Below are 54,424 nucleotides of genomic sequence, written 5' to 3'. Positions count from 1 at the left end.
GGGGTGCCCTGCAGGCACTGGAAGATGGCGGAGTGCTCGGAATCGGCCGGCAGCAGGCGCGAGCCGCTCTTGGCCAGCTCCGGCAGCACCACCGGGCCAGCGGCAATCAGGGTTTCCTTGTTGGCGAGGGCCAGATCCTTGCCGGCGCGGATGGCGGCGAGGGTGGGCAGCAGGCCGGCGCAGCCCACGATGCCGGTGACCACCAGATCAGCCGTGGGCCAGGCCGCGGCGGTGCAGAGGCCATCCGAGCCGCCCACCAGTTCGGGCAGCTTCGCGGGCCGGGCGGCGGGTTCAAGCGCGTCGAGCCGCTGGCGCAGTTCGGACACGCGTTCGGCATTGGCCAGCGCCACCACTTCAGGTGCGTGGCGCTGGATCTGGCTCACCAACAGATCGAGGTTGTTGCCGGCCGTGAGGGCCACCACCCGGAAGCGATCGGGAAACTCCTCCACGATCTCGAGCGTCTGCGTGCCGATCGAGCCGGTGGAGCCGAGCACGGAGAGGGCTTTCACGGCGGGATCGGCGAACGGCGCGGTCAGTCTCCCACTGTTGCGGCTGCGCAGGCATAGCCGGGAAACTGGGGCGACATTGGCCAGCGGCTCTATGGCGGATCAGATCGGTGCGGAGCGCGGACGGCCGCCGGAGCAATGGGGCTCATCGCTGGGGTTCGTGCTGGCCGCGGCGGGGAGTGCCGTGGGGCTCGGCAATTTATGGGGCTTCGCTTACCGGGCTTCCCAGGGGGGCGGGGCGGCTTTTGTGCTGCTTTACGTGTTGATCGTGGCGGTGGTGTGTCTGCCGGTGCTGGTGGCGGAGATGGTGCTGGGGCGTAGCACCGGCCATGCGCCCCTGGTGGCGCCGATGACTGCAGGTGGACGCCGCTGGGCCCCCTTGGGTTGGCTCTACATCGCTGCCTCCGTGGGGATCCTCAGCTACTACGCGGTGCTGATGGGCTGGACCGGCCGCAGCCTGCTGCATGCCCTCACGTCCCCGCTGCCGGCGGACATCGCCGCCGCTGAGTCGTTCTTTGCCGGCATCAGCAGCGGTGGTGATGCGGTGCTGGGCCATCTGCTGAGCCTGGCGCTCACGGGCTTGGTGGTGGCGGCCGGCATTCGTTCGGGCATTGAGCGCCTGTCGCGATGGGGCATGCCGCTGTTGTTTGTGGTGCTGCTGGCGCTGCTGCTCTGGGCTGCCGCGCTCCCCGCCGCCCACGAGGGCTATGCCGGCTTCTTGTTGCGGTGGGATGCCAGCAAACTCACCGATCTCACCACGATCCGCAACGCCTTCACCCAGGCCTTCTTTTCGATCGGGGCCGGTATCGGCTGCATCCTGGCCTACGCCGCTTATCTCGATCGCCGCAGCGGGATCCCCGGTGAAGCCGTGGCAGTGGTGGGGATGGACACGGCTGTAGGGCTGATGGCTGGCTGCGTCACCTTCCCGATCGTGGCCAGCTTCGGGCTTGCTGATGTGGTGAGCAGCAGCACCGTGGGGACCCTGTTCATTGCGCTGCCTACGGGCCTGGGGTCTCTCGGGCTGGCCGGGCGTGTGGTGGCCGCGGCCTTCTTCGCCTTGGCCTATGTGGCGGCGATCACGTCCTCGGTGTCGCTGCTGGAGGTTCCGGTGAGTTCGCTGATGGATCGGCTGGGCTGGAGTCGCCCGCGGGCCGTGTGGCTGATGGTGGCGGTGATCGCCGTGATCGGACTGCCCTCGGCTTTGGACGTGGCCGTGCTGGAAAAGATGGATGCCGTGTTTGGCGGCGTGTGTCTGATCGCCGGTGGCCTGCTGATGGCTCTGTTGATGGGATGGCGTGCTCCGGAGCGATTTAGCTCCGATCTGCGCGGCTCCGGCACATCACCTCGCTTGCTGCGGCTGCTGCTCTGGGGGCTGCGCTGGGTGTCGGTGCCGGTGATCAGCCTGGGGCTCATCGTGTCGGTGGTGGATCTGGCAAAGAGCTGGTCGGGCGGCGCTTAACTGGCCGCAGCAGACAGGCCCATTCCATGGCGCTCGGACCGCAGTGGTTGCAGCGTTTCAATTTCATCGAGCGCGCCAGGCTCGAGCGCGAGCTCTGGGATGCCTTTGAGCGGGGTGAGCCGATCGAGCAGCTCGTGGAGCAGTGCCAGCCTGGTTTCCGCAAGGAGGTGTGGAGCACCACCGCTGTGCGCATCCGCAAGATCGAGTCGATGATGCGCGATCAGCAGCGCCCGGGCGGCTGAGGGCTTACTCGATCGCGGTGGCCTGACGGATGGCCGTGGGTGGCCCGTTGCGATTGCTCCCCGGTGCCCAGTGCTGAAGCTCCAGGCGGGAGCCTGCGGCCAGGCTCATCGCTGTGCGCCAGCCACTGATCCAGTCGATCACCACCGTGGCGCCGTTCAGACGCCAAACCCCACCGGCGTTGGCATCGATGTCGTTGAAGGCCAGACCGTTGGAGAGCAGTGTGGCTGTGTAGGGCTTCAGATCGGCCTGGGCCGGCGGGAAGCGGTACACACCCACCGCATCAGCAGCGGCGCCGCTCAGCTTCACGGCGGTGCCGAAGTTGGTGGGGATGCTGTCGCGCGTCTGGCCTGGTTTCCAGGAGGCATGGCTCAGGCCGCTGGGCCCCACATAGATCCAGTCGCTCCAGCCATTGGTGTAGTCGATGCGGATGCCGTTGCCCCAGGGTTGCCAGCGGCCCAGTTCGCGCAACTGGGCCTTGCCGAGGCGTTCGGCTCCCGCCATCGGCACACCGGCGGTGCCGATCGTGCTCACGGCCCGGCCACCGGCGTTCACGCGCACGTTGAAGAGGTTGTTTTGGCTATCGGTGAGCGCCCACACGCCCAGGTAGGTGGTGCTGGCGGGCGCGCTCGTGGTGCTGTGCTGGCTCGGCCGCGCTTGTGCTGCTGCTGGTGGACAGGCAGCGATTGCGCCCGTGAGGCCGATCAGGCTGCTGATCAACAGCGGTGCAACGGAGCGGTGCATCGGGAGCGGGTGCAGGCTGCCCCCATCCTGTGCGGGTTTCAGCTGCGCAGCCACTCGGTGATCCCGCCGGGTTTGTCGATCAATTCGATGCCTTGCGCCTTGAGCGCCTCGCGGATGCCATCGGCGGCGGGGAAATCCTTGGCGGCCTTGGCGGCCTTGCGGGCTTCGATCTGCGCTTCGATCTCCGCGTCGCTCAGGCCTCCTGCCGTTGCGTCCTGCTCGTGCTGCAGACCCAGCACTCCGGCCAGCTCCTGCAGCAGGGAGGCCTGGCTGGCCAGCTCAGCTGTTGTGGCTTCGGCGCGGGCTGCGTCGTCGCCCCGTTCGATCCGGTTGGCGAGGGCCCGCAGCGGCTTGGCCAGCTCGAACAGCACTGCCAGGGCGGCGGAGGTGTTGAGGTCGTCGTCCATGGTGGCGGCGAAGCGCTCGCGGGAAGCGGCGAGGGCAGGGGGCAGCTCGGTGGACGCGGTAGCGGTCTCGCCCGCCAGGCCCAGTGCGGCGTTGAGGCCCTTCCAGCCGGTGGCCGCGGCCTCGAGCGCTTCGGCGGTGAAGTCGAGCGGTTTGCGGTAGTGGGCCTGGAGGGTGAACAGGCGCAGGGTCATCGGCGAGACGCCTGAATCCAGCAGGGCGCGGATGGTGGTGAAGTTGCCGAGCGATTTGCTCATCTTCTGGCCGCCCACGTTCACCATGCCGTTGTGCAGCCAGTAGTGGGCCAGCTCCTTACCGGTGGCCGCTTCCGATTGGGCGATCTCGTTCTCGTGGTGGGGAAACACCAGATCAGCCCCGCCCAGATGAATGTCGATCGTGTCGCCCAGCTCCTCGCGCACCATCGCTGAGCACTCGATGTGCCAGCCCGGCCGGCCGGCGCCCCAAGGGGAGGGGAAGCTGGCCTCGCCTGGCTTGGTGCCTTTCCAGAGCGCGAAATCAAAGGGGTGCAGTTTGCGGGCCTCTTCTTCGGAGGCCACACGGCCGGCGGCGTTGTCTTGCTGTTGCTCCAGATCGCGGCCGCTGAGCTTGCCGTAGCCGGCGTGTTTCATCACGGCGAAATACACGTCGCCATCGGCGGAGTAGGCGGCGCCTTTGGCCTCCAGCTCACTGATCAGGGCTCGGATCGCATCAAGGCTGCGGGTGGCCCGCGGCATGCGGTCGGCCGGCAGGATGTTGAGCCGCGCCATGTCCGCCACGAACGCGTCGATGTTGCGCTCGCTCACCGCCTCCATCGAGCTGCCTTCTTCGGCGGCGCGGTTGAGGATCTTGTCGTCGATGTCGGTGTAGTTCTGCACGAACGTCACCGCATAGCCGCTCCAGATCAGGTAGCGGCGCAGCACGTCCCAAGCGATGTAGCTGCGGGCATGGCCCAGGTGGCAGAGGTCGTAGACCGTGACACCACAGCAATAGATGCTCACCTTGCCGGGTTCGATCGGCTGGAACTCCTCAACGCGGCGCGTGAGGGTGTTGGTGAGCTTGAGGGTCATCGAGTTGTCGCTTACTTGGCTTCCATCCAGTTGGGGCCGACGCCCGTTTCCACCAGCAGGGGAACGGACAGCTCAACCGCGCGCTCCATGGTTTCACGCGTGAGGGTGCGCACGGCTTCGATGGCCTCCGGGGCGGCCTCGAGCACCAGTTCGTCGTGCACCTGCAGCAACAGCCGTGCGGGCAGGCCGCTGGCTGCGAGCTGGTGGTGCAGCTGCACCATCGCCAGCTTGATGATGTCGGCGCTGGAGCCCTGAATCGGGGCGTTGGCGGCCGCGCGCAGCTGCTGCGCTTCCATCCCGCCGCGGCGGGCGATGTCTAGATCGATCTCGAGTGGGTCTTTGCCCAGATGTCGGCCCAGGCCGCTCGGGTCAAACGCAAACGGGCGGCGCCGCCCCAGGATCGTTTCCACGTAGCCGCGGCTCAGGGCCAGGCGCTCCTGCAGCTCCAGAAAGGCGAACACCTTCGGGTAGCGCTGCTTGTATCTGCTGAGGAAGTCTTTCGCTTGGGCCTGGCTGACGCCTGTTTCGCGGGCGAAGCGCTGGGCGCCCATCCCGTAGATCACGCCGAAGTTGATCGTTTTGCCCAGGCGACGCTCATCGGCACTCACCTCGTCTTTCTCCAGCAGCAGCCGGGCGGTGAGGGCGTGCACGTCGTCGCCCTGTTGGTAGGCCTGCACCAATACCTCTTCGCCGGAGAGGTGGGCCAGGATGCGCAGCTCGATCTGGGAGTAGTCGGCGCTGATCAGCTGCCAGCCGGCTTCGGGTAGGAAGGCCTTGCGGATCCGGCGCGAGAACTCGGTGCGGATGGGGATGTTCTGCAGGTTGGGGTTGCTGCTCGAGAGACGCCCCGTGGCTGTCACGGCCTGATTGAAATCGGTGTGGACCCGGCCGGTCTCGGGTTCCATCAGCGCCGGCAGCGCATCCACATAGGTGCTCTTCAGCTTGCTGAGGGTGCGGTGCTCGAGCACCAGCGGCACCACCGGGTGGGCGTCTTCCAGTTTTTCGAGCACGGCGGCATCGGTGCTCCAGCCGGTTTTGGTTTTGCGGGATTTCTTGCGATCGAGGCCGAGGGTGTCGAACAACAGCTCGCCCAGCTGTTTGGGGGAGGCGAGGTTGAACTCGGTGCCTGCGGCGGCCTTGGCTTCGGCCTCCAGGCGCTGCAGGGTTTGCCCCAGTTCGCTGCTCAGTTCCGCCAGGTAAGCGGTGTCGATGCGGATGCCGGTGGCTTCCATGAGCGCCAGCACCGGCTCGAGTGGCAGCTCCACCTGATCGAGCAGTTGCGGCAGCTGCGGCCCGAGCTCCTCCAGCTGCGCGCGCAATAGCGGTGCAAGCCGCCGGGTGACGTGCACATCCATGCCGCAATAGAGGGCGGCCTGCTCGATCGGCACCGCTGAGAAATCGGCGCCCTTGGGCACCAGTTCGCTGAAGCTGGTGGGCAGGAAGCCGAAGTTGCGCTGGGCCAGCAGCTCGAGGCCGTGCTTGGCGTTGGCATCGCGCAGGTAATCGGCCAGCAGCGTGTCCATCACCACGCCCTCCAGGGGCAGGCCATGGCGCAGCAGGATCAGCCGGTCGTATTTGGCGTTCTGCAGCGACTTGGGGTGCTGGCCACTGCCGAGCCAGGGCGCCAGAGCGGTGAGCACTTGATCCAGCGGCAGTTGCGCGGGCGGCGGAGTGAGCAGATCGGGCGTCTCGCCGCTGCTGCCCACACGGTGACCGATGGGGATGTAGGCGAGGTCAGCTGGCCCTTCTCCCCAAGCAACCCCCACCCCCACCAGCTCGGCGCGGAAGGGGTTGAGGCTGGTGGTTTCCGTGTCGAGCGCCACGGGGGCGCCGGCGTCGGTGCAGGCCATCAGGCGCTGCATCAAGGCGGCCAGCGCTTCCGGGCTGGTGATCAGCTCGGGTTGCAGCTCGGGTGGCGCAGCATCCAGCGACGACGGTTGGGCTGATGCGCGGGCTGATGCGGAGCTTGCTGCGCTTGCAGCCGCTGTGCCCGCAGCACTCTCCGGGTCTGGATATCCAGGGATATCCGCCTTTGGAGAGCGTCCCGAGGCCTCTTGCCCCCCGCTCTCTGTCTCCACCAGGGATGCGGGCGGTTCCGACGAGAACACCTGCGCAAACTGATTCACCTGCCGGCGCAGGCTGAACAGCTCCAGCTCCTCAAGGCTCTCGGCCAGAGCCTCCGCATTCACGGCCCCCAGCGGCAGGCGTGGGTCTTGAGGGAGCGGAATATCCACCAGGATTTCCGCGAGCATGCGCGAGCGGTAGGCGCTGTCGCGGTCGGCCTCGAGCTTGCCCAGCAGGGCTCCTTTCAGCACGCCTTTGGGGTCTTTGGCTTTCGGGCCGGCGGCCTGCAGGTCGGCCAGGGCGGCGTAGATGCCATCGAGATCGGTGTGGGCCTGCAGCAGGTTGATGGCGGTTTTGGGGCCCACGCCCTTCACGCCGGGGATGTTGTCGCTGCTGTCGCCAGTGAGGGCCTTCAGGTCCACCACCTCTTCCGGGGTCACGCCCAGTTTGGTGATCACGCCCTCGCGCCGGATCTCCATGGGGCCGCTGCTTTTGGCATAGGGGCCACCGCCCATGTAGAGCACGGCGATGTCGCGCTGATCGTCCACGAGCTGGAAGAGATCGCGATCGCCCGAAAGGATGCGCACCCGCCAGCCGTCATTGGCGGCACGGTTGGCCAGGGTGCCGAGCACGTCGTCGGCCTCGTAGCCGGGGGCCATGCAGAGCGGAATATCCAGCGCTTGCTGGAGGATCTGCTGCAGGTTTCCCAGATCCTGGAAGAAGTGCTCGGGGGCCTCATCGCGGTGGGCCTTGTAGGCCTCATCCGCTTCATGGCGGAAGGTGGGTTCAGCGGTGTCGAAGGCGATTACCACCCCCTGCGGGGCCAGGCCCTTGCAGTTGTCGAGCAGGGCCTTGAGGAAGCCGTAGGTCACCGAGGTGGGCACCCCTTCCTTGGTGCTCAGGCCGCCTTCCCCCCCTTTGCTGAAGGCGTAGAAGCTGCGGAAGGCCAGTGAGTGGCCATCCACCAGCAGCAGCAGGGGTTTGGTGCTGGTGGAGTTGGCCGCCGCCACACTGAGTCGCCCGAATCGGCTCAGCCTGCCAGATGCAGGCTGGAGGAGAACACGTGCCAGCGCTGTGGCTGCAATCGCTTCCCAGCTGATCACGGCTGATGCCCAGTTCAGCCCCTGCGGCCTCTACCGCTGGACGCTCCATCGCGCATGGGATCCGGCTCGGCCGCGGCTGCTGTTCATCGGCTTGAACCCCTCGCGGGCGGATGCGGAGCGCGACGATCCCACTCTCCGCCGGCTCACTGGTTTTGCCCAGGCCTGGGGCTTCGGGTGCCTCGAGGTGGTGAATCTGTTTGGTCGCTGTTCGGCCAGCCCCGCCGTGCTGCGCCGCTGCAGCGATCCGATTGGCCCTGAGAACGATCATTGGCTCAGGCAGGGCCTGGCGCGGCTTCAGCCCCAGGCCGGCGATGTCCTCTGGCTGGGTTGGGGCAATGGTGGCGTCTGGAGGCAGCGGGATCAGCAGGTGCTGGCGCTCCTGGCGACGAAGCTCCCGGCAGATCTGACGCTGTGGGCGATCGGGCTCACCGCCAGCGGGCAGCCCCGGCACCCGCTTTATGCCCCAGCCGCTGCACAACCCTTGCTGCTGCAGCATCCTGGGGCTGTGCTTCGGCTCGCTTCCCGCTGATGGCCCGGACCCCCAGTCGCTACGCCATTCATCTGTTGCTGAACGGTGGGCACAACCAGGTGGTGCACTTCCCCAGCCTCGATGCTTTTCAGCAGTGGTACGGCACCGTGCTGAATGCCGGTCCCGCCGACGCCTTCATCAACGTGCCGATCACCGAGCTGCCCGGGGAGTATCTGGTGGTGCGGCCCAGCGCCGTGCAGGGCATCAGGGTGGAGCCCGTCTACGGCGCTCTGGATGACGACGAATTCTGAGATGATTTGGGGGGCCTCCTTCTTCTCCGGCTCCCTGGCCCAGTTGATCGCCCGTTTCAGCGGCCTCCCCTCGGTGGTGCTGCTTCTGGCTCTGGGACTGCTGGTGGGGCATGCCGGCTTTGATCTGGTGCAGCCGGAGGCGCTGGGGCAGGGGTTGGAACCTCTGGTTGGTCTGCTGGTGAGCCTGGTGCTGTTCGATGGCGGCCTGAAGCTTCGCTTGGCGGGGCGGGAACTGCAGCGCACCGTGATTCAGCTGGTGCTCGTGCGCGGTGGCCTTGGCCTGGTGGGCGGTGCGGCCCTTGCCCATGCGCTTGCCGGTTTGAGCTGGCCGCTGGCCTGGGTGTTCGGGGCCATCGCTCTCGCCACGGGCCCCACCGTGATTTCGCCGATGGTGCGCCAGATGCGGCTGCTGCCCAGCCTGGCCCATGTGCTCGAGGCGGAGGGGTTGATCCTGGAGCCGGTGGCGGCGGTGTTGGCGCTGCTGCTTCTGCAGCTGGCCCTCGGGGATCTGCCCGATTGGCAGGAGGTGGCGGGATTGCTGTTGCTGCGCCTCGGCGGTGGAGCCCTGTTGGGGGCCCTGGCGGGCGGACTGCTGGTGCTGCTGCTCGAGCGCCTGCCGGAAGATGCCGATGCGTTGCGGCTGCAGCTCTCCCTGGGGGTGCTGTTTTTGCTGGTCGCTGGCAGCCAGTTCTTGCTGCCGGAGGCGGGCTTCCCGGCCGCGGTGATCGCAGGTGTGGTGGTGGGTTTGCGGCTGGATCAACAGGCCAGCCAGCTCGATGACTTGATCTTTCAGCTGGCGCAGCTGGCGATCACCGTGTTGTTTCCGCTCCTGGCGGCCGATCTTTCATGGAGTGAGCTGAGCCCATTGGGGTGGGGTGGGGTGGGGTGTGTGCTTGCGCTGATGGTGTTTCGCTTTGGGGTGCTTCAGGTGGCCGGGCTGGGCATTCCGTCGCTGATCTGGCGCGACAAGCTGCTGCTCAGCTGGGTGGCACCGCGCGGCATCGTGACGGCGGCGGTAGCCAGCCTCTTTGCGTTGAAGCTCGATGCCGCTGGCATTAGCGGCGGCGGTGCGCTGAAGGGCATCGTGTTTCTCACGATCCTGATCACCGTGACCCTTCAGGGCTTCACGGCGCCATGGCTGGCGGAGCGACTGGGCCTGGTGGCCTCAGAGGCTGCGCTCAATCCGGCCGCGGGCCTCGCCGCTGGGCTGGAGCAGCAACCAGGTGGTGAGCAGATCGGGGCCCTGCAGGCTGCCGAGTAGGGCGGCGCGCAGGGTTTTCATCAACACCCCTTTCTTTACGCCCGCAGCGGCCACGGCTTCACCCAGCAAGGTTTGGGCCGCATCAGCGGTGAGCGCACCCTCCGGCAGCCGCTCCAGAAGGGCCTGCAGTGCCGGGCGAGCGCCATCGCTTTCCAGCTGCTTCACAGCGGCTTCATTCAGCTCGGGCCTCTCAAAGAAGGGGCGAGCCTGCTCGATGCCGTCTTGAAGCGTCACCAGCGACGGGCCGATAAGCGCTGAAAGCTCCTGCAGCCAGCTCGGCTCGACGCTGTCGGCGGCCCAGCCCTGGGCGCTCCAAAGGGGCATCAGCTCAGCCAACAATTGCTCAGGGCCCTGTTCGTGCAGCACCTGGCTGTTGAGCCAGTTGAGCTTGTCCCAATCGAAGCGGGCACCAGCTTTGTTGACCCGATCGAAATCAAACACGGCTGCGGCCTGCTCCAGAGTGAAGCGCTCGCCCATCCTCTCCGGTGGCGACCAGCCCAGCAGCGTCATGTAGTTGGCCAGGGCCTCGGCTGTGTAGCCCTGGGCGCGGAAGTCGCTCACCGAGGTGACGCCATCGCGCTTGGAGAGCTTTTTGCCTTCTTTGTTGAGGATCAGGGGCGTGTGGGCAAACACCGGTGCCGGAGCGCCGAGGGCTTCGTACAACAGCAGCTGCTTGGCGGTGTTCGCGATGTGGTCTTCGCCGCGGATCACATGGGTGATCGCCATGGCGGCGTCATCCACCACCACCACCAGGTTGTACAGCGGGTCGCCGATCTGATCGGCGGGGGCCCGCCGGGCGATCACCATGTCGCCGCCGAGGTCGGCACCGGCCCAGCGCATTTCACCGCGCACCAGATCGGTCCAGGTGATCACGGCGTCGTCGTCGATGCGGAAGCGGATCGTGGCTTCACGCCCTTCCGAGATGTAGGCCTGCTCCTGCTCGGGGCTGAGGTTGCGGTGGCGGTTGTCGTAGCGGGGGGCGCGGTTTTCAGCGGCCTGCCGCTCGCGCATTTCAGTGAGCTCGGCCTCGCTGGCGTAGCAGCGGTAGGCACGGCCGCGATCGAGCAACTGTTGGATGGCGGCGCGGTGCTCAGCGATGCGCTCGCTCTGCACCACCGGTTCACCGTCCCAGTTGAGCCCCAGCCACTGCAGCCCTTCCAGGATGTTGGCGGTGTATTCGGGTTTGCTGCGCTCCTTGTCGGTGTCTTCAATGCGGAGCAGGAACTGACCGCCCTGGCGACGCGCGAACAGCCAGTTGAAAACTGCCGTGCGAGCCGTGCCGATGTGGAGAGTGCCGGTGGGGCTGGGGGCGAGACGCACACGCACCGCCGCTCCAGTTGCCACCACTGGCCTTGTCCTCTGAGTGAGATGGAACGGGACTGACGGGGCTCGAACCCGCAACTTCCGCCGTGACAGGGCGGTGCTCTAACCGATTGAACTACAGTCCCTCGAGTGCTCTAAGAGCGCTCCCAGACTGGGCTTTTAGGCCTCGTCTGCGTCGCGTCGGCGACCTCAAAAGTATCCGTTGTCGACCTGCCCTCCGTCAACTGGGCTGGCGGTGTTTGAACGCTCGATCCCACGTTGGAGATCGATTGATCTTCAACGTGGCACGCCCAACGGTCGGTGATCGGCCGCGGCGCGGACTGCTCGCCGCACCCCCCTGCCAATCGCCTTGAACTGAATCACAAAAAAAGCCCACCAGGTGGCGGGCTTGAAGGTGCGCAAGGCTAGTCGCCCTCAGGGCCGGAAGCCAGCGGGCTCAATGAGACGAACTTGATTGCCGCGTGCCGTGAATTCACGACCTTGATCGCTTTGAACGACCACGCGACCACCCGATTTCACACGGATCACCCGGGCACGAACCCAGCCCAAAGCGGCGGATTCGAGAACCTTGACGACATCACCGGGCTGTAGATCCAACTCCATGTCCGGAACGTAGAAACTGCAGGGAGGGAACACCGAACGCGCCGTGGAGGACTTGAACCCCCGACATCAGGTTTTGGAGACCTGCGTTCTACCAACTGAACTAACGGCGCAGGGCCGATGTTCCCTCTGCCGGATGATCCAGGTAGCAACCCAATCATCCGGCGGGCCGATCAACAATGGATGGCCGTGAGCTGAAGGCGGATGCCGATCAGCGATCGAAGCGCTGCTTGACGCGGGTGGCTTTGCCCACTCGGTCGCGCAGATAGAAGAGCTTCGCTCGACGCACCTTACCCCGGCGCTCCACCTTGATGGAAGCCACCTGAGGGCTGTGAATCAGAAAAACACGCTCAACACCCACACCCTGGAAGATGCGGCGCACGGTGATGGTCTCGTTCAGGCCACCGTGGCGCTTGGCGATGACCACACCCTCGTAGGGCTGGATGCGCTCTTTGTTGCCCTCGGTGATGCGCACGCCCACGCGCACGGTGTCACCCACGTAGATGTCAGGGTGATCTTTGGCCTGCTTGGCGATCTGCTCTTCTTCGAAGGCGCGGATCAGTTGGCTGGCGCTCAGCTTGCCAACGCTCACCTTGGCGGCAGGCTTCTCAGCTACAGCAACGCTGCTCTCAGCAGCGGCAGTGGCCTCGGTGCTGGTGGTGTCGCTGGTGGTCTTTTTGATGTCGTCAGTCATGTCCTTGGGTTCCGCTGCCATCCAGCTCCGAAAAACGCCTGGCCAAACAACCAGTGTACTGGCTCAGGGTGCAGGGGGTCTTGCGGGCTGCTTGGGCCGCCAGCGCTGGATCAGCATCCAGCCACCGGTGCCCAGCATCCAGAGCAGGCCCAAGCCATTGAGCAGCACATAAATGGGTTCGGCCCAATGGCCCAGCCATTCACCCTCGTGCACCACCATCAGCCAATGCACCTGATTGCGGCCGAGGCCCGCCCAGTCTTTGAGCAGCCGGTAGCTCATGCCGCTGAGCACGGTGATCAGCAGTGGCGCCAGCACCACAGGAGCCAGAGCCGCTTGCCAGCGGCGCAGTTGAACCAGCGGCGGGCTCATGGCGGGGGGGATCTGCCGAGCTGAGGTTTCAGGTTCTAACTTGCAGTGATGGGGTCTGTAACGCCGAGATGAACCTGTTCGCTGAACTACTCGCTGCGACGCAGAAATCCCAAGGAGGCGCCTCCACCGCAACCTCTTCTTCTGTTGTCACCCAGACGGGTCCCCGTATTCAGAAGAGTCGTCGCGGCGTTGAGGTGAAGAGCGCCCGCGAGATCGACACGATGCGCCAGGCCAGCCGGATCGTGGCCACCGTGTTGCGCGAAATCATGGAGATGGCGGCCCCGGGCATGACCACCGGCGATCTCGACGCCCATGCCGAGAAGCGCATCCGCGAGATGGGAGCTGTGCCCAGCTTCAAGGGCTATCACGGGTTTCCGGCGAGCATCTGCGCCTCGATCAACAACGAGGTGGTGCACGGCATCCCCAGCAACAAGCGGGTGATCAAGGCCGGCGACCTGATGAAGATCGATACGGGTGCCTACTTCGACGGCTATCACGGCGACAGCTGCGTGACCATCTGTGTGGGCGAGGGTGTGCCCGACCACGCCCGCACCCTCTCTCGCGTCGCCCAGGAATCGTTGATGAAAGGTCTGGCCACTGTGAAGGCCGGCAGCACCCTGCTGGATCTCGCCGGAGCGGTGCAGGATCACGTCGAGGCCCACGGCTTTGCCGTGGTGGAGGACTACACCGGCCATGGCGTGGGCCGGAACCTGCACGAGGAGCCCTCGGTGTTCAACTACCGCACCCGCGAGCTGCCCAACATGAAGCTCCGCCCCGGCATGACCCTGGCGGTGGAGCCGATCCTCAACGCCGGCAGCAAGGCCTGCCGCACGCTCAAGGATCGCTGGACTGTGGTGACCGTGGACGGCAACCTCTCGGCTCAATGGGAGCACACCATCGCCGTCACCAGCGATGGCTGCGAAATCCTTACCGACCGCGATTTCTGAGGGGCCTCAGCTAGTTGAGCTCTGGCTCGTGGCCTTGAAATAGAGCCAGCGGCTGAAGCTCGCCAGGGGCATCAAGAGATAGGTGAGTGGATTGGGGGTGACGATCACCAGCCCCCAGTTCCAACCCACCTGGCGCAGGATTTCCCGGGCCACGAAGGATGCACTCATCACACCGATCGGGTTGAGGGCTGAACGGAAGGGCCCCAGCACCAGGCGCCGAAGCCGCAGCTGCGGCCCAGCCAGATCCAGGCTCCGCAGGCTCAGCAGCTGGCCCTGCAGCCGTTTGCTGATTTCGTAGAGAGGGCTCACCGCGGCCTGAATCTCGGCCTCAGAGGTGTTCATCCACAGCTCTCGAGCCACGCTGTGGGCTGGAGCGGCGTTGGCGATGCCGGCAAAGAGCTCCAGCAGGCGCCAGCTGCTCAAGGCATTCACCTCCAGCGATCGCTGTACGGCTTCGGCACTGCGGTCGGCATGGCTGTTGAACCCGTGGTTGATCACCAGCACGTCACAGCGCTCCAGCACGGGCTGAAGATCCTGTTCCGCGCCGCAGTGCCAGCGCACCTGCTCAAGCGGCACCACTTGGCCATCGGCGCTGGTGAGGCAGAGCGGGGCATCACTGCTCGTGAGGGCCACCAGAGCGGCGCCCTGCCGATGCAGCTCTAGCAACAGTGCTCTCCCCAGGCTGCCGCTGGCTCCGGTCACGGCCACGGTGCGTCCGGCAAAAGGCAGCTCTGACATCGGCAATGGGCGTTGGCGTCAGCTTGCGGCATCCTCAAAGCAGTTGGAGTGGCGCGGATGTCGGCGGCGCTGGTGGCCCTGTTTGCTCCCTACTGCCAGGGCGCTGCCGATCCCGCCGCTCTTGAGCAGGGGCTGCAGCTACTCGCGCAGGGCAGCCTGCAGGGCCAGCGCCCCCTGCGCCCGGCTGGCCAGCGGCCATTCGCGTTGCAGTGGCAGCCGGGCGTGGCGCCGCTCGAGCCAGCTCAGGTGCGGCTCTCGGTTGAGGGGGTGGGCCTGGATCAACCGGTGCTCTACAGCTTTGAGCTGCCCACCCATCGGCTGCTCCATTGGTTGATGGCCTGGCAGGCGGCGGGTGGGGCGGCCGGTCAGCCTGCGGATCTGCCGGAGGCGTTCTGGCAGTGGTTGATTCTTGGGCTCGATCCTCACGCGTTGCAGGCCTAGATTCGCCGCACCAGCGTTCGCCTCATGGGTCACGACAGCGCGAGCTCCCACGCCCGTTCGTCGGCCCTGTTGATCGGCTCGTGTGAACCGTTCAGTGGTAAGTCGGCAGTGGTGTTGGGGCTGGCCCGCCAGTGGCTGCAGAGGGGTTTGGCCGTGCGCATCGGCAAGCCCCTCGCGGATAGCGCTGAGCTGGGGGCCGGCGGCAGTGCCCCGCTGATCGACGATGACGTGCGCTTCGTGGGCCAGATCCTCGGCCTCAGTGAAGAGCAGTTGGTGCCTTCGGTGCATCTGCAGGGTGCCGGCGCTTCGCGGGAGCGACTGCTGGCCGGCAATCTCAAGGCGGGTGAAGGATTCGCGGCCCTGCAGGAGCAGCTTAGCGCCGGCGGTGAAGGCATCACGTTGTTGGAGGGTGCCGGCGGCCTCAGCGATGGTTTGCTCTATGGCCTGGATCTGGTCCAGGTGGCCCGGGGTCTGCAGGCACCGGTGGTGTTGGTGCACAGCTGGAGCGGCTGCCACAGCGCCGAACCCCTTCTGGCGGCCCGCGAGCAGCTGGGCGATCTGCTGTGCGGGGTGGTGCTGAATGGTCTGCCGCCTGAGCAGGTGGATGCTGTGCGCTCTGAGGTGGCGCCGGCCCTGGAGCGGCTCGGGGTTCCGGTGCTTGGGGTGATGCCCCGTTCGCCTCTGCTGCGCAGCGTCACGGTGGAGGAGCTCACCCGCCGCCTCGATGCTGAGGTGCTGTGCTGCCGCGATCGGTTGGATCTGCTGGTGGAAACCCTTTCGATCGGTGCGATGAACGTGAACTCCGCCATGGAGTTTTTCCGCCGTCGCCGCAACATGGCTGTGGTCACCGGTGCCGATCGCACCGATATTCAATTGGCGGCCCTGGAGGCCTCCACCCAGTGCCTGATCCTGACCGGTGCCGGTGAACCCCTCCCCCAGTTGATTTCGCGGGCCGAAGAACTGGAAGTGCCACTGCTCAAGGTGGAGCACGACACCCTCACCACGGTTGAGGTGATCGAAAGCGCGTTTGGGCATGTGCGCCTGCACGAATCGGTGAAGGCCACCTATGCCTTCCGCTTGGTGGAAGAGCACTGTGATTTTGAGCCGCTGCTGAAGCGTTTGCGACTGCCGGTTCCCGCGTGAACACTGCTAGTTTCGAGTCGTCAGCAGGTGGTGTGCGTTGACCCGGTCTCTTGATTTACCGGCTCTAGACCGGATCGACACCCTGGCCCAGGAGCTGGCCATGCTCCAGGACCGCAGCAAGCGGCGGATTGCCATTCTTGGCAGTCGTCATGTGCCGGTGGTGTCGGTGCATCTGGTGGAGCTGGTGTCGCGCTCGCTGGCCCAGGAGGGCCACAGCCTGATCACCTCGGGTGCCCAGGGTGTGAACTCAGCGGTGATCCGCAGCGTGCTGGAGATCGATGCCTCGCGTCTCACGGTGCTGCTGCCCCAGAGCTTGGATCGCCAGCCCCGCGAATCGCGCGAGCAGCTCGAGCAGGTGCTGCACCTGGTGGAAAAGCCTGAAAACGATGAGCTGCCCCTGCCGATGGCCAGCAGCCTCTGCAACCAGGAGATCATTCGCCGCTGCGATCAATTGATCTGTTTCGCCTTCCACGACAGCGAAACGCTGTTGGCGAGCTGCCGCACGGCGGAGGATATGGGGAAGGTGGTGAGTTTGATGTTTTTTGATTGATCTGTCGAAGCGACAGATCAATGCAAGCGTTTGTGCGACCGGGGCGTATGCCTGCAAGCAAAAGCCCCGCCTAGAGGCGGGGCTTGATGGTCTTGAGCGGTTCTGTTCAGTCGGCCTTTTGGGGTGACGTTGATCAGATGAAGTTGAAGTTGCCGGCGAGGAGTTGGTCGGCGTTGTTGATGAAAGCGATCTCCTGGTATTGACCGTTGCGGAAGTCGCCGGTGCTGCTGTAGCGGATCACGTTGTTGGTGGTGTCGATGGCGAGGGCTGGTGCGGACTGGAATTGGAAGCCATCGAGGTTGGCAGCGGTGTCCTTGAGGATCACGTTGCGAGCACCGCGGTTGGCGAACACATCGTTCACGGTCTGCAGATTCGCTGCTGCACCTGCGTCGTAGTTGGAGTAGGTGGCTGCGTCGAGCTGAAGGATGTCGTAGTTGGCAGCGTTGTTAGCCTGCCCTGCGAAGCCGGTGATGAAGTCCTGATCGAGGGCATTGGTGATGCCGATCAGTTTCACGGTGTCGCTGGCATTGTTGTTTTTAAGGGTGATGAAATCTTGGCCACTGCCGCCGTTGAGGGTGCTGGAGGCACCGAGCTCAGAGCCGATCAATTCATCGGCGCCGCCATTGCCATTGATGATGGCATTGAATAGACCGCCTTTGAAATTGTCGCCTTGAATACCCTGTCCTCCCTCAATCCGTAGAGTTTCCTGGTTGCTACCGCCGTTGAAGGCGTTCATCACCACACCGCTGCTTGCCGCCGTGAGGCCAGAGAAGTCGAAGCTGCGAGCACCGGCTTCCACAGCGCCGTTGATCGTGTGCTTTACAGCAGAGTTAAAGGATCCAGAGATATTGAGGGTTTTCAGGCCGGAGACCTTGTCGAAGAATGAGGATGCGCCGTTGTCCTGATCGGCGGTAACGCTGATGGTTTCGATGCCCGAGATTTCCTGAACACCGCGAATGGCATCTCCGAGCCTGTTGGCGCTGTTGGTGTTGAGCAGCAGGCGGTCGTTGTCTGTGCTCGAGGCATCGTTGATGCGATCGTTTTGCCCCAGCCGACCTGCAGCCGCGGTGATCTCGTCATCCTGAGCGGTGAGCCGTTGCCCGTCATCCACAAAGCCGTTGATGTCCTGTCCGCCTTGGGTGCTGGTGTAGATGTCGCGGTCAGCGGTAAGCGCGATGCGGCTGCCGTTGAAGTTGATGGGAGGGAGTTCGCCGACCGTTGTGGTGTCGAGATCGAGATTGACGGAAGCGGAGCCGCGCTTGGCCTTGATGGTGAAGGCGCTGGTTTGGGAGTCGGGATGCAGATCGCCGCTGGCATCTTGAAAGATGAGGTTGCCTGCATCGCCATTGAGGTCTGTGGCGACAAGGCTGATGCTGCCCTTTTTGGCTTTTTGCAGTGCTTTTCTTGTCTTGAAGGAGAGCTCGAAGGAGTTGCTGCCGTTCAGGACTTCACTGTCGAGGGTTTGTCCCTTGCTGTTGACAGCGGAGATGGACATTCCTTGTGCAGCGATGCCGCCGTTGATGGTGCCTTGCAGGGTGAAGGTCTTAGGAGCTTGAGCCATGGTGGTGGACGAGATAAGGAGTGATGAGGGGTGTGCCCCTCCGACTCCTTGAGCTTCTTCCGGCTCAAACTGATGCGCGTTGATCGCAGTCTCTAAAAACTGTGATCTTGGTCACAGGGCATTCACTGCATACAGAAACCGCCCCCGAAAGGGCGGTTTCTGTATGGTTCACGCGGTGTTCAGGCGACAATCTGCACGTTCTGAGCGGCGGAGAAATTGGCGAAGTCGTCGATTGTGGCGATGGTGATCGAGTTGGTTGCAAAATTTCCGTTTGGGCTGTATTTGAGGAAGCCAAATGTCGTGTCGAGAGCCAGCCAGGCCGTGCCCTGTTGACTTACGTTGGTGGCATTAATGTTGTTCAGCGTGTCAACGATAAAGTAGTTTTGTGCTCCATTCACAGCTGCTGTTGCTGCTGCTGCTTCGGCTGCCGTGGCCTGGCGAACGGCTGTATTGGCTGTGTAATTAGTGAATGCACTTGCATTGAAGCGAAGAATGTCATAGTTGCTAGCGTTTGTGTTGAAGCCTGTGAAACCTGTGATTGCGTCGGCGTCCAGTAGTGATGTGATGTTGACAAGGCTGACAACGTCTGTCGCGTTGTTTGCCCTTAGTGTGATCGCGTCGACGCCTTGTTGTCCTGCAATTGTGGAAGATGACTGAAGGGGCCCTGTGATTTGGTCTGCTCCTGCTCCGCCTTGGATATTGGCTTCGCCAAGGCTCGCTTGGAGAACGTCATCGACGAAAGATCCGACCACTGTTATGGCTTCTGCTGTATCAGTGGTAAAACCTGCCCCATTGGTCATATTGATGCCGCCAGTCCTAACGCCCGAGAAGTTGAAGTTACGTGCTCCTGAGTCAAGGTATCCCAGAATTCGTAGTTGATTGGTGAAGGTTCCCTCGATGATTACATTGTTGACGCCGCTTATATTGGTGAACCCTCCTCCTAGGTAGGCTTCTTGGCTGGTGTCGTTTGAACCGGTGATATAGATGTTCTCAATTTCCCTGATGGCAGTGATGGTGGCTGTGGCTAACTGGATTGTGTTGTTTGTGTCTGAGGCGATTCTGATTTCGTCGCTGTCGCCAGATGTATTGTCTCTAAGGTCGTCGGATTGGCCTAGGGTTCCGGCATCAGACGTCACAATGTCTTGGCCTGTGGTAAACCGTGAGCCGTTGTCCACAAAGCTGCCGCCGATTACTTGGCCGCCCAGCGCGTCTGAATAGATGTCTTGAAAGGTGGTCAGCGCGATCCGATTCGCGGCCGGGTTCGGGGGTGGGATCGGGCTGACGGGGTTGTCGAGTGAGAACGAATAGGTGAAGGTCTGAGGCGATTTTTTGGAACTGGCCCTGAATCGTGACGTTTCTCCTGGGGTGAGTGAATATTGAATGCCGCTGCTGGTGAAGTTTGCGGCTGTGGAGGCATTGAGATCTTCGAATTTGATGACGCCGTTGAGCTGTTTCTTGTTGGTCTTAAAGCTAATAGTGAAATCTCCGGCGGACCCAACTTCGCCTTGCTTTAGGGTTTTGCCTTTGACGCTGTAGTTGTAGGCAACTTCGGTGACGTCGGTTGCGTTGGTGACGTCACCGACGATGAAAAACTTGTACTTTCTGGCTATGTTGAGTGGATCCGATCCTCATTCTTAGTAGTGAAGAGGGCGCCGTTTTCCTGGTCGACTCGTGATTCTTTAATGTTCTCGTCATGATTAGTCACACGTAAGCTTGTTTACGTTTGCTCTGTTTGTTGCTTATGGCGCCAGGAGCCCGCTCAGATAAAGAATCCCCGTGCACGTCATCGCCCCCGCCCAGCACAGCGAGCGCAGTGGTGGCAGGTTGGCCACATAGGCGGCGATGTAAGCCAGGCGCAGGCCGGGGTAGATCCACGCAGCCGCGATGGCCGTGGTGCTGTCCACCTGTCTGATCAGGCACAGCAAGGCAGCCGGTGCAAACAGCACAAACGCTTCGAAGCTGTTGAGGTGAGCCCAGTTGGCGCGTTTGCCCCATTCCGGCAAGCGATCAAACATCGCCCTTGGCGCGGCCAGGTCGCTGATTTGGAAATCGGCTTGGGATCTGGCGGCGCCTAGGGGAATCAGGCTGGCCACGACCACGCCGGCGGCAAGGCAGAGCGACCAGGCAAACGCAGATTGCATCGAGGCTGCACGCCGCGGGGCCGGCGGTTGGAATCAGCCTCCTTTTCTAGGCTGGGCTCAGTTCCAGCCGTTGCCGCTGCTCTGCCCATGGCCGACACCTATTCCTTTGACGTGGTTTCTGACTTCGACCGTCAGGAGTTGGTGAACACCCTTGATCAGGTGCGCCGCGATGTGTCGACCCGCTACGACCTCAAGGATTCGAACACCGAGATCGACCTGGAGGAAACCAGCTTCACGATCACCACCGCCAGCGACATGACCCTCCAGGCGGTGGAAGATGTGTTGCGCCAGAAGGCCACCAAGCGCGATCTCTCCCTCAAGATCTTCGACTTCCAGACCCCCGAACCCGTGGGCGGCAATCGGGTGAAGCAGCTGGTGAAGCTGCGCAAGGGCCTCAGCCAAGACCTGGCCAAGAAGCTCAGCAAAACCGTGCGTGATGAGCTCAAGAAGGTGACTGTGGCGATTCAGGGCGACGCGCTGCGGGTGACCGGCAAGAGCAAGGACGACCTCCAGGCCGCCATCAATCTCCTCAAGGCTCAGGACGTGGAGGTGCCTCTCCAGTTTCAGAACTACCGCTGAACGGCAGCGGCAGCATCTCAACCTCTGGCAGACCCACGGCCAGCTGGCTGAGGCGAGCGTGCAGGGTGCGGGCCAGCTGTTGGAACGCGGGGGTGTGGACAAACTCCCGCCGGACTACCAGCGCTTCGCCGGATTGGATCGGCAGTTGCAGCGGCAGGCGATGCATGGCCGGTCCTGGTAGCTGCAGGCTCAGCGCCGTGCCGTAGCCAATGGTCAGTTCCTGCTCGGTTTTGCCTTCCCACAGCTGCCGCTGGTAGCGCTTCATGCGCACCGGTGAGCTCCAGAGCCCGAGCTGGCGCAGCGCCCTCTCAACCTGGGGGTAGGCATCCGCCGGCAGAGCCAGACTTGGGAAAGCGGCCAGATCGGCAAAGCACAGTGAGGGCCGATCCAGGAGCGGGTGGCCCTCCCCCACCAGGCAGTGCACCGGCATCTGCGAGAGGGTGAGGCTGGTGAGATCGGGATCCTCGGCTTCGGGCAGGTCGGGCAGGCCAGACAGCCACACATCCACGATCCGCTCGCGCAGCAGCTCCCAGTTGCGCTGCACGCCCACGATGTTGCATTGCCCCAAGGTCCAACCCTGCGGCACAGGCGTGCACAGCAATGGCCCTGACCAGTAGGTGGCTTCCAGGCGCAGCGGCCGGTGCCCCATCCAGCGGGCGATCTGATGCACCCTCCGCTCCGCCGCCAGCAGGGGCTCATCCCCGATCAGATCCCATTCCCCATCAAGCTTGTGGCCCTTGTTCCCAAACAGGCGCAGGCAGCGGCTCGCCACACGTGACACGCTCGATTGGCTGATCCCCAGACGCTCCGCCACGGCGTCCCCCGTCCGCAGCCAGAGAAGCCCATCGAGAGCGGCCAGCACGTCCTGCTCGACCAAGTCGGATCTGGATCGCAACACCCCAGCATCGGCCAACGATGGGGTGATGCAGCCTTCGTAGAGTTGAACTAGTGCCTTGCAGCTGCACATGGCCAAGGGCAGCTGGCGCTTCTGGATTGATCGCGGTGGCACCTTCACCGACGTGGTGGCGCGCTCCCCGGAGGGTGCGCTGCTGGTGGAGAAGGTGTTGTCGGTGCAGCCCGATCAGCCGGGTGATCCGGCGGTGCGAGCCATCCGCCGTTTGCTGGGGCTGGATGCTTCCGATGCCCGCATACCCGAGGGCTGGATTGAGGAGATACGGCTCGGCACCACGGTGGCAACCAATGCCTTCCTCGAGCAGAACGGTGCGCCCACGCTGCTGCTGGTGAATCAAGGCTTCGCCGATCTGTTGGACATCGGCGACCAGCACCGCCCCGATCTGTTTGCGTTGGCGATTGAGCGCCCTGATCCGCTCTACCAGCGTGTGATCGAGATTGAGGGTCGCATCGGAGCTCACGGCGAGGAGTTGGAGCCGTTGCAGCTCTCAGAGGAGCTGCAACGGCAAGTGCAGCAGGCTTGGGCCGATGGCGTCCGCAGCGTTGCTGTGGCCCTGCTGCACAGCGTGATCAATCCGAGCCATGAGCAGGCTGTTAGCTCCTGGTTGGCGTCGTTGGGGTTTGATCAGATCGCCTTGTCGCATCAGGTGAGCCCGTTGCCTCGCCTGGTGCCCCGGGGGCATACCACCGTGCTCGAGGCGGCGGTTGCGCCGGTGCTCAGCGCCTATCTCCAGCAGCTGCGGGCGGATCTGGGCAGTCATGTGCCGCTTCAGGTAATGCAATCCAGCGGGATGCTCACCGCCCCCGAGGCGCTCCACGCCAAAGACACGATCCTTTCCGGCCCGGCCGGCGGGCTGGTGGGTGCTGCTCGCACCGCTGCCGCTGCCGGCTTCCAACGGATCGTTGGCTTCGATATGGGGGGCACATCCACCGATGTTTGCTACGTGGAGGGCGCCTGGCCCCGCCATCAGCAGGTGGAGTTGGGCGGCGTTCCGATCCAGGCGCCGATGTTGGCAATCCACACCGTGGCTGCCGGTGGTGGCTCCTGTTTGAGTTTCGACGGTCTTCGGTTGGCCGTCGGTCCGGATTCAGCTGGCGCAAATCCAGGGCCGGCTTGCTACCGGCGTGGTGGCCCGCTCACAATCACCGATGCCAATGTGATGCTGGGCCGGCTGCAGCCGCAGCACTTCCCGACGTTGTTTGGGCCGGAAGGTGATCAGCCCCTGGATCTCGGGGTGGTGCAGCAGCAGTTCAAGGCTTTGGCCGCCGCGATGGGCTGCAGCCCTGAGCAGGCGGCGGAAGGCGCTTTGGCTGTGGCCCTAGAGCGCATGGCGGAAGCGATCCGCCGCATTTCGATTCAGCAGGGCCACGATCTCAGGGAAGCGGTGCTCTGCAGCTTTGGCGGCGCGGGCGGCCAGCACGCCTGCGCCTTGGCGGAGCTGCTCGGCATGCGCCAGGTGCTGCTGCATCCACTGGCGGGTGTGTTGTCGGCCTATGGCATCGGCTTGGCTGATCAGGGCCAGCTGCTGGAGCAGAGCGTGGATGAGCCGCTCAGTGATGCCCTCCTGCCGCAGCTGGATCAGCGTGCTCACCGGATCCTCCAGTCCCATCTGCCGGAGGGTTTGGGTGTTGATGGTGGCGTTCGGCTGGAGCGCCTGTTGCATCTGCGCTGGCCGGGCTCCGATCAAGCCTTGCCGGTGCGCTGGCCCCAGGAGGCCAGCGCGGCGGAGCTGGCCGAAGCGTTTCAGCAGGCTTATCGCGCCCGTTACGGCTATCTCCCCTCGAGGCCTGCAGGAGCTGCCGGCTGGCCGGAGGTGGGGCGTTTCTCACTGGAGCTCACCTGGCCTGGCGCGCCGTTGCACGTGGCGCCCCCTGCCGATGCATCGGGAAACGAAGCCCCGAGCTGCTCCGTGCAGCTCCACATCCATGGCGCCTGGCAGCGCGCGCCGTTATGGCAGCGTGAGCACCTGGCTGCGGATCAGCAGGTCACTGGTCCGGCGTTGATTGCCGAGGCCACGGGCACCATCCTGCTGTTGCCTGGCTGGCGTGCACGTGTGCTGCCGGCGGGCGAGCTGCTGCTGGAGCAGCAGGCCGTGGCGTCTCGGCGTCCGCTGGCGGCCAGCACGACCCCGTTGGATCCGATCCAGCTGGAGTTGTTCAGCCATCGCTTCATGGCGATCGCTGAGCAGATGGGCACGCGTTTGCAGCAGACCAGCGCTTCGGTGAACATCCGCGAGCGACTCGACTTTTCCTGTGCGCTCTTTGATGCCGAAGGTCGTTTGGTGGCTAACGCTCCGCATATTCCTGTTCACCTGGGCTCGATGGGGGAGAGCGTTCTGGCGCTGCTGAGGGATGTGCAGTGCGGCGCCATGGAGCCGCTCGCCCCGGGGGATGCGGTCGTCTCCAACAACCCCTTCAACGGCGGCACCCACCTGCCGGATCTCACGGTGATCAGTCCAGTGTTTGCCGGCGATCAACTGGTGGCCTTCGTTGCCAGCCGGGGGCATCACGCCGATGTGGGCGGCATCACGCCGGGCTCGATGCCGCCCCACAGCACCACGATCGAAGAGGAAGGCCTGCTGCTCGACAACGTTCCTTTGGTGCGTGATGGCCGCTTGCTGGAGGCGAACTGGCGAGAACGGCTCAGTGCAGGAACCTTTCCGGTGCGCAATCCAGATCAACTCATGGCTGATCTGCAGGCTCAGCTGGCGGCCAATCACCTGGGGGTGGAGCGGCTTCAGGCGCTGATGGAGCGCCAGGGCCTCGATTCGGTGAGCAGCGCCATGCGCCAGGTGCAAGACCATGCCGCCGAAGCCGTGCGCCGGGTGATTGATCAGCTCGCCGATGGCGCCGCGCGAGTGCGGATGGACTGCGGCGCCAAGATCGTGGTGGCCGTGCAGGTGGATCACGCCCTCCGCCGTGCTCGGATCGACTTCAGCGGCTCCTCGCCACAACAGCCCAGCAACCTCAACGCTCCCCTGGCGATCACCAAGGCGGTGGTGCTCTACGTGTTCCGCTGCCTGGTGCAGGAGCCGATTCCGCTGAACGCAGGATGCTTCGAGCCGCTTCAGCTGGTGGTGCCTGAGGGATCGCTGCTTAACCCTCTGCCCCCGGCGGCGGTGGTGGCGGGCAACGTGGAAACCTCCCAGGCGGTTGCCAATGCCTTGTTTGCGGCGCTTGGCGTGATGGCGGCTGCCCAGGGCACCATGAACAACCTCAGCTTCGGCAACGCGCGCTGCCAGTACTACGAAACGATCTGCGGCGGCACCGGCGCTGGTGAGGGCTATGCGGGCGCTTCAGCGGTGCAGTCGCACATGACCAACTCCCGCCTCACCGATCCGGAGATCCTGGAGCAGCGGCTGCCCGTGCGGCTGGAGCGATTCAAGATCCGCCGCGGTAGTGGTGGTGCCGGCCGTTGGCGCGGTGGCGATGGGGTGGTGCGGGAGCTGCGGGCATTGGAGCCGATCACCGTGTCGTTGCTCACCGGTAGCCGAGAGGTAGAGCCCTTTGGCCTGGCCGGTGGAGAGCCCGGCGCCTGCGGCGCCAACGTTTTGCTGCGGGCCGATGGGGAGCTGGTGCGCTTGCCGGGCCGTGCCGCTGTGGAGCTGGCGGTGGGGGATCGGGTGATCGTGGAAACGCCGGGGGGTGGGGGGTATGGACCGGCCGAGCGGAACTCCAGACTTTGACCAGTCCGATTGCCATCTCTGCCGTGCTGCTCTGTCGCCTGTTGGTGGGCATCGCTGCAGCCCTGGCCCTTGCTCCTGCCCGCGCCAACCTGTTGCAGGAGCAGGCCCAGCGTTTCCATCCGGTGGAATCCAGCGGCGGCATGGTGGCGGCTCAGGAGGCGCAGGCCGCGGCGGTGGGAGCTCAGATCCTGCGCCAGGGTGGCAATGCGGTGGATGCGGCGGTGGCTACATCGTTTGCGTTGGCGGTCACGCTGCCGCAGGCCGGCAACCTGGGTGGTGGTGGATTTCTGGTGCTGTGGCTTCCGCGCAGCGGGCCGATCAGCACCTGCAGAGCCGTGGCTCGCGAGGCTTCTCCTCCCCAGGCGCTGGCCGTTGGCCGCGGCGAGGCGGTTGCCCTCAACTTCCGTGAAACGGCGCCCCAGGCCGCTGGCCCTGATCTCTTTCTCAATCCCGACGGGAGCGTGAACCGTGAGCGGGCCCTGCGCAGCCTGCTCAGCACCGCTGTGCCTGGCACGGTGGCGGGGCTCACCCGGGTGCAGGCGCGCTATGGCTGTTTGCCCCTGGCAGCAGTGATGCAGCCCGCGATCCAGTTGGCCGAGCGGGGTTTTCCCGTGGGGGCTGAACTCAGCGCTTCCCTGGAGGCTGCGGCGCCACTGCTCAAGGCCCATCCCGCCAGCGCCCGGCAGTTTTTCAAGGCCGGTGGCAAGCCTTATCGGCCCGGTGATCGGCTCAGGCAGCCAGAGCTGGCCGCCAGCTTGCGCTGCATTGCCGAGCAAGGCTCCAGCTGCTTCTACCGCGGTCGCTTGGCTGCGCAGCTCACGGCTCTGATGCGGGCCGAGGCTGGCCTGATCACCGCGACTGATCTGGCGGCCTATCAAGCCCCCTGGGCCACGCCGCTGCAGGCCACATTTCAGGGGCATCGGGTGCTCACCATGCCGCCCCCCAGCGGTGGCGGCGCCACGCTGCTGCAGCTGCTCAACGTGCTCGAGCCGCTCAAGCTGGCCCAGAGCGGTCTCAACAGTGCCGCCACGATTCACACGATGGTGGAGGCGATGAACCTGGCCTATCGCGATCGCAATCGTCTGCTGGGCGATCCCGATCAGGTGGTGATGCCCCTGGATCGTCTCCTCAGTGATCGTTATGCGGTGGAGCAACGGCTACGCATCCGTGCCGATCGCCATCGGCCGGCGGCCGAGCTGGAGGCAGAACCCAGCCCCCTGGGGGAGGGCACCAACACCACCCATCTCTCGGTGGTGGATCGCGATGGCGGGCTGGTGGCTACCACCACCACCCTCAACACGGCCTATGGCAACGGCATCACGGTGCCGGGAGCGGGCTTTCTGCTCAACAACGAGATGGATGACTTCACGGCCAAGCCCGGTGCACCGAATGCCTACGGCCTGCGGCAAGGCAGCCAGAACGCCATCGCACCAGGGCGCCGCCCCCTCAGCTCGATGACACCCACGCTGGTCTTCCGCCCGGATGGATCACCCCTCCTGGCCACCGGGAGCCCCGGCGGCAGCCGCATCATCACCACGGTGTTGCAGGTGTTGCTGAATCGCTTGGTTCATGGCCTCAACCTCGCTTCCGCGGTCGCCGCGCCCCGGCTGCACAGCCAGCTCTGGCCTGATCAGATCAGCATTGAGCAGGGCTTCAGCCCAGACACGCAGACGCTGTTAGGGCAGCGAGGGCATGTGGTGAAGCTGGTGGCGGCCATGGGGTCGGCTAATTCCGTGGAGGTGCGTTACGGAGCTGGCGCCAGGGCCAGCGCCATCGTGGGCAGCCTTGGAACTGCGGATCCACGCCGCGTGGATGCGGCCGCCGTGGCCGAGCGGCCCTAGAGGACACGGCGATCGAGGGCGCCTCAGCCTCCCAGCAGCAAGCTGCCGCTGGCCATCACCGCGTAGAGCGTGAGTAACAACGACCCCTCGTACCAACTCAGCTCGCGGTTTTCGGTGATCCAGTGCACGGCCAGCACCGTGGACCCCAGGCAGAACAGGGCATCGCCCGGGATCGCCATGTGCAGGTAGCGCCCCATCGGCATGCCACAAAGAACCAGGAGCGGCAGCACAAACAGCAGCAGCTGAACGCTCGACTCCACGGTGCTCGTCATCGCCAGATCCATGCGATTGCTCAGAGAGGCTTTCACAGCAATCAGCCCTTCAGAGAAGGATCCAAACAGCGGCAGCAGAAACAGACCCACAAACAGTGGATTGAGGTGCGCCCCATCCACCAGCAGCTGCAGCGATTCCACCAGGCGCTCGGACACACCCACCAGCAGCAGGCTCGCCAGCAGCAGCATGCCAATCAGCACCACCAACGGACGTTCTTCACCAGTGGGTGGCAGCACCTGCTCCGATTGCTGACGCACATAGAGATTGCGACCGGTGCCCAGTTGATAGACGAACGACAGCAGATAGAACACCAGCACCAGGCTCGCGACCACCGTTGAATAGGTGGCAAAGCCATCAAATCGGTTGCTGCCGTCGCTCATCGCATGGCGTAGGCGCACAAAAAAGATCGAGGGCACAGCCAGAAAGATGGTGCTCACCAGCAATTGCTGGCTCTGCAATCCGGTGCTGTGGGGATGGATCCGGATCGTGGCTGTGTTGCGGGCGCTCAGGCAGGTGCTGATGCCGAGGACCAGCAGGCAATTGGTGATCACGGCGCCGGCGATGGAGATCACCACCAGCTCATACAGGCCGCTGGCCAACGCGGTGAATGACACCACCAGTTCCACCAGATTGCCCAGGGCCACACTCACAAGGCCGCCGATGCGATCGCCGAGGCGGTCGGCCAGGGCTTCCACCATCTCGGCGATCATCCGGGCCAGGGGCACCAGGCCAAGCCCGCACACCACAAACCAGCCGATCAACTGGCTGATCGGCATCGCTGCATCCAGCCTGGCCATCAGGGCCGCCGTGGTGAAGAGCAACAGCAGGCTCCAGCGGCTGGCCAGCAGTTCGCGGCCGAGGCCCATCCACGCGTTCCCCATTGCTGTGATCAGCTCCCCAGATAGGCGGCTTTCAGTTCGGGATTCTTGAGCAGATCCGCGGCGTTGTCCTGCAGTTGGATGCGCCCGGCTTCGAGCACATAGCCGCGATCGGCGATCTCCAGAGCTGCTTGGGCGTTCTGCTCCACCAGCAGGATCGTCTGGCCGTTGCGATGCAGCTCCGCCAGCACAGCCATCACCTCCGTCACCAGCTTCGGGGCCAACCCCAGGCTGGGTTCATCCAGCATCAACAGCTCCGGCCGGCCCATCAACGCTCTGGCGATCGCCAGCATCTGTTGCTCGCCGCCGGAGAGGGCTCCCGCCTGCTGCTGCTGCCGTTCCGCCAGGCGTGGGAAGAGCGCGTAACAACGCTCCAGATCGGCGGCGATCCCGCTGCGATCGCGGCGCAGGTAAGCACCGAGTTCGAGATTGAAGGCCACGCTTTGGCGGTTGAGCAGCCGCCGACCCTCCGGGCAGTGCCCGATGCCGAGCTTGAGGGTGCGATGGGCCGGCACGGTCGCCAGGTCGGCGCCATGCCAGAGAATCCTTCCGCTGCTGGCGGGCTCCAGCCGTGAGATGGCCCTCAGGGTGGTGCTCTTGCCGGCGCCGTTCGAGCCGAGCAGCGTCACCAGTTCGCCGCGCTGCACCTGCAGCGACACCCCTGCCAGAGCCTGCACACTGCCGTAGTGCACCTGCAACTGCTCAATCTGCAGCAAGGGTTGGAGCGAGGGTGGTGGCTGGATGCTGCTGCTCATCGGCTGCCTCCCAGGTAGGCCTCGATTACGCGCGGATCCCGTTGGATCTGTTCTGGGGTGCCGAGGGCGATCAGGCGCCCGAAATCCAGCACCGCCAGCCGCTGGCAGAGCTGTATCAGTAGGGGCACATGGTGTTCGATCACCACCAACGTCAGCTGATGGCGTTGACGCAGCACCGCCAGCAGCTCGCACAGCTGTTCCTTCTCGCGGGGGTTCATGCCCGCGGCCGGTTCATCCAGGAGCAGCAGTGCTGGCGCGGTGGCCAGTGCTCGGGCGATTTCCAGCCGGCGGCGATCGCCATAGGCCAGGCCTGAGGCCTGGCGATGGGCTTGATCCGCCAGCCCCAACTCCTCGAGCAGTTGCATGGCCCGTTGGCGAAGCTCGCTCTGGCGGCGCTGGAATCGAGAGCTGTTCAGCAGGGCATCGAGCCCGCTGCCCTGGGGCTGGCGATGCAAGGCCACAAGCACGTTGTCGAGCACGCTCAGCCCGGTGAAGAGCCGCAGGTTCTGAAAGGTGCGGGCAATGCCCAGACGGTTGTGGCGGTCGGGGCTGAGTCCCTGCATCGCCTGGCCTCGCCAGTGGATCGTGCCGCTGGAGGCTGGGGTGACTCCTGAGAGCAGGTTGAACAGGGTGGTTTTACCGGCGCCGTTCGGGCCGATGAGGCCGAAGATCTCACCTTCCTCCACCTGGAAGCTCACCTCGCTGAGGGCCTGCAAGCCGCCGAACTGACGGCTGATCTGCCGCAGCTCCAGCCATGGGCCTGCCTCGGTCTTGGTGGAGCTGCTCATGGCTTCCACCGCCCCAGCCGCTCCAGCAGTGCTGGGGTGATCAGCCCCTGTGGGAACAACACCGGGCCCAGCAGGATCACCAGGCCAAAGAGCACCAGCCGCAGATCACCCACCGGCCGCAGCAGTTCCGGCAGGGCGGTGAGCAGCAGTCCGCCGATCACGGGCCCGAGCCAGCTACGGGAGCCCCCCAGGATCACAAAGGCGAGAGTTGTGATCGCCACATCGAAGCTGCCTTGGCGGGCATTCCAAGTGTTGAGGTAATGGGCGGCGATCACGCCAGTGATGCCCGCCAGCACGGCGCTGGCCACAAAGGCGGTGAGTTTCACCCGGGTGGTGTGGATGCCCATGCAGCGGCTGGCGAGCTCGTCATCGCGGATCGCAGCCATCGAGCGGCCCAGGCGGCTCGCTTCCAGGCGTTGACAGAGCCAGCCGCACGCCGCCAGCAGGCCGCCGCTGAACAGCACGTAGCCCAAGGGTTGTTGAAACGGTTGAGGGATGCCGAAGATGCCGGCGGCACCTCCTGTGAAGGGGAGGTTGAGGATGGCCACCCGAACGATTTCCACCAGGGCGATGGTGGCGATGGCGAGGTAGATCCCCCGTAGACGCAGCACCGGCAGCCCCACCAGGAGTGCCAGGCCAGCGGTGAGGCCTGCTGCCAGGAACATTTCCCCCACCATGGCCCCAAGCGTGATGCCGGCTTGGGCGTTGTCCTGGGTGGAGAGCAGCGCCGCGAGGGTGCCGCCCACGGCATAGAAGGCCGGGGTGGCCAGTGAGAGCTGCCCCGCCGCCATCGGCAGATACACCGACAAGCCCAGCAGGGCCCCAAGGATCATCTGCACCAGCAGGCCGTTATCGATCACAGCGCCTCTCCCATCGATTCAGACCTTCTCCAGCTGGCGGCGGCCCAACAGACCACTGGGGCGCAGCACCAGCACGGCGAACAGGATCGCGAAGGCGAGCGCATCCCGCCAACCGGAGGCTTGCGAAGGAATCAGTGCTTCGGCCAGCCCCATCACCAGGCCTCCCACGATGGCGCCCGGCACGCTCCCCAGGCCCCCCAGCACCAGCACGGCCAGACCCTTGAGGCCGTAGCTGATGCCGAAGTAGGGGCCCGCCAGGCTCACGCTCATGCCGATCAGGCCGCCTCCGAGCCCCGCGAGCATGCCGCTGAGCAGAAAGGCCAAGCGCACCACGGCCTCGCTGTTGATGCCCAGCAGGGTCGCAGTGGTTGGGTCCTCCGCTACGGCGCGCATCGCCTTGCCGCTGCGGCTCTTGTCTAGCCAGAGGCTGAGGCTGGCCACGGCAAGCGCCGAGATCGCCAGCAGCAACACCTGGATGGTGCGGATGCGGGCGCCGCCGAGCAGCAGTGATTCCGGTAGGTGGGCGAGGCCGGCTGCACCTTGGGGGAAGGCGTAGCCCTCGGCTCCCATCAGCAGTTGCAGCAGGTTCACCAGCACCACGCCCGCTCCCAGGCTGGTGATCAGCGAGAGCAGCGGTTCGGCGCCGCGACGGCGCAGGGGCGCGAAGGCGATGCGCTCCACCAGCAGCCCGATGGCTCCTGAACCCAGGGCCGCCAGCAGCAGCGCCAGCCAGAACGGCAGTCCGATAGGCAGCCCCCATCCCGGCAGGGCACCGTTGACGCCGATCTTGCCCCCCAGCAGCAGGTAGGTGAGGTAGCCGCCAAGGCTGAACAGGGCGCCCTGGGCGAAGTTGATCACCCCCAGCACCGAGAAGATCAGCGTGTAGCCCAGAGCTACCAGGGCATACACCCCTCCACTGGCGGCGCCGTTCAAGAGGGTCTGCAGCAGCGTTTCCATCACGGCGCATCCTCCGGGAGCTCCTGCTCGCGCACCAGGGTGAAGCGGCCGCTGCGCCCGGTTGCATCCATGCGCACCTGGGCCACATAAAAACGCCCCTGCACCACTTCACCGTCAGGGCGGAAGCGGATCGGTCCCAGGGGGGTGTTGTAGCGGCCGTTGAGAAGTTCCTGCATCAGCTGCTGCCGAGCGTCGCCCAGGGTCAGGCCCTCAAACCCGCCGCGCTTCTGCACCCGCTGGATCGCTTCAAACACCACCTGGTAGGCAGTCCAGGCCTGGGCCGCGATCTGGCCCGGGGTGCGGCCCTGGTTGGCGTCGGCGAACAGGCGCCGGAAGGCGAGGTTCACCGGGGTGTTGAGCTCCGGGCTGTAGGCCTGGGCGATCAGCACGCCATCACACCAGCGCTGGCAGATCGGGTAGATGTTTGGGGTATTGAGGCCATTGCCTACCACGATCTGGCCGCGGTACCCCAGCTCCCGCAGCTGACGGATCAGGTTGCCGCCATCCACGGCCTGGGCTGAGATCACGACGATCTGCGGCCGCTGCTGCAGCGCAGCTGTGATCGGGTTTTGAAAATCGTTATCGGCCAGCTGGGTGCGTTGCACGCTCACCGGCTTCAGGCCCCGCGCAGCCAGAACTTTCTGGAAAATCGCCGTTTCGGCTGTGCTGTAAGCGTCGTCCTGGGCGAAGAACACGGCCACGCGGCGGGTGCCGGGTTCGCGGCGCAGGGCCTCATCGATCGAGAGCGGTGCGATCACCGAGCTCTGCGCTGAGACGCGGCTGATGAACGAACCGATCTGGGGAATGCCCTTGGCCGTATTGGAGGGTGCCACCACCGGCACCCCCTGGCGCTGGGCGATCGGGTCGGCGGCGAAGGCTTGCTGCGAGAGGGTGGGGCCGATCAAGGTGATCACCCCCTGGCGGATGAGCAGGTTGAAGGCCGCGATGGCGCTGGGCTCATCGGAGGCGCCGTCCTCTAGTTGCAGCTGCACCGGGCGGGGGTGTGGCTGAGCCTGCAGCCAGGCCTGCGCCAGGCTGATGCCCATGCGCTGGTCTTGGCCGTAGAGATTCGCATTGCCCGTGAGGGCCAGAGCTGCGCCAAGCTTGAGCGGAGCCGCTGGGCTCAGGGGTTGCGCGGCGGGATCACTGCTGCGTCCGAGGAACGCCAACAAGGCGAGCGCACCAGCCACAGCTGTGGCCAGACGGGCGCTGCCGCGGCGTCTGGCCACAAGCGGATCGATGGGGTTCAGGCCACCGCTGCGAAGCATTCGCGGAAGGCGGCGATGGTGGCGTCGATGTCCTCGTCGCTGTGGGCCAGGGAGGTGAAGCCAGCCTCAAAGGCGCTGGGGGCCAGGTAGATGCCGCGCTCGAGCATGGCGCGATGCAGCTTGCCGAAGCGCACGGTGTCGGCCGCCTTGGCTTCTTCGAAGTTGCGCACCGGGCCTTCGCAGAGGAAGAAGCCGAACATGGCGCTGATCGAGCCGCCGGTGATCGGCAGGCCGGCACTGCGGGCGCCCTCGATGATTCCATCGATCAGGCGCTTGGTGATCGCTTCGAGGCGCTCGTAGCTGCCGGGCTGCTTGAGCAGCTCCAGGGTTTTGATGCCGGCGGTCATCGCCAGGGGATTGCCGCTGAGGGTGCCGGCTTGATACATCGGGCCGGCGGGAGCCACCATGCTCATGATGTCGGCGCGGCCGCCATAGGCACCCACGGGCAGACCTCCGCCGATCACCTTGCCCATGGTGGTGAGATCGGGGGTGATGCCGAACTTCGCCTGGGCACCGCCGTAGCTGATGCGGAAACCGGTCATCACCTCGTCGAACACCAGCAGGGCGCCGTTCTCTTTGGTGAGTTCGCGGATGCCTTCCAGGAAGCCGGGCTCAGGGGTGATGAAGCCGGCGTTGCCCACCACGGGCTCGAGGATCACGCCGGCAATTTCACCGGGGTTCTCGGCGAAGAGCTTCTTCACCGCCTCGAGGTCGTTGTAAGGAGCGGTGAGGGTGCTGGCTGCAGTGGTGCGCGGCACGCCGGGGGAATCGGGCAGACCGAGGGTGGCCACGCCGGAGCCGGCCTTCACCAGGAACATGTCCGCGTGGCCGTGATAGCAGCCTTCGAACTTGATGATTTTTTCGCGGCCGGTGAAGGCGCGCATCAGGCGCAGCACCGACATGCAGGCCTCGGTGCCGCTGTTCACGAAGCGCACCATCTCCACCGATGGCACGGCATCGATCACCATTTCCGCCAGCTTGTTTTCCAGCGCGCAGGGGGCGCCAAAGCTGGTGCCCTTCTCCAGCGCCTCGTGCAGGGCGCCGATCACCTCAGGGTGGGCATGGCCGCAGATGGCAGGGCCCCAGCTGCCGATGTAATCGATATAGCGGTTGCCGTCCACGTCCCAGGCGTAGGCGCCCTTGACGCGGTCAAACACGATCGGCTGGCCGCCCACGGAACGGAAGGCGCGCACCGGCGAGCTCACGCCGCCGGGCATCAGCGTCTGAGCGGCACTGAACAGTTCCTGGGACCGGGTGGTGTTGTGCACGGGAGCCGAAACAGGTGCCGAGGTCAAAACGGATTCCGCAGACGGGAGCTTGAGCGCACCATCCTTACGCAATTGCAGGCCCGGGAGTCCAGTGGCGGAACTCTCGTTAAGGTCTTGCCACCACTGCCCGACGCTGTGACGCCTGACTGGGGCTTGCTGGAACGCCGCCTTCGGCCCTTGCTGCCGCCGCGGGCTGTGGTGTCCAAGCGTCAGGAGTTGCTGGCCTACGACTGTGACGGCCTCACCCTGAATCGTCATCAGCCGCCGCTGGTGGTGCTGCCGGAGAGCACCGAACAGGTGGCGGCGGTGGTGAAGCTCTGCGCCGAGCTGGAGGTGCCGTTCATCGCCCGCGGCAGTGGCACTGGCCTCTCCGGGGGGGCGTTGGCGGAGCAACCCGCTCTGGTGATCGCCACCAGCCGCATGCGCAAAGTGCTGGATGTGGATCTGGCCAATGAGCGGATCACCGTGCAGCCGGGGGTGATCAACAGCTGGGTCACCCGTGCGGTTGCCGGCGACGGCTTTTATTACGCCCCGGATCCCTCCAGCCAGGTGGCCTGCAGCATCGGCGGCAACGTGGCCGAGAACTCCGGCGGCGTGCACTGCCTCAAATACGGCGTCACCAGCAATCACGTGTTGGAGATGGAGGTGGTGTTGCCCGATGGCTCGATCACCACCCTGGGTGGTGGCTTGCCGGAGATGCCGGGCCTCGACCTGCGCGGCGTGTTCATCGGCAGTGAGGGCACCCTTGGGATCGCTACGGCGATCACCCTGCGGTTGCTGCGCACCCCGCAAACCGTGGCGGTGCTGCTGGCGGATTTCGCCTCCATGGAGGCGGCTGGTGAGGCGGTACGCCTGATCACCGGTGCCGGGGTGCTGCCGGCGGGCATGGAAATGATGGACAACCCCTGCATCCAGGCTGTGGATGATTTCTTTGGGGTGGATGAGTATCCGCGTGAGGCCGCGGCCGTGCTGCTGATCGAGCTCGACGGCCATGAGCTCGAGGTGAAGGAATCGGTGGAGATCGCCAGCCGCCTCTGCCTGGAGGCCGGCGCCGGCGCCGTGCGTGAGGCCTGGAGCGAGGAGGCGCGGGCGCGGCTGTGGAAAGGGCGCAAGAGTGCGATCTCAGCCCTGGGCCGTCAATTCCCCAGCTACTACCTGCAGGACGGTGTGGTGCCGCGCACGGCTCTTCCTGGCGTGTTGGCGGCCATCGATAGACTCAGCGCGGAGCATGGCCTGGCGGTGGCCAACGTGTTTCATGCCGGCGATGGCAATCTGCACCCCCTGATCCTTTACCGCTCTGGTGAGGAGGGGGTGAATGAACGGGTGAAGGCCCTTGGCGCCGATATCTTGCGCCTCTGCATCGACGCTGGGGGCAGCATCAGCGGCGAACACGGTGTCGGCAGCGATAAACGTTGCTACATGGATTGGATGTTCAGCGTCGACGATCAAGCCACGATGCAGCTGGTGCGGCGCGCGATCGATCCTGTGGGCCTGGCCAATCCGGGCAAGCTGTTCCCTGCGCCAAAAAGCTGCGGAGAATCGCTGAGGCGCCAGGTCGAACTTCGTGCCACAGGCGTTGAGTTGTCCGCAAAAGCTGTCGTGTTCTGAGCTTTGTCAGAGCTTTACTCCCAGTCGTCTGAGCTCTCCTCGACCTCTTCCCAGGCAAGATTCACCACCACGGGTGCGTGATCGCTGGGCTGGATGTTGCCCCGAGGGTTCTTGTCGATGACGCATCCAGTGGCGCAATCCACCAGATCTTCCGACAAGTAGATGTGGTCGATGCGCCAGCCCTGGTCGCGATCCCAGGCGCCACTGCGGTAATCCCACCAGCTCCAGTGGCCGCTGCTTGGCTCAAACACACGAAAGACGTCTGTGAGTCGGCCGGCCAGGGCGTCGCTAAGGGCCTGGCGCTCCGCCTTGCTGGCCATGATTCCGCCGCTGAGGCGCTCCGGATCGTGCAGATCGCGGGCTTCAGGTCCGATGTTGAAGTCGCCCACCATGCACAGAGGATCGCCCTGCTGCTCCTGCACCGCGAGGTAGCGCTTCAGGCAGGCGAGCCACTCCAATTTGTAGGCGTATTTGTCGCTGGTGAGTGAGCTGCCGTTGGGTACATAGAGGTTGAGCACCCGAACGCCCTCGATCAGGGCGCTGATCACCCGCTTCTGTTCACTCAGTCCAGAGGCTTCAGCATCGTGTGGCAGCAGTGCAGTGAAGCCGACCTGCACGTCGTCCATGGGCAGACGGCTGATCAAGGCGACGCCGTTGTAAGCCTTCTGACCGCTAATCGCACAGCTGTAGCCCAGCTGCTCAAAGGCGCCGTGGGGAAACAGCTCGTCGGCCACCTTGGTTTCCTGCAGGCAGAGCACCTCCGGTTGCTGCTGCTCCAGCCACGCCAGCACCTGATCAAGCCGCGTTCGCACTGAGTTCACGTTCCAGCTGGCGATGCGCATGGGTGGGATGCCTGGGGGTGTGGCGGATGGATGTGCTCCAGGTTGGGCTATCCATGGTGATCCGGTGTGTCCCCCACAGCCGGATGGCCCTCCTACGATTCCCACCATGCGATCGCTCAGGACGGTGATGGGACGCCCTTCCCCCCTTCGGAACAGCGCTGTGGCCTGTGCCGGACTCATCGCGCTCACGGTGCTCGGCGTAAGCGGTCAGGCCGCTAGAGCTGACTACAGCTCTTGGGGCATGTCCACCCAGGAAAAGCAGATCTACGACTATGGCCCGGGCGGCAGCAACGGCACGTCGAAGCAGGGTTCCATCCTTGACAGCACCAACCCCATCGATCTGATGAACAAGATCCGCCGAGGCACGGCAATGGACGACGCCACGCCGCCGGGCGATGCGGTGGATGCGGCCCTCAAGGAGCTCAACGCTGCTCAGACCCCGGGGCCGTCGTCCCAGGTGAAGGCTCCTTAGTCACCCCTCGGTTAGGAGCGCGCCCATCCGGCACGGCTCCAGTGGTTGTCTCGGCCTGTCGCAGGTTGCTGATGCCCCAGCTGGCGGCAACCCGATCGAGGAGGTTGTCCCTGCTGCCGGGTTGGCGGCTGCGTGCCTGGGCCAAGGCCTCTTGCGCAGCCTTCGCGTCGCCTTGCTCCTGGCGCAGCAGTGCTAGCGCCAGGAGTGGCCTCGGATCGCGCGGAAAGTCGGAGGCGAGTTTGGTGTAGGTGACGCCTGCCGCAGCGTTCTGCCCCATCCGCTGCTGGAGATCGCCCAGTAACAGCCCCAGAGGCAGCACCTGGGGCTGCAAAGCCGGTTTGCTCGCTTTCTCGATCTGGGCCTTGAGCTGACCCTGGGCTTCATTGCCGCGCCCTTGCTCGAGTTGCAGCAGCGTCATCAACTGCAGGGCTTCGATCCGATCGGGACTCAGGTTCAGCAGCTGCCGCAGCTCCCGTTCAGCGGCGCTGCGGTTGTTGTTCGTGCGATGCAATTCCGCCAGCAGCAGCCGCAACTGCCAGCGTTTCGGTTGTTGGTCAGCGAGTTGCTCTAGCAGAACCGTGGCTTCTTCCTGTTGGTTCAACACCAGCAGCAACTGCACCAGCCGCTGCTGTTCGGCTTCGCTGGCTGTGCCATCGGCCAGTCGTTGCCGCAATTGTTCTGCCTGCCGTTCCACAGCCACCTGGGAACTGCTGGTGTGGGTTCCCCGGCTGCGTTGCCCCTGCCACCAGCCACCAGCCAGCGAACCGCCGACCAGAGCGATCGCACCAAAGCTGAGCAGTAGCTCTCTGGCGTTGATGCTGGCGCGAGGCGGCATGGTGCAGCGCGTGGATGGCACTCAGTCTGGGGCCATGACAAGGGCTGGTTACATTGGCGGCCGGGCCATGGACAACACGAGCGCCCAGAGGGTTTCAGCCACGATGCGTCAGCACCCCATTTCACCGGTCACCGAACCGATGCAGTACCGGGCCATCGGTGTGGTGCGGGGGACTTATGTGCCCGAAGACCCTGACCAGCTCACCCGCGGCACCCTGCAAGCTGAAGACGGCACGGAGATCCAAGCCGTGGTGCTCGGCCGCGTGCTCACCCTGATGCGCCGCCACCTCGACCTGAGCAAGCCCCACCTGTGGGTGGCGTATCCCCGTTTCCGCGATCCCGAAAAGCTCCACCTGCAGCTGGTGGGGGTGTGGGAGCCCAGCACCTTGGCGGCCACTGAGATCGCCACCCAAAGCGCTGCCGATGCACAGGACAGCGGGGCGCCCAGCGATGACCTGCCTGAAGGGGATGGTTATTTCTCCGTACGTGGTGAGCTGATTTACACCAGGCCCGAGGATGGAGACCTGGTGGTGAAGATCCGCCAGCAGCCCCGTGCGGATGGCTCCAGGCCGACACCTTTCAAATTGCAGTTGCGCGGTGAGATCGCTCCCGAGCACCTGCGCCATTTCGTGTCCCTGGATCTGCGCCGCCACGGCCAACAGCTGCAGCTCGAGCAGCACGAGGTGATCGCTCCTGTGCCCCAGCGGGCCGGCAAGGGGCGAGGCCCCGGTCGTGGCGGACGACCGGGTGGTCGCTCCGACGGGCGCCGCTGACCATGGCTGCTCCGGAGCGCTTTCCCGGCTCCGATCAGGGCTCCACGGCGGCCGTCTCCGCTGGTGCTGCCGTCGCGGCTGTCACGGTGCTGGCCGTGGTGGGTCCACCCCTCGGCTTGTCGCCCTGGCTGATTGCCCTGGCCGCTGGTGGCGGCATGGTGGCGCTCACCGTGGATGCCGCAAGGTTTGGTGGCCTGGGGGGCCATTTGCTGGCTGAAGCCCTGCCCGCGGGGATCGGTGCAGCCCGCCTGCGTCGCATCGCCATTCACGAGGCCGGCCATGTGTTGGTGGCGGCCGACAACACCCTGCCGGTGAAGCAGGTGCTCGTGGGCAGCCGGGCCTGCCTGCGAGAGGGCCTCAGGGCCAATGGCAGCACCCAGCTGGAACCCCCAGCCCACGCCAAGCTGGCCCTCGAGGACCTGCGCCGTTGGAGCCGGGTGCTCCAGGCCGGGATGATCGCCGAACAACTGGTTTACGGCGGTTCGCGAGGCGGTGCTGACGACCGCGCCCTGCTGGGCCGGCTTTGGGGCCTGTCCGGCTACGACGTGGCCACAGCACAACAGGAACAGCGCCGCGCCCGCCGCGAGGTGGAGCAGTGGTTGCGCCAACGCCGCAGCGAACTCGATCAGCAGGCCGACACCCTGCTGACTCAGCTGTGATGCCCCCCCAGCCCCGGCTGGCTGTGGTGGATTGCCCGACAGGCCTCGCCGGCAACATGTTGCTGGCCGCTTTGCTGGATCTGGGTCTGCCGCCATCGGCGGTTCACGAACCGATGGCGGCACTGGGCTTGGAGGATGTCTACCGCCTCAAGATCCAGAACACGCGCAGCGCTGGGTTCCGCGGCCTGCAGCTGCAGGTCGAACTCACCGAGCCTTCACCGCCCCATCGCCATTGGGGTGATCTGCGCGTGCAGCTGGCTGAGGCTCCCCTGGAGCCTCAACTGAAGCAACGGGTGCTGGCGGTGTTCGGCCTGCTGGCAGAGGCGGAGGCGGCGGTGCATGGCACCGGGGCGGATCAGGTGCACTTCCATGAAGTGGGAGCCGTGGATGCTCTGGTGGACGTGGTGGGTGTATGCGCCGGGCTGCTGCATTTCGGTGTTTCCGAGCTGATCTGCACCCCACCTCCCGCTGGCTACGGCCGCGTGACCACCGCCCATGGGCCGTTGCCACTGCCAGCTCCGGCGGTGTTGGAGCTGGCGCGGGTTCGGCAGCTGCCGCTGGCGAGCAGTGAAGGGTTTCCGCCGGCGGAGCTCACCACGCCCACCGGCATGGCTTTGATGGCAGCTCTGGCGGATCGCTTTGGCCAGGCGCCCGCCCTAGTGCCGGAAGCGGTGGGAGTGGGCCTGGGAACGCGCCAGCTCGATCGCGCCAATCTGTTGCGGCTGGTGCTGGCGCAGCCCCAGAGCCCTGTCCAGGCTGAGCACCAGGAGATGCTGCTGCAGCAACAGGCCCAGATCGACGATGCCAGCGGAGAGGATCTTGCCTTTTTGATGGAGGCCTTGCGGCAGGCCGGGGCTTTGGAGGTGTTTGCCCAGGCGCTGCAGATGAAGAAGGGGCGGCCGGCCAGCTTGATCACGGTTCTGGCACGGCCGGAACAGTCGTTGGCGCTGCGCCAGGTGTGGTGGCGCCACGGCAGCAGCCTCGGGGTGCGGGAGCAGCTGCTGCAGCGGTGGTCGCTGCCGCGTGAGCATGGCGTGGTGGAGACCCCCTGGGGACCGGTGCGGATCAAACGCTCGCGCCGCCCGGATGGCAGCTGGCTCTGCAAGCCCGAGGCGGATGATCTGGCGGAGCTGGCCCAGCGTCACGCCATCTCGATGGCACGGCTGCGGCGGGCTGTGCTGGTGCTGGTCGACGACGATGACCCCGACGGGCCGGCGACGGCCCCAACCGTGGATTCACCCCAGCTCCGCCCATGATCAACATCCCCCGTTGGCGTGAGCTTTGGCGGCTGCGGTCCCAGGTTGCCCCGCAGCTTCCGCCACTGCCTGGTGGGGCTCGTCTGTGGGTCACCTTGGCCAGCGCTGGTTTCCTGTTGGCGGCCCTGGTGAGTCACGGCCGTCAGTTGCTGCAGCTGAGCCTGGATGCCCAGGGGTGGTGCTGGTTGCTGCTGGGTGTCGGCTTCAGCTTGTTGAGCCTGCTGGCGAACGCGCTCGCCTGGGGGGTGGTGCTGCGCTGGCTCGGGCATCGGCCCCGCTGGAGCGCGGTTGTGGTGCTCTTCCTGGTTTCGAATCTGCGCAAATACCTGCCGGGTGGCGTGTGGCATCTGCTGGCGCGGGTGCGGGCTCTGCAGGCGCAAGCCAGCTCGGAGTCGCCGGTGGAGGAGCCGCCACTGCGCACCCCCCAAGCCTTGGTGGCGGTGTTGCTGGATCCGCTGCTCGCGGCCGTAGCCGCTTTTGCGCTGGTGCCGTTCGGGGGGTGGCAGGCGGGTTTGGGAGTGCTGTGCCTGCTGCCGTTGCTGGTGCTGTTGCCGCGGTGGCTGAATCCGCTGATGCTGCGGCTGGAGCAACAGCGGGCCCGGCAGCTGGCGGCGCGCGGCCTGCTGCAGCTTTCGTCTGAGGAGGTGCCCGCGGGGTTGCCGGGCTACCCCTGGCCGCCTCTGCTGGCCGAGGTGGTCTTTGTTTGGCTCAGGTTTGCAGGGTTTGCCTGCTGCGTTCAGGCGTTTGATCTCTCATTTGCCATCGGCTGGGGAGGCTGGCTGGCTGGCTTTGCCCTGGCCTGGACCGCCGGTTTAGTGGTGCCGGGTGCTCCTGGTGGTCTGGGGGTGTTTGAAGCGGTGCTGCTGGTGCGTCTGGCGGCGGTGGTGCCGGAAGCACCGTTGCTGGCGGTGGTGATCAGCTACCGGTTGGTGAGCACCTTTGCGGATCTGCTGGGGGCGCTCACCGCCCGGGCTGATCTGGCAGAAGTTCGCAACAGGCGTTACTGTTGAGAACAGCGCCGACTGTTCGCTGATGCCTGCCGTCCCGGCGCCTGATCTCCCCGCTGAGGCGCTGCGCAGCAGTCTCCATGGCCGTGGCCAGCGGCTGACACCGCAGCGTCAGCGCGTGTTAGCCCTGTTTGAACGTCTGGGCGAAGGCACCCACCTCAGCGCTGAAGAAGTGCATCAGCGCTTGCTGCGTGCTGAGGAGCGTGTTTCTCTGGCCACGGTGTATCGCACCCTGCGCTTGCTCAGTTCAATGGAACTGCTGCGGGAGCTGGAGTTGCCGGAAGGCGGACGCCGCTTCGAACTGGCGAGCGACGACGACCACCGTGACCATCACCACCTCGTGTGTGTGCGCTGCGGTCACACCGAAGAATTTGAGAGCGAAGCCGTGCTTTCGGCTGGGGAGCAGGCGGCAGGCCTGCATGGATTCCGCTTGCTGGAGTGCGTTCTGAACGTGCGTGCGCTCTGCCCGCGTTGCTCAGCTGCGGAATCAGCCCCGGTAACGGTTTGAACGCACGGGCACCAGCACGGGCTGCATCAGGCCGCCACCACCGTTGTCGTCGTCGGATCCGGCAGCTAGCCAGGCAATCAGGCCGGCCAGGGTGATGACTGCAGTCAGAAGGAGCAGATCGGCCAAGGCGCTGGACGCGATTCACCGCACGCTAGCGGGATCGTCCAGCGCTGGTGTTGCAATCGCTGCCGTTACAGCGGTGCGAGTGCCAGAACACCACCGAGCAGCACGAGCAGGCCAGCAGCCAGTTGGCTCTGACGCAGGCTGAGCTGGCGTCCGGCAGCGAAGCTCAGGCCAATGCTGAGGGCAGAGGCGAGCAAGGCGCCGAGCCACCAGCTGGCGGTGCCGCTGGCCTCATGGCCATGGAGCATGGCGTGCACCGCAACGGCGCTACCCAGCACGGTGCCCAGCACGGGCAAGGGCCGCTGCAACTTGTCGCTCAGCAGCAGCGCTGCACCCACGGCACTCACGGCCAGGGCTGCCAGCACTTCTGCTGCCGGAAGCTGACCACCGAAGCTGCCGAACACGCTGCCCAGCACGGCCCCACCGAGGGCAAAGCCCAGCAGGAGGGGGCCAAAGCGAGCGGCCGTCAGGCCCACACCCATCAGCAGGAGGAGGTGATCGAGGCCCAGCAGTGGATGCAGGGCCCCGGCCATCACGCCGGCATCGGCGCTGCCGTGGGCGCCAGCGGGCAGGGCTGAAAGCAGGCTGAGGCCGAAGCCTGCTGCGCTGCTGATCAGAAGGGAGCGGGAAAGCTTGGTGGGCATGGGCAGGGCCGGTCCGCGCCGGTGCTGAGGGGGTGAATCGTGCAGGGAGCGGCGAGCGTTCTGACTGAGAGGCGAGCAGGGGCTGGCTTCATCACAGCTGCGGGACAGTGCCGGAGTGGGACGAAGGCCCTGCACCGGTCTTTCCTCGTTGCCTCCCCGGGCTGATTCCGGGGAACCGCTGTCTGCAGTATCGCTTCAGGCGAAGCCTTTGCCTGCATCCTTAGCCACACAGGCCTGGAGCTGCTTGCGCAGCTGGGGATGGTCGAGGTTCTTGCCGATCAGCACCAGCTGGTTCTTGCGCTCGGCGGCTGAGCCCCATTCGCTGTCGTCGATCGAGAAGCGCTTGCCGGCCAGGTGGAACACGTGGCGCTTGTCGCTCTCGTTGAACCAGAGGATGCCCTTGGCGCGGAATACGCCGGCGGGCAGCTGGTTGTCGAGAAAGTTCTGGAACTTGCGCAGGGCGAAGGGGCCTTCGCTGCTGAACGAGAGCGAGGTGAAGCCTTCGATCGCCAGGTGATCCGGATGACCGTTGCCGTGGTCATGGCTGTGGTCATGCTCGCAATGGCCGTGGTCGTGATCGCAGTTGCTGTGGTCGTGGTGCTCGTGCTGGTGACCATCCGCGTGGTCATGCCCGTGTTCATGCCCGTGGTCATGCACGCAGTGGCCGTGGTCGTGATCGCACTCGTCGTGGCTTTGCTCTGCGGCCACCTTGTCGCTTTCAAACAGCCCCACGCTCAGCAGCAGCGGCAGGCTCACGTCGCCTTTCACCGAGCGCAGGATGCGGGCGTCGGTTTTGATCTCCCGCAACCGGCCTTCCACCTCCGTTAGGCGTTCCTCGCTCACCAGGTCGCACTTGTTGAGCAGCAGGATGTCGCCATACACCACCTGAGCGCGGGCCACTTCGCCATCGAGAATCTCGTCGCTGAAGTTCTCCGCATCGATCAGGGTGATGATCGAATCGAGCCGGGTGTCATCGCGCAGATCGCTGCCCAAGAAGGTCATGGCCACGGGCAGGGGGTCCGCCAGGCCGGTGGTCTCCACCACCAGATAATCCACCGGGTCCGGGCGATCGAGGATCCGATACACCGCATCGAGCAGCTCTCCATTGATGGAGCAGCAGATGCAGCCGTTGCTCAGCTCCACCATGTCTTCGCCGGTGGCGATGATCAGATCGTTGTCGATACCGATCTCACCAAATTCATTCACCAGCACAGCCGTTTTCACGCCCTGCTGGTTGCTGAGGATGTGGTTGAGCAGCGTGGTCTTGCCTGCCCCGAGGAAGCCGGTGAGGATCGTCACCGGGAGTGGGCTGGCCTGGGTAGAGGAATCGGGTGCGAGGTCGGTCGCGCTGGCGGTCACGTGGATCCGTGGATCAGGGCTTCACCCAGTCTGATCCTCGAGCTCACCGGATGGTTGCGGCTGACACCGCGTGCCAATCCCCCTAGAACGGAATCAGCCCCAGACCGCAGGAGCCCATGGCGATCGCCCCACCCATCGACATCGGCATTCCCGCTGAGCAGCGCGCCCAGATCGCTGAGGGCCTAGGTCGGGTGCTGGCCGACAGCACCGTGCTCTACGCCAAAACCCACGGCTTCCACTGGAACGTGACGGGGCCCATGTTCAACACGCTCCATCTGATGTTTATGGAGCAATACACCGAACTGTGGACAGCCCTCGACGAGATCGCCGAGCGGATCCGGGCCCTCGGCCACAAGGCTCCGTTTGGGGGCAAGATCTATGGAAGCTTGTCGTCGATCCCCGAAAGCGAGGGTGTTCCAGCGGCCATGGCCATGGTGCGTGAGCTGGTGGAGGGTCATGAGGCGGTGGCCCGCACGATTCGTGGTGTGTTCGCCATTGCCGACGAAGCCAATGATCAGCCCACCGCTGATTTGCTAACGCAACGCCTGCAGATTCATGAGAAGACAGCCTGGATGTTGCGCAGCCTGTTGGAAAGCTGACCAGCGATTGCACCATTCGCTACAGCCAGATGTGCATCACCGGCGGAGGAGCGCTCTGCCCTTGTTAGAACACGCCCATTAATTCACCCTTTGAGGATGAAGGAGCTCACCCGGGCCATTAACAACCACCTCGCCGCCGAGTTCCAAGCCAGCCACACCTATCTGGCGATGTCGATCTGGTTGCGTGAAAAAGACCTGGTGGGCTTCTCTGCCTACATGCTCACCAAGAGCAATGAAGAGCGTGGACATGCATCCCGGATGATCGCCTATCTGGTGGATAGCGATCAGGACGTTGAGCTGCCCACCATTGATGCCCCGCAGCGCGATTGGGGCTCCGTTCAGGCGTTGTTTGATGATGTCTATGACCTTGAAAAGGGTGTGACGGCATCGATTCATCACCTCTACACCCTGGCGGAGGGTTTGGGTGAGCGCAGTGCAACAGCGATGCTGGATTGGTTTGTTTCAGAGCAGCTGCAGGAAGAGGCGGAAGCGCGGTTCGTCTGCAAGCGCTTGCGTCTGGCCGGCGATAACAGCGCGGCCCTGTTGCTGTTGGATCAGCAGTTTTTGGAAGGAACCGCCCTCTCCCATGTGAAAGGCGGCATGGGTGGAGGGCCTCAAGCGGGCGAGGGCGGCTGAGCTGGGATCAGTCGCGGCCGCAGCGGCACTGGCCGCCCTTCCAGTGGGAGCACTTGTTCTTCTTGCAGCCTTTTTTCTTGGTCTGATCTGTGGCGGTGCGCTTGTTGGGCGCTTCATCACTGTGGCAGCCGATCTGCTGAGCCATGGGCCGGCGTTGCGTTGCTGTTGAGAATCAATCGCAGCGTAGGTGTTCCTGGTGCCTTCGCTCCCACTGCAGCGGTTTGGGCACCCGTTGATGTGCTTCTCGCTACCGCCGGTGGGCCATCAGCTCATCGGATGGCGTTCCAGGTCGCGGCGAGTGTGTTGCCACCGGCTTGGTCGCACCGCCCCCCAAGCGCATCCACGATCAGGCAGGTGTTGGTGGTGAGGGTCGTGATCAAGTTGTCGCCGGCGGAGTCGGCCCGCAGGGGTTGGCTGGCGAGCGGAACGCCGCTGAGGCTGCTGATTCGCAGCAGTGCCTTGCTGGCAGGCATCTGTTCGGCGAACAGGCTGCGCACGCGCTGGTTGCGCAGCGCGGCCACCACGTTGGCTAGGGCCTGTGGCCTTAGCGCCTCGCTCGTGCTCGTGGCATCAACCACTGGCAGCTCCTGAAGTTGATAAGCCCTGGCCAGGCTCGCGAAGGCTCGGTGACCGCTGGCGAGCAGGCGCGGCGGCGGGATCGTGCTGAATTGCTGGTGGTTCCAGCGATCGAGGGCGATCAGGCTGCCTTGCATCGCCTTGGCTCGTTGCTGGATCTGCGGAGCGGCCTGTGGATTGAGCTGCTCGAGCTTGTTGCTCACCAGCTCCACCATCGCTGCAGCTTGGCGTGGGTCGTGCCACACGTGAGGATCTTGATCGCCATGCACGTGAGCCGCTTCGTCTTCTCCCTCGGCGTTGTGGGCGTGCTCGCTGTGGCTGTGGCCGTCGGTCTGGCCTCCATTGTTGAGCTTGGGGCTGTTCGGAACAGCGATCTCCGCCACCTTCACGGCCCGGCTGAGTCTGTTGAGGGCTGGGGTGAGTCCGTAGCCGTTGATCAACACCAGTTGGGCCTGGTTGATCTGGCGGGTTTGCGCGGGCGTGAGCTGCAGCTGATGGGGGTCGTCGTTCGGGCCCAGCAGGCAGTCCACCCTCAGGTCGTCTGCGGCCAGTCGCCGGGTGATGTCACAGAGGGCGCCATCGGCGGCGATCACGTCCACCCGGGAGCCTGGGTCGCAGGCCTGGACTGCCGCCAGAGCTAGGGCTCCCACCAGCACCGCCGCGGTTCGCCGCATGCCTCAACCCATCCGTGATAGCAACGATAATGGTTCTCAGAAGTGCAGCGTTGTTTTGAGCAGGGCGCCGATCTGCCGAAAGGTTTCACCTTCGGTGGTTTCTGCACCCAGCGGCCGGCTGAGCAGGAACAGCGCCGGGGTCACAGCGATCTTGTCGCTCAGTTGCAGCTTGTACCACCATTCCCAGGCGTAGTTGCCATCGCGAGGGGTCTCGCCCCCATACAGCGAGGTGGCAAAGATCGGCTGGCCCACAGCCATGCCCAGGGCGTTACCAGGGGCAAAGGCATCCTGCCATTGCAGGCCCACACTCCACGACTGGCTATTGGCCACCAGGCCCTGCTGCTCGACTTCCGAGGTGTAATGGGTGCGGTTGAACCCCCAGCCGGCACTGATCGAGGGCACCCAGCCGGATTGCCGTGGTTGCCAATAGCCGCTCAGACCAAAGGCCATGGTTTGCCCGGGGTTTTTCAGGCTGTCCAGGGTGAAATTGGTGGCATAAGGAATCACCCCGCCCAGGTTCTGCACGGAGCTCACCACCGCCGCCGCGGCCCACTGCTGCTTTCTGTAGGCGAGTTGCACACTGCCTGTGCTGGCTGAATCGGCGGTGCCGATGCCTCCCTGGCTGGGATTCCCATCGCGTCCATGACCGGCCACATAGTTGGCGCTCACACTGAACCCACCAGGGGATTGCCACCACAACCCGGCACCCGCGCCCAGCTTGAAGTTGTAGGCCGCGGGTGCTCCCTTGAGCGTAAACAGATCGAGGATGGTTTCAGCGGGGTAAAGGCTGGGCCGCAGTGCTAACAGATCCAGCTGACCGACCCGCGGTCCAAAGCTCGCCGTGAATCCCCTGCCCAGGGGGAACTGGTAGTACAGCCTGTTGACAGAGAAGTTGTCGGGACCCGACTGCTCCTGGAAGGCTGTTTCCAGGATGGATAACCTGCTGGGACCGGCTCCGTAGAAGCTGTTGCTCGTTCGATCGAAATTGCCACCGCGCAGGCGAGCGCGCAGAAGGTCTTGTCCCGTGAAGCTGGTGTCGAGGTAGAGCTTGAGGTCGTAGTTGAAGGTGGTGGCGCCGTAGTTGGAGCGGCTGGCGCTCACCACGGCGTTGTCGCTGCCCGCAAAGCGGTTGCCGCCGAGCACCAGGCTGGCGAGGCCCTTGAGCTTGGTGGTGGGAGAAAACTGGGTGGCCTCCAGGTTTTCCAGGCGTTGATCCAGTAGCTGGAGCTCCTGCTCGAGCTGCCGCAGCAACAGCACCAGTTCGGGCGTGTTGCCGTTGAGGTGCGGCAGGCAGGCCTGAAGCAGTGTGGCAGCGCTGAAACGAGAGATCGGTAATCCCTGGTTCAGCCTCTCGTCTGAGGCGGCTGTGGAGCAGCCGTGCTGCACCTGCAGGGCGTTCAGCCGTTGGTACGCCCAGTCTTCCGGCTGCAGTAGTTGGGCCTCTGTTTGCGCCGCAGGGGAATCTGCCCATGCCCCCAGCAGGGCGATGCCTCCCATCAGGGCAACGATGGGGCGCAACATCGATGGGGCTCTGGCTGCGCCTCGATTCAAGCGCGACTGCTCTTTAACTTGGAGGGAGTGAAGCCTGCTGCGGTGCTCAGCGTTCATCAGCTGTGTGTGCGCCGCGGGCCGGAGCTGGTGCTCGATCAGCTCTCCTTCACGCTGCAGCCCGGCAGCCTCACCGCCCTGGTGGGACCCAATGGAGCAGGCAAGAGCACTTTGCTGCAGGCCCTCGAGGGGCAACTGAGCCCTGCGAGTGGCTCGATCACCTGGGAGGGCATCCCCCTCACGCCTGCCCTGGCGCGGCAGCAGCTCGCCCTGATGCCCCAGCGCGGTGAGATCGCCTGGGCCTTTCCGATCACCGTGCGGGCGTTGGTGGCGCTCGGGCGCTTGGCCGGTCAGCGCCCGGGCTGCTGCGATGTGGAGGCGGCGCTGCAGCGGGTTGGACTGGTGGGGCTGGCCGGGCGTCGTCTCGATCAGTTGTCTGGTGGTCAGCAGCAGCGTGCCCTGCTGGCGCGCACCCTGGTGCAACCGGCTCGCTTGCTGCTGCTGGATGAACCCTGCGCAGCGATCGATCCGCCATCGCGCACGGAGTTGCTGCGGGTGATGCGTCAGCTCAGTGATGCCGGGCTCACCCTGCTGGTGAGCAGCCATGACTGGGGTCGCGACCTCGATGCCTACGACCGGGTGCTGGTGCTCGATCGTCAGATGTTGGCCGATGGCACCCCTCAACAGGTGCGCCAGGCCCTGGGCGATCTGCGGGTTGGAAACCACTGCTGCGGTTAGGCGTTCTGGCGGTTCTGGCAGCTGCGGCACAACCCAAAGAACTCCAGGGTGTGGAACAGCAACTGGAACCCCTCCGCCTGATCGCCATGCAACTCCACGTTGTGCATCGGGCAGTGCTCCAGCACCAGGGTGGTGCCGCAATCCACGCAGGTGAGGTGGTGCTCATCGCGCTCCACCGGCGCGAACAGGGCCTCGCCACTTGGGAGATGGCGGCAGCGGATCAAGCCCCGCTGCTGCAGCTGGCGCAGGTGCCGGTACACGGTGGCCAGTCCCATGGCCTGGGGGCTTTGGCGCAGAAGGGCGTGTAGGTCTTGGCCGGAGAGTTCCCGATCGGCCAGCTTCAGTTGCTCCAGCAGCAGCAGCTGGCGATCACCTGAGGCGGCAACCTGGGAGGGCATGGCCGAACCAGCGGGGCGGGGGCCCTGATCCTATGGAGCGTGTGTGGTGGCTGCTGCCGCTCGCGGTGGCGTTGGTGGTGGGTGGGCTTTGCCCGCTCACGGGCACCGTGTTGCTGGTGCAGCGGCGCCTGTTTCTGGTGAACCTGGTGTCGCATGCCGTGCTCCCCGGTCTCGCCCTGGCGGTGGCTCTCCGCATCGATCCGGGATTGGGGGGTGCGATCAGCGGCCTGGCGGGTGCCCTGCTGGCGGAGCGCTTCAGCGGTGCCTCACGCCCAGGACAACCGGGCGATGAAGCCGTGCTGAACACCGTGCTGGCTGGCTTTCTGGGCTTGGGGGTGCTGCTGATTCCCCTGCTGGGCATCCGTGTGGATCTGGAGGCTGTGCTGTTTGGTGATCTGCTCGCTGCAGCACCAGCCGACCTCGCGCGCAGCCTTCTGGCCCTGCTGGCCATGCTGCTGCTGTTGTTCTGGCGGTATCACCATTACGTCTACCTGGGGGTTGATCCCCTAGGCGCCACCAGTGCCGGGCTGCCGGTGCGGCGCCTGCGGCTGCTGCTCACGTTGGTCACAGCGTTCACGGTGGTGAGTGCCATGACTGCCGTTGGGGTGGTGTTGGTGATCGGCTTGATGGGCGCTCCTGCCTTGCTGGCGCTGCCGGGAGCAACAAGCCTCCGCCAGGCCCTGTGGCGATCCGCACTGCTCGGCATGCTGCTCAGCGGTGGAGGCCTGTTGTTGGCGATCCAGCCTTGGATCAACCTGCCGCCCGGACCGCTGATCGGGGTGCTGTGTCTGCTGCTGTTGCCGCTGCAGCTAACCAGGCGGTAGCCAGAGGGCCTGCCGCACCGCTTTCGCCAGCGGCTGCAGCGTTAGATCTCGCACCGCGATCAACACCGGTTGCGCGTCGGGGCGCCCCTGTTGTCGCAGGGTGAGCAGCAGCTGCTGACGCGTGGGGTCATAGGCCATCGGCACGCCGGGTTCCACCTCCCAGCCCGTGAGGTCTCGTGCCCGCACGATCTGTCCTAGGCGGGTGATCTCCAGGAGCCTGCTGCGCTGGGCATCGCGCCAATGGCTCACCAGCAGCCACACCCGTTCACCGCCGCGATCGCAGGCCGTGCTCAGCACCGCATCACCGCCCAGCCACAGCTGGCGTGGCGGCTGACCGGGTTCCACCAGTTCCAGGGAGCGCCGGAAATCGGGCCAGTGCCGCACCAGAAGCGCCCGCCCGCTCACTGGGCAGAAGCTGCTCAGATCGCGGCTGCCTGGCAGCAGCTGGCGGCGCTCGGGCCGACCGGGCAGGTTGCGCAGGCTCAGCCCCTCAAGCTCAGGCATCACCAGAGCGCCACCGTCGGGCAGCAGCTGCATGGGGCCGGAGGCTTCCAGCTCCAGTTGCTGGCGGTTGCCCTGGCGCGGCCAGAAGCTGGTGATCGAGCGGCCCAGGGCCTGGGCACTCCACTGCACCAGCAGATCGCCGCGCTGGTTGCTGCTCAGGTGGGTGAAGATCAAACGCTCCGGCAACAGCGCCCGAAGCGGGCCAGCCTTCACCGCGCGGCTGCCCGGTTGGCCGCCACGCTGCAGGGTGCTCTGCTCCAGCGGCAGCAGCCACAGCCGCTCACCTTGATCATCGCGGCTGGCCAGGGCGATGGCCGATCCATCCCCCAGCGGAGTCACCGCGGTGATCCGCTCGAATTCGGGGCTGAGTGGCTGCCAGCTGCCATCGCGTTGAAGCAGTTGCAGTTGCTCACCGCTGCCTTTGGGCACCACCGCCAGCAGCCGCGGTCTTGGGTCCCAGCTCCAGCGCTGGGGCCGCAGAGCCAGGCCCCGTTGATCCACCCCGCTGATCAGCAGCTGGATGGCCCCGGTGATCGGTTGATTGGCGCCCAGCAGCAGCCTTAGGGGATTGTTCGCGCCTAACCACTGATGGGGCAAGGCCGGCTGCAGTTGGCTGCGCTCCGCCAAGCTGGCCCGATCCATGGGGCGGCTGAAGCGCAGCGAGAGGGCGGCCGGGCCTGAGCTGGCGGTGCTCGAGTGCAGCTCCAGCAATCTTGGTGGGCGCTGAAGCAAGAGCTGCTGCTGCACCAGGGCCAGCAGCGCTCCCGCGGCCAACAGCAGAGCTGGTTTGTTCATGGCTCGAGCGGCTTGGCGGGCCGCGGAATCGTGCGGATGCGCTCCGGCAGCACCACGCTGCGCTGCTGTCCGGCCACGTTGTCCACGCCCATGCGGCCCTCGATCGCCAGCCATTGGTCGGGTTGTGCGCTGAAGCCACTGGGCCAGCGCACGGGAAGCCCGATCGGTGTGGCATCGGCCAGGCAGCAGCGCACCAGCAAGCGCCCGAGTTGGGGTGGGCCATCCGGCTGCGTGAGCACAAAACCGCTGATGCGCACGGGGTCGCCGTTGTAAAGCTGCGGGTCGGGCTGGCTGCGCAGCAGTCGCACCCAGTCGGTGAGGCTGCGCTGGCCCGGCGGCAGCAGGAAATCCAGCTCCACGTCGCTGCCGAGATCGCTATTGCGGTTGGAGGCCAGATCGCTGAATGAGGGATTCGGCGGCAGGAGCAGCACGGCGATCGCCAGCAGGCCGCTCAAGGCCCAGCTGCGGTTCCAGTGCCGCTCGCGCCTGCCCTGCAGCGCCTGTTGCAGGGCGATCGCCAGCAGCACCACGCCACTGAGCCCCACCAACGGATGAAACACCCCGCGCAGCAGCAACTCGAGCCGGCTTGTGAGGGTGCTCACCAGCAGCACAGCACCCCAGAGGGCCAGGGCGAGCGGGCGGATCAAAGCAGCCAGAGATTCACCCATTGCCCGATCAGCAGCACCACCACACAGGCACCCGCCGCCGTGAGCGCAATCGCCCGCGGCTTCAGCACCACACCAAACAAGCCCAACAGCTTCAGATCCACCACGGGCCCCAGCACCAGAAAGGCCAACAGCGCGCCAGGGGTGATCTGAGCGGCAAACCCCAAGGCGAGGAAGGCATCCACGCTGGAGCACACCGACACCACCACAGCCATCAGCATCAGGCTGAGCACGGAGATGGTGGGAGCTCCTCCCACCGCCAGTAACCAGGTGCGGGGCAGCAGGGTCTGAACCACAGCGGCCAGGGCACTACCCAGCACCAGCAGCCCTGCTAGATCGAGAAATTCCCGGCTGCTGTGCTCCAGCACAGTGGCCAGGTTTGGTCGCTCCGGCGTCGGTGGCGCCGTTACTGGCGCTGCCCCCACCAGGCCGCTGCGACGCTCCAGGAGCCCCACTTCAGCCAGGGGCTGACTCAGGCGCCGTTCCTCCAGAAGAGCCGGCTCAAGCAGTTGGACTTCCGGCCATTGCTGCAACAGGGCAGAGAGGGCGAGGGCCAGCAACAGGGCAGCGGTTGGGCGCGCCGCCAGGAGCCAGGGCTGATCCGGGAAGGCGGCCCAGGTGCTCGCTAGCACGATCGGATTCAGCACCGGCGCGGCGAAGAGGAAGCCCAGGGCGGAGCCCAGCGGTGCGCCGCCGGCTAACAACCGCCGCGCCACCGGCACATTGCCGCACTCGCAGGCTGGCAGCGCAAAGCCCAGGGCAGCGCCGGTGAGCGGAGCCAGCAACGGCTGGCTGGGTAACCGCTGCAGCCAACGACCTCCTGGGGCGATCCAGCGGGCCAGCCCTGCGATTAGAACGCCGATCAGCAGAAAGGGAAGCGCCTCAAGCAGCAGCCCCTGGAAGATGGCCCAGATGGTGGCCAGCCTGCTCAATCGGGTTCAGCCACGCCGGGTAGCCGGGGATCAAGCGGGCATCATGGCCGGGCTTTCAGGGCATCTGGCGAGCCGCCGATGGCGAAAGCCGCCTTGGGTTGGGCGATCGGCAGGGTGGTGGGTGCCTCTTCCACGATCAGCGAGCCCAACAGCTCGGGGCGGTTGGTTTCGAAGTGGAGGTGAGGCCCGCTGCTCCAGATCCCGGTATTGCCGCAGGTGCCGATCTGATCGCCTCGTTTGAAGTGGCCGGCGGGCATAGCCGTGTGGAGGTGGCTGTAGCTGGTTTCCAGCCCGTCGGCGCCCCGCAGTTCGAAGGTGGTGCCGTGGGTGTGGCTACGCCGCACCGCGCCCTGTCCGTCGTGGGCGGCACGCACCGGTGTGCCGGTGATGCAGGCGATGTCGATGGCGGGATGGCCCTCTCTCACTCCTTGGGTGATCACCCCGGGCATGGGGTGAAGCAGCTGCAAAGCAGGCAGAAGAAGGGCGATGGGCAACAGGCTTCCGCGGGATGAACATCCGCGACGCGAATTGGAAGCAAATCTTAAGTTGCGACGCGCTGGACCTGTCTGTTGTCTATGTGACAGGGCCGCTGTTCCCGTGGCCCAGCTGTCGCGTGGGCTTCATGACATGAAGTCTCTAGTAAGTGCAATATGCTGGAGGGAAGGGGATCATCGGGGCTGCCGGCGTCGTTGTGGCGCCTCTGCTCCGTGATTCATGCGCTTGATCCGTTCTCCCCTCTCCGCAGCCACTGCCGCTGCCTTGCTCGTTCCGGCTGCCCTGGGCTGCAGTCTTGGCGTTGCTGCTGCTGAGCGCGAGAACATCAATCTCGCTGGTATTGGCCAGTACGGCGCCAGTGCCGACCAGGTGACGTCGATCACCCAGTTCTCCGACGTGCAGCCCACCGACTGGGCTTATCAAGCACTGAGCAACCTGATCGAGCGCTACGGCTGTGTGGCCGGCTACCCCAACGGCACCTACCGCGGCAGCCGTGCGATGACCCGCTATGAAGCGGCCGCCCTGCTGAACGCTTGCCTCGACCGGATCACCGAAGTGACCGACGAGCTGAAGCGCCTGATGGCCGAGTTCGAGAAGGAGCTCGCCGTGCTGAAGGGCCGTGTGGATGGCCTCGAGGCCAAAGTGGGCGAACTGGAAGCCACCCAGTTCTCCACCACCACCAAACTCTCGGGTCTGGCCACCTTTGTGGTGGGTGCCAATGCCTTCTCGGGCTCAGCGATCAACCGGGGTGCCA

Annotated in this window: 57 protein-coding genes and 2 tRNA genes (1 of these 59 cut by a window edge); 24 read left to right on the top strand and 35 right to left on the bottom strand. The window is 65.2% G+C overall.

The genetic code is table 11. The annotated features are described in order from the left end of the window. Positions 1-509, bottom strand: partial view of a 1-deoxy-D-xylulose-5-phosphate reductoisomerase gene (locus H9532_RS03725; RefSeq protein WP_296365908.1) — the 5' end (the start) only. The gene continues 742 nt to the left of window position 1, outside the view; only the first 509 of its 1,251 coding nucleotides appear in the window; it begins with the start codon at positions 507-509; its stop codon lies off the left edge, out of view. Positions 510-600: 91 nt separating this feature from the next. On the opposite strand from H9532_RS03725, the gene H9532_RS03720 reads away from it, so the two are divergent. Both H9532_RS03720 and H9532_RS03715 read left to right on the top strand, forming a co-directional pair. Next, positions 601-1,965, top strand: coding sequence for a sodium-dependent transporter (locus tag H9532_RS03720; protein ID WP_296365907.1), 1,365 nt, complete (start codon positions 601-603; stop codon positions 1,963-1,965). A 26-nt stretch (positions 1,966-1,991) separates the two neighbouring features. Continuing rightward, positions 1,992-2,207, top strand: coding sequence for a hypothetical protein (locus H9532_RS03715; protein ID WP_296365906.1), 216 nt, complete (start codon positions 1,992-1,994; stop codon positions 2,205-2,207). Between the two features lie 4 nt (positions 2,208-2,211). On the opposite strand, the gene H9532_RS03710 is transcribed toward H9532_RS03715, so the two are convergent. The 3 genes from H9532_RS03710 to polA are packed head-to-tail and all read right to left on the bottom strand — an operon-like array spanning position 2,212 to position 7,495. Then, positions 2,212-2,949, bottom strand: a complete 738-nt coding sequence (locus H9532_RS03710; RefSeq protein ID WP_296365905.1) for a hypothetical protein — start codon at positions 2,947-2,949, stop codon at positions 2,212-2,214. Positions 2,950-2,987: 38 nt separating this feature from the next. After that, positions 2,988-4,421, bottom strand: a complete 1,434-nt coding sequence (gene cysS, locus H9532_RS03705) for a cysteine--tRNA ligase (RefSeq protein ID WP_296365904.1) — start codon at positions 4,419-4,421, stop codon at positions 2,988-2,990. Positions 4,422-4,432: 11 nt separating this feature from the next. After that, positions 4,433-7,495, bottom strand: coding sequence for a DNA polymerase I (polA, locus tag H9532_RS03700; protein ID WP_296365903.1), 3,063 nt, complete (start codon positions 7,493-7,495; stop codon positions 4,433-4,435). Between the two features lie 64 nt (positions 7,496-7,559). Between polA and H9532_RS03695 the strand changes: the two genes are divergently transcribed. The 3 genes from H9532_RS03695 to H9532_RS03685 are packed head-to-tail and all read left to right on the top strand — an operon-like array spanning position 7,560 to position 9,629. Beyond that, positions 7,560-8,117 (top strand): DUF1643 domain-containing protein, encoded by a 558-nt coding sequence (locus H9532_RS03695; RefSeq protein WP_296365902.1) that lies wholly within the window; start codon positions 7,560-7,562, stop codon positions 8,115-8,117. Further along, complete coding sequence (locus H9532_RS03690; protein WP_296365901.1) at positions 8,117-8,368, top strand: hypothetical protein; 252 nt, start codon at positions 8,117-8,119, stop codon at positions 8,366-8,368. Before H9532_RS03695 ends, H9532_RS03690 begins: the two co-directional genes overlap by 1 nt. Further along, positions 8,352-9,629, top strand: a complete 1,278-nt coding sequence (locus H9532_RS03685; protein ID WP_296365900.1) for a cation:proton antiporter — start codon at positions 8,352-8,354, stop codon at positions 9,627-9,629. Before H9532_RS03690 ends, H9532_RS03685 begins: the two co-directional genes overlap by 17 nt. Here the strand turns inward: H9532_RS03685 and gltX are convergent. The 6 genes from gltX to H9532_RS03655 form a co-directional block, all read right to left on the bottom strand. Next, positions 9,534-10,955: a glutamate--tRNA ligase gene (gene gltX / locus H9532_RS03680; RefSeq protein ID WP_296365899.1), complete on the bottom strand. Its 1,422-nt coding sequence runs from the start codon at positions 10,953-10,955 to the stop codon at positions 9,534-9,536. The two genes, H9532_RS03685 and gltX, sit on opposite strands and share 96 nt — an antisense overlap. A gap of 48 nt (positions 10,956-11,003) precedes the next feature. Then, positions 11,004-11,077: transfer RNA gene (locus H9532_RS03675), tRNA-Asp, on the bottom strand. A gap of 289 nt (positions 11,078-11,366) precedes the next feature. Beyond that, the gene (locus H9532_RS03670; RefSeq protein WP_006043540.1) at positions 11,367-11,555 is read right to left on the bottom strand and encodes a hyperconserved protein Hcp; all 189 of its coding nucleotides are present in this window, start codon (positions 11,553-11,555) and stop codon (positions 11,367-11,369) included. A 37-nt stretch (positions 11,556-11,592) separates the two neighbouring features. Further along, positions 11,593-11,665: transfer RNA gene (locus H9532_RS03665), tRNA-Trp, on the bottom strand. Positions 11,666-11,763: 98 nt separating this feature from the next. Beyond that, positions 11,764-12,246 (bottom strand): 50S ribosomal protein L19, encoded by a 483-nt coding sequence (gene rplS, locus H9532_RS03660; protein ID WP_296365925.1) that lies wholly within the window; start codon positions 12,244-12,246, stop codon positions 11,764-11,766. A 63-nt stretch (positions 12,247-12,309) separates the two neighbouring features. Next, complete coding sequence (locus tag H9532_RS03655) at positions 12,310-12,615, bottom strand: peptidase (RefSeq protein WP_296365898.1); 306 nt, start codon at positions 12,613-12,615, stop codon at positions 12,310-12,312. Positions 12,616-12,683: 68 nt separating this feature from the next. Between H9532_RS03655 and map the strand changes: the two genes are divergently transcribed. Continuing rightward, positions 12,684-13,562 (top strand): type I methionyl aminopeptidase, encoded by an 879-nt coding sequence (gene map, locus H9532_RS03650; protein WP_296365897.1) that lies wholly within the window; start codon positions 12,684-12,686, stop codon positions 13,560-13,562. Between the two features lie 6 nt (positions 13,563-13,568). Here map and H9532_RS03645 read toward each other — a convergent pair whose 3' ends face one another. Then, positions 13,569-14,300, bottom strand: coding sequence for an NAD-dependent epimerase/dehydratase family protein (locus tag H9532_RS03645; protein ID WP_296365896.1), 732 nt, complete (start codon positions 14,298-14,300; stop codon positions 13,569-13,571). Positions 14,301-14,357: 57 nt separating this feature from the next. Between H9532_RS03645 and ebsA the strand changes: the two genes are divergently transcribed. Genes ebsA through H9532_RS03630 form a run of 3 tightly spaced genes read left to right on the top strand, consistent with a single transcriptional unit; the run spans position 14,358 to position 16,434 of the window. Further along, a complete protein-coding gene (gene ebsA, locus H9532_RS03640) occupies positions 14,358-14,741 on the top strand; it encodes a type IV pilus biogenesis protein EbsA (RefSeq protein WP_296365895.1) in 384 nt (127 codons plus the stop codon). Between the two features lie 24 nt (positions 14,742-14,765). Beyond that, the gene (locus tag H9532_RS03635; RefSeq protein WP_296365894.1) at positions 14,766-15,884 is read left to right on the top strand and encodes a phosphotransacetylase family protein; all 1,119 of its coding nucleotides are present in this window, start codon (positions 14,766-14,768) and stop codon (positions 15,882-15,884) included. A gap of 37 nt (positions 15,885-15,921) precedes the next feature. Next, positions 15,922-16,434: a hypothetical protein gene (locus H9532_RS03630; RefSeq protein WP_010310320.1), complete on the top strand. Its 513-nt coding sequence runs from the start codon at positions 15,922-15,924 to the stop codon at positions 16,432-16,434. Between the two features lie 133 nt (positions 16,435-16,567). On the opposite strand, the gene H9532_RS03625 is transcribed toward H9532_RS03630, so the two are convergent. From H9532_RS03625 to H9532_RS03615, 3 genes are all read right to left on the bottom strand, one after another. Next, a complete protein-coding gene (locus H9532_RS03625; RefSeq protein WP_296365893.1) occupies positions 16,568-17,995 on the bottom strand; it encodes a hypothetical protein in 1,428 nt (475 codons plus the stop codon). Between the two features lie 179 nt (positions 17,996-18,174). Continuing rightward, positions 18,175-19,131, bottom strand: a complete 957-nt coding sequence (locus H9532_RS03620; protein ID WP_296365892.1) for a hypothetical protein — start codon at positions 19,129-19,131, stop codon at positions 18,175-18,177. Positions 19,132-19,734: 603 nt separating this feature from the next. Beyond that, positions 19,735-20,136, bottom strand: coding sequence for an MAPEG family protein (locus H9532_RS03615; protein ID WP_296365891.1), 402 nt, complete (start codon positions 20,134-20,136; stop codon positions 19,735-19,737). 87 nt (positions 20,137-20,223) lie between these two features. Here H9532_RS03615 and H9532_RS03610 point away from each other — a divergent pair, with 87 nt between their 5' ends. Continuing rightward, the gene (locus H9532_RS03610) at positions 20,224-20,715 is read left to right on the top strand and encodes a YajQ family cyclic di-GMP-binding protein (protein ID WP_296365890.1); all 492 of its coding nucleotides are present in this window, start codon (positions 20,224-20,226) and stop codon (positions 20,713-20,715) included. Here the strand turns inward: H9532_RS03610 and H9532_RS03605 are convergent. Beyond that, complete coding sequence (locus H9532_RS03605; protein WP_296365888.1) at positions 20,666-21,592, bottom strand: LysR substrate-binding domain-containing protein; 927 nt, start codon at positions 21,590-21,592, stop codon at positions 20,666-20,668. The two genes, H9532_RS03610 and H9532_RS03605, sit on opposite strands and share 50 nt — an antisense overlap. Before the next feature lie 88 nt (positions 21,593-21,680). On the opposite strand from H9532_RS03605, the gene H9532_RS03600 reads away from it, so the two are divergent. Next, positions 21,681-25,313, top strand: coding sequence for a hydantoinase B/oxoprolinase family protein (locus H9532_RS03600; protein WP_296365887.1), 3,633 nt, complete (start codon positions 21,681-21,683; stop codon positions 25,311-25,313). Next, on the top strand, positions 25,310-27,154 hold the full coding sequence (gene ggt, locus H9532_RS03595; RefSeq protein ID WP_366664512.1) for a gamma-glutamyltransferase: 1,845 nt from the start codon (positions 25,310-25,312) through the stop codon (positions 27,152-27,154). Before H9532_RS03600 ends, ggt begins: the two co-directional genes overlap by 4 nt. A 23-nt stretch (positions 27,155-27,177) precedes the next feature. On the opposite strand, the gene H9532_RS03590 is transcribed toward ggt, so the two are convergent. From H9532_RS03590 to hemL, 7 genes are read right to left on the bottom strand one after another with little or no spacing between them, the layout of a single operon-like run. Next, positions 27,178-28,308, bottom strand: a complete 1,131-nt coding sequence (locus H9532_RS03590) for a calcium:proton antiporter (RefSeq protein WP_296365886.1) — start codon at positions 28,306-28,308, stop codon at positions 27,178-27,180. An 8-nt stretch (positions 28,309-28,316) separates the two neighbouring features. Next, positions 28,317-29,060: an ABC transporter ATP-binding protein gene (locus H9532_RS03585; protein ID WP_296365884.1), complete on the bottom strand. Its 744-nt coding sequence runs from the start codon at positions 29,058-29,060 to the stop codon at positions 28,317-28,319. Then, a complete protein-coding gene (locus tag H9532_RS03580) occupies positions 29,057-29,848 on the bottom strand; it encodes an ABC transporter ATP-binding protein (protein ID WP_296365882.1) in 792 nt (263 codons plus the stop codon). Before H9532_RS03580 ends, H9532_RS03585 begins: the two co-directional genes overlap by 4 nt. Next, the gene (locus H9532_RS03575) at positions 29,845-30,708 is read right to left on the bottom strand and encodes a branched-chain amino acid ABC transporter permease (RefSeq protein ID WP_296365880.1); all 864 of its coding nucleotides are present in this window, start codon (positions 30,706-30,708) and stop codon (positions 29,845-29,847) included. The genes H9532_RS03580 and H9532_RS03575 overlap by 4 nt, the downstream gene beginning before the upstream one ends. 18 nt (positions 30,709-30,726) lie before the next feature. After that, positions 30,727-31,665, bottom strand: a complete 939-nt coding sequence (locus H9532_RS03570; RefSeq protein ID WP_296365878.1) for a branched-chain amino acid ABC transporter permease — start codon at positions 31,663-31,665, stop codon at positions 30,727-30,729. Continuing rightward, entirely contained in the window at positions 31,665-32,933 is a 1,269-nt protein-coding gene (locus H9532_RS03565) for an ABC transporter substrate-binding protein (protein ID WP_296365876.1), read from the bottom strand. The genes H9532_RS03570 and H9532_RS03565 overlap by 1 nt, the downstream gene beginning before the upstream one ends. Further along, positions 32,912-34,228: a glutamate-1-semialdehyde 2,1-aminomutase gene (gene hemL / locus H9532_RS03560; RefSeq protein WP_296365874.1), complete on the bottom strand. Its 1,317-nt coding sequence runs from the start codon at positions 34,226-34,228 to the stop codon at positions 32,912-32,914. Before hemL ends, H9532_RS03565 begins: the two co-directional genes overlap by 22 nt. 108 nt (positions 34,229-34,336) lie before the next feature. Here hemL and H9532_RS03555 point away from each other — a divergent pair, with 108 nt between their 5' ends. After that, positions 34,337-35,809 carry an FAD-linked oxidase C-terminal domain-containing protein gene (locus H9532_RS03555; RefSeq protein WP_296365872.1) on the top strand — a complete coding sequence of 491 codons (1,473 nt, stop codon included), beginning with the start codon at positions 34,337-34,339 and terminating at the stop codon, positions 35,807-35,809. A gap of 14 nt (positions 35,810-35,823) precedes the next feature. Here the strand turns inward: H9532_RS03555 and xth are convergent, their stop codons facing one another. Next, the gene (gene xth, locus H9532_RS03550; protein WP_296365870.1) at positions 35,824-36,651 is read right to left on the bottom strand and encodes an exodeoxyribonuclease III; all 828 of its coding nucleotides are present in this window, start codon (positions 36,649-36,651) and stop codon (positions 35,824-35,826) included. A gap of 127 nt (positions 36,652-36,778) precedes the next feature. On the opposite strand from xth, the gene H9532_RS03545 reads away from it, so the two are divergent. After that, positions 36,779-37,123 carry a hypothetical protein gene (locus H9532_RS03545; RefSeq protein WP_296365868.1) on the top strand — a complete coding sequence of 115 codons (345 nt, stop codon included), beginning with the start codon at positions 36,779-36,781 and terminating at the stop codon, positions 37,121-37,123. Here the strand turns inward: H9532_RS03545 and H9532_RS03540 are convergent. Then, positions 37,074-37,958 carry a tetratricopeptide repeat protein gene (locus H9532_RS03540; protein WP_296365866.1) on the bottom strand — a complete coding sequence of 295 codons (885 nt, stop codon included), beginning with the start codon at positions 37,956-37,958 and terminating at the stop codon, positions 37,074-37,076. The genes H9532_RS03545 and H9532_RS03540 overlap by 50 nt on opposite strands. A 103-nt stretch (positions 37,959-38,061) precedes the next feature. Here H9532_RS03540 and H9532_RS03535 point away from each other — a divergent pair, with 103 nt between their 5' ends. The 5 genes from H9532_RS03535 to H9532_RS03515 are packed head-to-tail and all read left to right on the top strand — an operon-like array spanning position 38,062 to position 42,160. Next, complete coding sequence (locus tag H9532_RS03535) at positions 38,062-38,730, top strand: hypothetical protein (protein WP_296365864.1); 669 nt, start codon at positions 38,062-38,064, stop codon at positions 38,728-38,730. A 2-nt stretch (positions 38,731-38,732) separates the two neighbouring features. Beyond that, positions 38,733-39,389 carry a hypothetical protein gene (locus H9532_RS03530; protein WP_296365862.1) on the top strand — a complete coding sequence of 219 codons (657 nt, stop codon included), beginning with the start codon at positions 38,733-38,735 and terminating at the stop codon, positions 39,387-39,389. After that, positions 39,389-40,645: a nickel pincer cofactor biosynthesis protein LarC gene (gene larC / locus H9532_RS03525; RefSeq protein ID WP_296365861.1), complete on the top strand. Its 1,257-nt coding sequence runs from the start codon at positions 39,389-39,391 to the stop codon at positions 40,643-40,645. Before H9532_RS03530 ends, larC begins: the two co-directional genes overlap by 1 nt. Next, positions 40,642-41,655, top strand: a complete 1,014-nt coding sequence (locus H9532_RS03520) for a lysylphosphatidylglycerol synthase domain-containing protein (RefSeq protein ID WP_296365858.1) — start codon at positions 40,642-40,644, stop codon at positions 41,653-41,655. Before larC ends, H9532_RS03520 begins: the two co-directional genes overlap by 4 nt. A 22-nt stretch (positions 41,656-41,677) precedes the next feature. After that, positions 41,678-42,160 (top strand): Fur family transcriptional regulator, encoded by a 483-nt coding sequence (locus H9532_RS03515; protein ID WP_296365857.1) that lies wholly within the window; start codon positions 41,678-41,680, stop codon positions 42,158-42,160. On the opposite strand, the gene H9532_RS03510 is transcribed toward H9532_RS03515, so the two are convergent. From H9532_RS03510 to H9532_RS03500, 3 genes are all read right to left on the bottom strand, one after another. After that, positions 42,140-42,286, bottom strand: coding sequence for a hypothetical protein (locus tag H9532_RS03510; RefSeq protein ID WP_296365855.1), 147 nt, complete (start codon positions 42,284-42,286; stop codon positions 42,140-42,142). The genes H9532_RS03515 and H9532_RS03510 overlap by 21 nt on opposite strands. A 65-nt stretch (positions 42,287-42,351) precedes the next feature. Further along, a complete protein-coding gene (locus H9532_RS03505; protein ID WP_296365854.1) occupies positions 42,352-42,927 on the bottom strand; it encodes a HupE/UreJ family protein in 576 nt (191 codons plus the stop codon). A 195-nt stretch (positions 42,928-43,122) separates the two neighbouring features. Further along, positions 43,123-44,286 carry a GTP-binding protein gene (locus tag H9532_RS03500; RefSeq protein ID WP_296365852.1) on the bottom strand — a complete coding sequence of 388 codons (1,164 nt, stop codon included), beginning with the start codon at positions 44,284-44,286 and terminating at the stop codon, positions 43,123-43,125. Positions 44,287-44,402: 116 nt separating this feature from the next. Between H9532_RS03500 and H9532_RS03495 the strand changes: the two genes are divergently transcribed. Then, positions 44,403-44,885, top strand: coding sequence for a Dps family protein (locus H9532_RS03495; RefSeq protein WP_296365851.1), 483 nt, complete (start codon positions 44,403-44,405; stop codon positions 44,883-44,885). Between the two features lie 96 nt (positions 44,886-44,981). Then, complete coding sequence (locus H9532_RS03490) at positions 44,982-45,521, top strand: ferritin (protein WP_296365850.1); 540 nt, start codon at positions 44,982-44,984, stop codon at positions 45,519-45,521. 7 nt (positions 45,522-45,528) lie between these two features. On the opposite strand, the gene H9532_RS03485 is transcribed toward H9532_RS03490, so the two are convergent. The 3 genes from H9532_RS03485 to H9532_RS03475 all read right to left on the bottom strand — a co-directional run bounded on the left by H9532_RS03485 (position 45,529) and on the right by H9532_RS03475 (position 48,292). Next, the gene (locus tag H9532_RS03485; protein ID WP_296365848.1) at positions 45,529-45,666 is read right to left on the bottom strand and encodes a hypothetical protein; all 138 of its coding nucleotides are present in this window, start codon (positions 45,664-45,666) and stop codon (positions 45,529-45,531) included. Between the two features lie 124 nt (positions 45,667-45,790). Beyond that, positions 45,791-46,771, bottom strand: a complete 981-nt coding sequence (locus H9532_RS03480; RefSeq protein ID WP_296365846.1) for a metal ABC transporter substrate-binding protein — start codon at positions 46,769-46,771, stop codon at positions 45,791-45,793. A 36-nt stretch (positions 46,772-46,807) separates the two neighbouring features. After that, positions 46,808-48,292 (bottom strand): iron uptake porin, encoded by a 1,485-nt coding sequence (locus H9532_RS03475; RefSeq protein ID WP_296365843.1) that lies wholly within the window; start codon positions 48,290-48,292, stop codon positions 46,808-46,810. A 72-nt stretch (positions 48,293-48,364) separates the two neighbouring features. On the opposite strand from H9532_RS03475, the gene H9532_RS03470 reads away from it, so the two are divergent. Beyond that, positions 48,365-49,057, top strand: coding sequence for an ABC transporter ATP-binding protein (locus H9532_RS03470; protein WP_296365841.1), 693 nt, complete (start codon positions 48,365-48,367; stop codon positions 49,055-49,057). On the opposite strand, the gene H9532_RS03465 is transcribed toward H9532_RS03470, so the two are convergent. Next, the gene (locus tag H9532_RS03465; RefSeq protein WP_296365839.1) at positions 49,054-49,455 is read right to left on the bottom strand and encodes a transcriptional repressor; all 402 of its coding nucleotides are present in this window, start codon (positions 49,453-49,455) and stop codon (positions 49,054-49,056) included. The two genes, H9532_RS03470 and H9532_RS03465, sit on opposite strands and share 4 nt — an antisense overlap. Positions 49,456-49,487: 32 nt before the next feature. Here H9532_RS03465 and H9532_RS03460 point away from each other — a divergent pair, with 32 nt between their 5' ends. Then, positions 49,488-50,279 (top strand): metal ABC transporter permease, encoded by a 792-nt coding sequence (locus tag H9532_RS03460; protein ID WP_296365837.1) that lies wholly within the window; start codon positions 49,488-49,490, stop codon positions 50,277-50,279. Here H9532_RS03460 and H9532_RS03455 read toward each other — a convergent pair. Genes H9532_RS03455 through H9532_RS03440 form a run of 4 tightly spaced genes read right to left on the bottom strand, consistent with a single transcriptional unit; the run spans position 50,265 to position 53,669 of the window. Then, the gene (locus H9532_RS03455) at positions 50,265-51,578 is read right to left on the bottom strand and encodes a hypothetical protein (RefSeq protein WP_296365834.1); all 1,314 of its coding nucleotides are present in this window, start codon (positions 51,576-51,578) and stop codon (positions 50,265-50,267) included. The genes H9532_RS03460 and H9532_RS03455 overlap by 15 nt on opposite strands. Next, positions 51,575-52,246 (bottom strand): TIGR03943 family protein, encoded by a 672-nt coding sequence (locus tag H9532_RS03450; protein ID WP_296365832.1) that lies wholly within the window; start codon positions 52,244-52,246, stop codon positions 51,575-51,577. The genes H9532_RS03455 and H9532_RS03450 overlap by 4 nt, the downstream gene beginning before the upstream one ends. Then, positions 52,222-53,175, bottom strand: coding sequence for a permease (locus tag H9532_RS03445; protein WP_296365830.1), 954 nt, complete (start codon positions 53,173-53,175; stop codon positions 52,222-52,224). The genes H9532_RS03450 and H9532_RS03445 overlap by 25 nt, the downstream gene beginning before the upstream one ends. A gap of 41 nt (positions 53,176-53,216) precedes the next feature. Then, a complete protein-coding gene (locus H9532_RS03440; protein ID WP_296365827.1) occupies positions 53,217-53,669 on the bottom strand; it encodes a M23 family metallopeptidase in 453 nt (150 codons plus the stop codon). A gap of 220 nt (positions 53,670-53,889) precedes the next feature. On the opposite strand from H9532_RS03440, the gene H9532_RS03435 reads away from it, so the two are divergent. After that, positions 53,890-54,424 (top strand): iron uptake porin (locus H9532_RS03435; RefSeq protein ID WP_296365824.1); only part of this gene is annotated, 535 nt, incomplete at its 3' end.

It is taken from the genome of Vulcanococcus sp. Clear-D1, from assembly GCF_014654725.1.
In the GTDB taxonomy this organism is placed as follows: domain Bacteria; phylum Cyanobacteriota; class Cyanobacteriia; order PCC-6307; family Cyanobiaceae; genus Vulcanococcus.
This window is presented reverse-complemented; position numbering and strand designations above follow the sequence as displayed.

Excerpts from the sequence above, each read along its gene's own strand:
- H9532_RS03720 (WP_296365907.1), top strand. The coding sequence starts at position 601 with ATGGCGGATCAGATCGGTGCGGAGCGCGGACGGCCGCCGGAGCAATGG.
- H9532_RS03715 (WP_296365906.1), top strand. The coding sequence starts at position 1,992 with ATGGCGCTCGGACCGCAGTGGTTGCAGCGTTTCAATTTCATCGAGCGC.
- H9532_RS03710 (WP_296365905.1), bottom strand. The coding sequence starts at position 2,949 with ATGCACCGCTCCGTTGCACCGCTGTTGATCAGCAGCCTGATCGGCCTC.
- cysS (WP_296365904.1), bottom strand. The coding sequence starts at position 4,421 with ATGACCCTCAAGCTCACCAACACCCTCACGCGCCGCGTTGAGGAGTTC.
- H9532_RS03690 (WP_296365901.1), top strand. The coding sequence starts at position 8,117 with ATGGCCCGGACCCCCAGTCGCTACGCCATTCATCTGTTGCTGAACGGT.
- H9532_RS03685 (WP_296365900.1), top strand. The coding sequence starts at position 8,352 with ATGACGACGAATTCTGAGATGATTTGGGGGGCCTCCTTCTTCTCCGGC.
- H9532_RS03670 (WP_006043540.1), bottom strand. The coding sequence starts at position 11,555 with ATGGAGTTGGATCTACAGCCCGGTGATGTCGTCAAGGTTCTCGAATCC.
- rplS (WP_296365925.1), bottom strand. The coding sequence starts at position 12,246 with ATGACTGACGACATCAAAAAGACCACCAGCGACACCACCAGCACCGAG.
- H9532_RS03655 (WP_296365898.1), bottom strand. The coding sequence starts at position 12,615 with ATGAGCCCGCCGCTGGTTCAACTGCGCCGCTGGCAAGCGGCTCTGGCT.
- map (WP_296365897.1), top strand. The coding sequence starts at position 12,684 with ATGAACCTGTTCGCTGAACTACTCGCTGCGACGCAGAAATCCCAAGGA.
- H9532_RS03645 (WP_296365896.1), bottom strand. The coding sequence starts at position 14,300 with ATGTCAGAGCTGCCTTTTGCCGGACGCACCGTGGCCGTGACCGGAGCC.
- ebsA (WP_296365895.1), top strand. The coding sequence starts at position 14,358 with ATGTCGGCGGCGCTGGTGGCCCTGTTTGCTCCCTACTGCCAGGGCGCT.
- H9532_RS03635 (WP_296365894.1), top strand. The coding sequence starts at position 14,766 with ATGGGTCACGACAGCGCGAGCTCCCACGCCCGTTCGTCGGCCCTGTTG.
- H9532_RS03625 (WP_296365893.1), bottom strand. The coding sequence starts at position 17,995 with ATGGCTCAAGCTCCTAAGACCTTCACCCTGCAAGGCACCATCAACGGC.
- H9532_RS03615 (WP_296365891.1), bottom strand. The coding sequence starts at position 20,136 with ATGCAATCTGCGTTTGCCTGGTCGCTCTGCCTTGCCGCCGGCGTGGTC.
- H9532_RS03610 (WP_296365890.1), top strand. The coding sequence starts at position 20,224 with ATGGCCGACACCTATTCCTTTGACGTGGTTTCTGACTTCGACCGTCAG.
- H9532_RS03600 (WP_296365887.1), top strand. The coding sequence starts at position 21,681 with ATGGCCAAGGGCAGCTGGCGCTTCTGGATTGATCGCGGTGGCACCTTC.
- H9532_RS03590 (WP_296365886.1), bottom strand. The coding sequence starts at position 28,308 with ATGGGGAACGCGTGGATGGGCCTCGGCCGCGAACTGCTGGCCAGCCGC.
- H9532_RS03585 (WP_296365884.1), bottom strand. The coding sequence starts at position 29,060 with ATGAGCAGCAGCATCCAGCCACCACCCTCGCTCCAACCCTTGCTGCAG.
- H9532_RS03580 (WP_296365882.1), bottom strand. The coding sequence starts at position 29,848 with ATGAGCAGCTCCACCAAGACCGAGGCAGGCCCATGGCTGGAGCTGCGG.
- H9532_RS03570 (WP_296365878.1), bottom strand. The coding sequence starts at position 31,665 with ATGGAAACGCTGCTGCAGACCCTCTTGAACGGCGCCGCCAGTGGAGGG.
- H9532_RS03565 (WP_296365876.1), bottom strand. The coding sequence starts at position 32,933 with ATGCTTCGCAGCGGTGGCCTGAACCCCATCGATCCGCTTGTGGCCAGA.
- xth (WP_296365870.1), bottom strand. The coding sequence starts at position 36,651 with ATGCGCATCGCCAGCTGGAACGTGAACTCAGTGCGAACGCGGCTTGAT.
- H9532_RS03545 (WP_296365868.1), top strand. The coding sequence starts at position 36,779 with ATGGGACGCCCTTCCCCCCTTCGGAACAGCGCTGTGGCCTGTGCCGGA.
- H9532_RS03540 (WP_296365866.1), bottom strand. The coding sequence starts at position 37,958 with ATGCCGCCTCGCGCCAGCATCAACGCCAGAGAGCTACTGCTCAGCTTT.
- H9532_RS03535 (WP_296365864.1), top strand. The coding sequence starts at position 38,062 with ATGCGTCAGCACCCCATTTCACCGGTCACCGAACCGATGCAGTACCGG.
- H9532_RS03530 (WP_296365862.1), top strand. The coding sequence starts at position 38,733 with ATGGCTGCTCCGGAGCGCTTTCCCGGCTCCGATCAGGGCTCCACGGCG.
- larC (WP_296365861.1), top strand. The coding sequence starts at position 39,389 with ATGCCCCCCCAGCCCCGGCTGGCTGTGGTGGATTGCCCGACAGGCCTC.
- H9532_RS03520 (WP_296365858.1), top strand. The coding sequence starts at position 40,642 with ATGATCAACATCCCCCGTTGGCGTGAGCTTTGGCGGCTGCGGTCCCAG.
- H9532_RS03515 (WP_296365857.1), top strand. The coding sequence starts at position 41,678 with ATGCCTGCCGTCCCGGCGCCTGATCTCCCCGCTGAGGCGCTGCGCAGC.
- H9532_RS03505 (WP_296365854.1), bottom strand. The coding sequence starts at position 42,927 with ATGCCCACCAAGCTTTCCCGCTCCCTTCTGATCAGCAGCGCAGCAGGC.
- H9532_RS03495 (WP_296365851.1), top strand. The coding sequence starts at position 44,403 with ATGGCGATCGCCCCACCCATCGACATCGGCATTCCCGCTGAGCAGCGC.
- H9532_RS03490 (WP_296365850.1), top strand. The coding sequence starts at position 44,982 with ATGAAGGAGCTCACCCGGGCCATTAACAACCACCTCGCCGCCGAGTTC.
- H9532_RS03485 (WP_296365848.1), bottom strand. The coding sequence starts at position 45,666 with ATGGCTCAGCAGATCGGCTGCCACAGTGATGAAGCGCCCAACAAGCGC.
- H9532_RS03480 (WP_296365846.1), bottom strand. The coding sequence starts at position 46,771 with ATGCGGCGAACCGCGGCGGTGCTGGTGGGAGCCCTAGCTCTGGCGGCA.
- H9532_RS03475 (WP_296365843.1), bottom strand. The coding sequence starts at position 48,292 with ATGTTGCGCCCCATCGTTGCCCTGATGGGAGGCATCGCCCTGCTGGGG.
- H9532_RS03465 (WP_296365839.1), bottom strand. The coding sequence starts at position 49,455 with ATGCCCTCCCAGGTTGCCGCCTCAGGTGATCGCCAGCTGCTGCTGCTG.
- H9532_RS03460 (WP_296365837.1), top strand. The coding sequence starts at position 49,488 with ATGGAGCGTGTGTGGTGGCTGCTGCCGCTCGCGGTGGCGTTGGTGGTG.
- H9532_RS03455 (WP_296365834.1), bottom strand. The coding sequence starts at position 51,578 with ATGAACAAACCAGCTCTGCTGTTGGCCGCGGGAGCGCTGCTGGCCCTG.
- H9532_RS03450 (WP_296365832.1), bottom strand. The coding sequence starts at position 52,246 with ATGGGTGAATCTCTGGCTGCTTTGATCCGCCCGCTCGCCCTGGCCCTC.